The sequence below is a fragment of the Sulfuricaulis sp. genome, from assembly GCF_024653915.1.
Classification (GTDB): Bacteria; Pseudomonadota; Gammaproteobacteria; order Acidiferrobacterales; family Sulfurifustaceae; genus Sulfuricaulis.
Map to the genome: position 1 here is coordinate 56760 of NZ_JANLGY010000004.1, position 55471 is coordinate 112230.

Consider the following 55471-nt stretch of genomic DNA (forward strand, 5'->3'; position numbering starts at 1 on the left):
TTGACCTCGTGCATGGAATCTTCGCGGGGGTAGTGTGAATGATGGGCGTTTTCGATTATCTTACGCGACCTTCGCGCAGGTCAAACCGCTCAAAACGCATGTCGTTCAAAGAGATCATTGGTTCGCTGTTTCATGTGTCCGCGCCGGTCGGACACAAGGAGAAGATCGTCTCCATGCTATCCGCGTTCGTTGGCATCCTGCTGACCGGCATCCTGAGCGCGAGTCTCGGCCACAGCGCGCTGCCGCTCATGATTGCCTCCATGGGCGCCTCGTCGGTGCTGCTGTTCGCCGCGCCGCATAGCCCGATGGCGCAGCCGTGGTCGTTTGTCGGCGGTCATCTGCTCTCGGCGTTCATCGGCATCACCTGTCTCAAATTCATCCCCAGCCTGTTCGTGGCGGCCGCGGTGGCAGTGGCGCTGTCCATCTTCGCCATGCACTGGCTGAATTGCCTGCATCCGCCCGGCGGCGCCACGGCGCTGGCCATGGTTCTCAGCGGTCAGGAGATGCATGTTCTGGGTTATGGCGCCATGCTCTCGCCGGTCGGCCTCAATGTGTTGATCCTGATGATCATCGCACTCTCGATCAACAACCTGTTTCCCGGGCGGCGCTATCCCATGCTGCCGGCGCCTGCGGGCGAGAAGGCGGCGCCGCCACCGGCACTGACCTTCGGCCGCGCGGTGCTGACCAGAGAAGATATCGAAACCGCGCTCAAGGACATGAACACCTACATTGACGTCACCGAGGAGGATCTCGAGCAGATCTATGCCCGCGCCTCGCTGCATCACATGCGTCAGCGCATGGGCGAGGTGACCTGCCGCGACATCATGACACGAGACGTGGGTACGGCTGAATTCGGCGATGAACTGGCGACGGTGTGGGAAATGATGCGTGAACGCAAGCTCAAGGGCGTGCCCGTGGTGGACCGCACGCGGCGCGTGATCGGTATCGTGACCATCGTTGATTTCCTGAAGCGCGTCGATAAAACACAACACCCGCATCCACAATTCTTCGATCGCCTGCGCTCCTTCATCCGCCGCACCAGCGGATTGACTTCCGACAAGCCAGAAGTGATCGGGGAGATTATGTCGGCGCCTGTCATGACCGCGCGCGAGGACACGCATATCGTGTCGCTGATACCGATGTTTTCCGAGCACAACATCCACCATGTTCCGATCGTGGACGAGGACGGACGTGTGACGGGAATGGTAACGCAGACGGACCTGTCGGTGGCGATGTACCGCTACTGGGCGGCGATGCCCTAGAGAGCTGAAAAATAAAATGGACAGGATTAACAGGATTTTTCAGGATTCACAGGATTAAAGAATTTTTAGAATTAAGAAATCCTGTTAATCGTGTTTTTTAATCCTGTAAATCCTGTCTGATTTTATCTTTTATTGCTAACCGGATGACCCGGTCAGTTCATCGAGGCGGCGTTTGTACGCCTGCATTCTTTTTTCGTAGGCTTCCTGCTCGGTTTCCATCGGTCCGGATTCCAGCCATTCGCCGGTTTTCAGGTCGCGCACCGCGAAGCGGTGACTTTTGCCGACTTTATACACCTTGGTGACGTCCTTGCCGGCCTGTTCCATGGCTTCGAGCTTTCCGAGTTTCTGCGCACGCGATGCGGCAGGCGCCGACGCGGTTGCCGGGGCGGCGTTCGCGCTTTTCTCGTAGAGCAATTCGGTGTGCAGCATTTCCCCGGCGGTGTCGATGCGCACGCCGGTGATGCCCGGTAGTTGCTTGAGAATGTAGCCGGCCATGAGCGTGATCATGGTTTCATTGGCGGTGCTGAGCGAAGTCAGCAGCTTGTTGGCCGCGATCTGGCAGCGCTGCTCCTTGTCCGGATTTTCGATGAACTCGGGACCCATTTGCCAGCCGTGGTCCATGTCACTGTCCATCTTGCGATAGAAATCCTCCGCCTCGCGCAGCATGTGTGGCGGTACGTCCACCGCCAGCGCGCGCTCATCGACGATGATGTTGAGCTTCATGAGTTTGATGCGGTTTTCGGCAGGGGGCAAAACGCGGCCTCGGTTTCCGGCTCCAGCAGGTTCTCGATCGCCGTGCCGGCATCCTGACCTCTGTCCTTATATAGAGTGAGCAGGGTGCGTGCCGTGTCGAGCCAGCGGCGTTGGCCCTCATTCACGAATATCTGCAGCGCGCCGGTATCCTTGTCCACCACCCATTGCCGGTAGGCTTCGATGGCCTCGGGAAAGAGATGTTTGCGCATGCCGGTGAAGTTGGCAAAGTAGAAATGCAGTGAGCCGGTGTTGTTCGCCGCCAGCAGGGCGGGCAGGGTGGACAGGCAATCGGCCAGGATGTCACGCACGGCGCGGATCATGATTTCCACTTTTGAGCGTGAGAAGGCGGTAATCATCTCGTGCCACTTGCCGCCAAGTTTTTCACCTGCCAGACCTTCGCCGAGTTCGTGCAGAATCATGGCCTCGGTTTCGTTCTCGGTCATGCGATCGAGCGCCGAGTTCACGTCGAGATCGAAGGAATAACAATCCAGCGCCCGTTCCATGGCCTCGTTCTTGCGGTTCCAGCGCCACTCTTCGATCTTCTCCCACAGGAAGCGGCGTACCGATTCCTGACGGATGTAAATCGTCTGGCCCTGCAACATGGCCGGCGGGGCTTCCAGGTCGCGCGCGTATTCGCAGGAAGAAATGTAGATGGTGTAGCCGGCGCGCTTTTCCTTTTTGAGCAACGTGCCCAGAAAGAAATGTGGTTTGGAGAAGCGTCCGTAACCGCCGCTGTACACATAGCCCTGGGGAATCAATTCACGATTGATGTTGTCGGCATCGAAAGGGTCAAACTTGTGTCTCTCGAGCGGAAGCGATTCGAACGGGTTTTCTTCGAGATCGGACCACAGGCCCTCACGTTCCTGCATCCAGGCACCCACTTCCTCGCGGGGAAGGTCAAGCGCGAACGGGATGTCGTTTTCCCAACGGAAATACTCGCGCATCTTCAAGAGAAAAATACACAGCGTAAAGTCGCCCGCGTGCCGCGCGTCCGAGATGTGGCAATTTTTCTGGACCGTGTTGACCAGTTGTCCGAGATTCAGCATGAGGCCCAGCCCTGCGAGGTATTCATTAAAGTATAGGTCGATGGTGCCCCGGGAAACCAGCATCCATTTCCTCCAAAACCCTTGGGTGAGTGCGCCTAATCCTCGGGCAGCCTCTCTTTGGTTCACCGATTCCTGGATTGCTTTCAGACCCATTCTGCGCCCATTATCAAAATATATGCCGGCATTTTGATATCGGTCCTTGAAAACCCGATTTCAATGGGTAATATATGCGCCGCTTTGACGCAGTTCGAATGTCTGATTTCTCTGAGGAGCAGCGTTTCATGAACAAATCGTATTACGACACCATCAGCGTGATGGAAAAGAAGGGTGTGGACAAGGAGTACATCAACGGCTGGGCGTGCGGTTTTCTGCACAACCCCAAGCGCGAAGAGCAGCGCCTGAACGAAGCCTACAACGCCGGCTACGATGACGGCCACGCGGGCAAGACCGACGGTTATTCATCCTGGGCCAAGAAGTAACGCGTCCGTCGCGACAGGCTGTGCAGTGCACAGCCTGTTTCTTTCAGGAATTCTGCTGCGCCTTTTCGTACCACTTCCGGGCTTCGGCTTCGTTCTTCTCCACGCCAACGCCCTGCTCGTAGAGCATCCCGAGCGTCATCTGTGATCCGGCCAGCCCCTGTTCGGCGGCGCGCTGGAACCATTCGGCTGCCTGCTTTTCGTTTTTCGGTGCGCATTCGCCCTGCATGTACATGAAGCCCAAGCCGTGCTGGGCCAGCGCGTCGCCCTGTTCAGCGGCGGCGCGCATCCATTTCAGCGCCATCATCTCGTTGCGCACATGCCCGAGGCCGTTCTGATACATGACAGCAAGGCGGTATTGCGCCAGGGCATTGCCGGCATTCGCCAGCGGCGAGAGAAACTGGAAGGCCTTGGCGAATTCCTTGGCCTCGAAGGCGGCGACGCCGCTGGCAAGATTCATATCCAATTCCGACATAGAGAGACTCCGTGACTGTTAATCCGCTATTTTGCCAGAGACGCGCGACGCGCGCGAAGCAATAAGAGTCTCTAACAAAATGAGAACCAGAATTTTAAACCACGGGGAGCACGGGGATTGAAAATTGCGGGAAAAAAAGGAAGATTGTTCATAATTTTTATGTCTTTCCCCGTGTTCCCCGTGGTTTGAATTCATTTTGTTACGGATTCTAGCGGACATTCCGTGTGTGATCTTCGTGATTCCGTGACACGCAGAAACTCCCTTATAATGCGCGCCATGGCGATCCGTCTTAAAACAAAATTTCGCAAGAAAGGCCCGAAGACGCTGGAAGACCGTGCCAGCGTCGTCGCCACGAACATCTGGCGCATCGCGCAGGAAACCGCGCGCCACATGGAGAAGGAGGGCTACCCCATGGGCGGCGACCGCCAGGTGGTGGCGGTGATTACCGAAATGATCGCCTTCCTGATCCAGATCGCGGATCGCCTGGTGTACGGCCAGTTGAGCGAAGAGGAGCGCGGGCGATTCATCAATGCCCTGGGCCAGCATACCGTACGGATTACCTCCACCAATCTTGCGGAGTTCATCGGCGAGGGCAGCTATGCAGGGGAGATCGTGAACACGCTCAATGCCCGCCTCGCCGATTATGCGGAGATGGAATTCAACGGCCGCGACCCGAGCTACTCGGTGCTGCGCTACCTGGGCGAGAAAGTATCCGATGCCATGGAACAGACCGACAGCAAATGGGTGCTGGAGCAGGTGGTGGACATCGAGGCGATCGAGGCGATCAAGCTATTCAAGAAAGCAGTGGGTGAAATCCTGGGCGTGAAGGTGTCCTAGACTGAATGGCACTTAGGTACCTTTGATCGAGGATCAAGCACCTGGGTAGCTTAAAGTGCAACAAGTAGCCCGCATGAAGCGCAGCGAAATGCGGGGAAAACGATCGGTAACGGCGCCTGTACCCGGATTCCGCTGCGCTCCATCCGGGCTACACACTGGAATTTCATGGAGGCGGGCTTAAGTTAAGTGCCATTCGTCCTAGACTTTATTATATTTAAAAAGTATCTTAGCAAAAATCTGTAAAAGGCTGATTTCAAGAACTAAAGTTACGAGATTTATTCGGGCACAAAACCCATGGAAGACCTCAACCCGCTGTTCAACAAGCTGCGCGATCTGCACGACCGGTCTCAGGTCTTACGGGGGTATCTTTGACTTCGACACCAAGCAAGAGCGCCTGACGGAAGTCCAGCGCGAACTCGAGCAGCCCGAACTGTGGAATAAGCCCCAGCGTGCGCAGGAACTGGGCCGCGAACGCGCCAAACTCGAATCCGAAGTCGGCACACTCACGCGCCTGCACACCGAACTGGCCCATTCACGCGAATTGCTGGAGCTGGCGCGCGATGAAGGCGATGCCGACGTCGCCACCTCCGTGGCCGGCGACTTGGAGAAACTGGAAAAAGAGCTTGCCGATCTTGAGTTCCGGCGCATGTTCTCGGGTGAGATGGACGCCAACAACGCTTTCCTGGATGTCCAATCCGGTTCTGGCGGCACCGAGGCCCAAGACTGGGCCAACATGCTGCTGCGCATGTACCTGATGTGGGGTGACCGGCGCGGATTTAAAACCGAAGTTCTGGAGATCTCCGAGGCGGAGGTGGCCGGCATCAAGAGCGCCACGGTCAAATTCAGCGGCCCCTATGCCTATGGCTACCTGCGCACGGAAACCGGCGTGCATCGCCTGGTGCGTAAATCCCCGTTCGACTCCGGCAACCGCCGTCATACCTCATTCGCCTCGGTTTTTGCCTACCCGGAAGTCGAGGAAAACGTGGAGGTGGCCATCAACCCGGCCGATCTGCGTATCGACACCTACCGCGCCAGCGGCGCCGGCGGCCAGCACGTCAATCGCACCGATTCCGCGATTCGCATCACGCACATTCCGACCGGGATTGTGGTTCAATGCCAATCTGATCGCTCCCAGCACCGCAACCGGGCGGCGGCCATGGCGATGTTGAAATCCAAGATGTTTGAGCGCGAATTGCAGGCACGCAACAAGGAAAAGCAGAAGCTGGAAGACAGCAAGTCGGACATCGAGTGGGGTCACCAGATCCGGTCTTATGTGCTCGACCAGTCACGCGTGAAGGATTTGCGCACGGGCGTTGAGAGCGGCAATCCGGAGGCGGTATTGAATGGCGACCTCGACAAGTTTATTGATGCCAGCCTCAAAAGCGGGCTGACAGAAAGTTAATGTATAACTTTGTTAAGCATAGTTAACTATTTAATTTATCAACTAAATGCCTGACGAACTAGACGAGAATCAGCAAATCGCCCAGCGCCGTTCCAAGCTCGCCGAACTGCGCCTGCAGGGCATGCCTTTCCCGAATGATTTCCGGCGCAACGTCGTGGCTGGCGAACTGCATGCCGAGTACGGCGAGAAGGACCCGGCCGAGATCGAATCTCGCAATGTGAGGGTCAAGGTGGCCGGTCGCATGATGACCCGCCGGGTGATGGGCAAGGCCAGTTTCGCCCACCTGCAGGACATGTCGGGGCGCATCCAGATTTACGTCACGCGCGACGTCTTGGGCGAGCCGGCCTACGAGGAATTCAAGAAATGGGATATCGGCGACATTATTGGCGCCGAGGGGGTAATGTTCAAAACCAAGACCGGTGAGTTGTCGGTTAAGGTGGACGCGGTCCGCCTGCTGGCCAAAGCGCTGCGGCCATTGCCCGAGAAATTCCATGGACTGACGGACACCGAGACCAAATACCGCCAGCGTTACCTCGACCTCATCATGAACGAGGTGGCGCGCAAGACCTTCCGCACGCGCACCGCGATCGTGCGATATATAAGGAATTTCCTCGACAGTCGCGGCTATCTCGAGGTGGAGACCCCGATGATGCAGGTAATCCCGGGAGGCGCCGCCGCGCGTCCGTTTGTGACGCATCATCATGCGCTCGACATGGGGCTGTATCTGCGCGTGGCGCCGGAACTGTATCTCAAGCGCCTGATTGTCGGCGGCTTTGAGAAGGTCTATGAGGTCAACCGCAATTTCCGCAACGAGGGCTTGTCCACACGCCACAATCCGGAATTCACCATGCTCGAGTTTTATCAGGCCTTTGCCGATTATCAGGACCTGATGAATCTCACGGAAGAAATGATGCGCGGACTCGCCAAGGAGGTGCTGGAGAGCGAAACCATTACCTACCAGGGCGAGCAGTACGATTTCAATAAACGTTTTCACCGCATGACGTTGAAGGAATCCATCCTGCAATTCAATTCAGAGGTGAAGGAGTCGGATCTGGATTCGGTGGATGCCCTCCGCAAGATTGCCGCGCGGCTGGAAATTCCGGTGAAGCCGGGTTATGGCGCCGGCAAGCTGCAGCTGGAGATTTTCGAGAAAACGGTTGAAGCCAAACTGAAAGACCCGACTTTCATCACTTCCTATCCCACGGAAGTTTCACCATTGGCACGCCGCAACGACACAGATCCAACGATTACCGATCGGTTTGAGTTTTTTGTCGGTGGCCGCGAGCTTGCCAACGGTTTCTCCGAGCTGAACGACGCCGAGGATCAGGCTGAACGTTTCCGCAAGCAAGTCGCGGAGAAAGAAGCCGGCGACGAAGAGGCGATGCATTTTGACGAAGACTATATTCGTGCGTTGGAGCACGGCATGCCGCCGACGGCGGGTGAGGGCATCGGCATCGATCGTCTGGTGATGCTGTTCACCGATTCACCTTCGATCCGCGACGTGCTTTTATTTCCTCACATGAGACCAGAAGGAAAATAAGAATCGACAGGATTTACAGGATTAACAGGATTAGAACGAACACATTTGGCATGGTGCTGAAAAAGATGTTGTCACACCGGCGCAAGCCGGTGTCCAGAAAATTAAAATCAAAAGCCATTAATATGCTGGATTCCGGCTCACGCCGGAATGACAAACACAAATGTTCGGATTCTTTTAGCATCCCGACTGCTTTTAATTTTTAATCCTGTAAATCCTGTCCATTTCTTTTTCAAATGGCTGATCTTCCTCCCGCAATTTTTCTGATGGGCCCGACGGCGGCGGGCAAGACGGCGCTCGCGCTTGAGTTGCATGACGCGTTTCCGGTGGAAATCATCAGCGTCGATTCCTCGCAGGTGTATCGCGGCATGGATATCGGCACCGCAAAACCAACAACCGTGGAACTGGCGCGTGCGCCGCACCGTCTGATCGACATCCGCGATCCGATGCAAGCCTACTCGGCGGCGGAGTTTTGTGCCGATGCCGCGCGCGAGATGGAGGCCATCACGCACGCCGGTAAAATGCCGTTGTTGGTTGGCGGCACCATGTTCTATTTTCATGCGCTTGAATTTGGACTCTCCGATCTACCCTCAGCCGATGCCGCGATCCGTGAACGCTTGAGTGTCGAGGCCGCACAGCAAGGCTGGGAGGAACTGCATAGCAGGCTCCAGTCCGTCGATCCGCAATCAGCGAAGCGTATCCATCCGAACGATGCGCAGCGCATTCAGCGTGCGCTCGAAATTTACGAACTCACCGGCCAGTCATTGACTGAGTTAGCTTCCACCCGGCAGGATATTTCGCTGCCGTATCGCCTTATCAAAATCGCGCTTTGGCCTCAGGACAGAAAGAAACTTCACGCTCGTATCGAACAGCGTTTCCACGCCATGCTGGAGCAGGGATTTTTGTCAGAGGTTGAGAAACTTTATGCGCGCGGCGATCTCCAAGCCTCAATGCCATCGGTCCGTACCGTGGGTTACCGTCAGATATGGGAATGCTTGACCGGAAAGATCAACTATAGTGAAATGATTGAACAGGCACTGGCGGCGACGCGACAATTGGCCAAGCGCCAGATCACCTGGCTGCGCAGTTACCCGGATACACGCGTCTTTGACAGCAGTATTTCCGTCCCGGTATGTGAAAGTCAGGATTTTTTGAGGGAAATGATCCGTCTATAGGTCCGAGTCTGAGGTTATACTATTATTAATCAACCGGTCAGGAATGAGACCGGACGACCAAAAATGCCGCAAGGCACGACGAACATAAGAACAGGAGAACTGTCATGAGCCAGCAAAAAGGGCAAGCATTACAAGACCCTTTCCTTAATGTGTTACGCAAGGAACATGTCCCCGTATCGATCTTTCTGGTCAACGGCATCAAATTGCAGGGACAGATCGAATCCTTCGATCAGTTTGTGGTACTGCTCAAGAATTCCGTGAGCCAGATGATTTACAAGCATGCCATCTCCACGGTGGTGCCCAGCCGCCCCGTGAAGTTTCATATTGAAGGCATGGATGATCCCGCCGACAGCAAGGGTCCTGGAAACGAATAATTCTGCCACGACATCTGCATCGGGGACGCGTCGAGAGCGCGCCCTGCTGGTGCAGTTGCGCCTGTCGGGACGGTTTGAACCGGAGGTGCTGGAGGAATTGCGCTTGCTGGCTGTATCGGCCGGCGCCGACGTCTGCGGTGCCATCCTCGGTAGCCGGCAGGTGCCGGATGCGGCGATCTTCGTGGGGAAGGGCAAGGCCGAGGAAATCCGCGAGGCCGTAGCGCGCGAAAAAGCCGACCTCGTGCTCGTTAACCACAATCTTTCACCCGCTCAGGAACGAAATCTCGAAAAGATCGCTTGTTGCCGCGTGTTGGACCGCACCGGCCTGATACTGGATATCTTTGCACAGCGTGCGCACTCCGCCGAAGGCAAGTTGCAGGTCGAGCTGGCTCAGCTTGAGCACATGTCCACGCGTCTCGTGCGCGGCTGGACTCACTTGGGGCGGCAAAAGGGCGGTATCGGCCTGCGCGGCCCTGGCGAGACGCAGCTGGAAGTGGACCGCCGCCTGATCCGCGAACGCATCAAGAAACTCAACGAACGACTGAAACAGGTGACCGTCCAGCGCCGCAGCCGGCGCAAGGCACGTCACAAGGTCCCCATTCCCACTGTGTCCTTGGTGGGCTACACCAATGCCGGCAAGTCATCGCTGTTCAACCGGTTGACTTCGTCCGCGTTGTACGCCGCCGATCAATTGTTCGCCACGCTCGATCCCACGATGCGGCGCATCGAGCTGCCGGGTAAGGCTTCGGTGATACTGGGGGATACCGTGGGCTTCATTCGACACTTGCCGCACGACCTGGTGGAGGCCTTCAAGTCGACGCTGGAGGAGGTGGCCGAGGCGGATGTGCTGTTGCATGTTGTCGATGCCGCCAATCCCGAACGGCTTGAGCAGATCCAGCAGGTGAATAGCGTGCTGGCGGAGATCGATGCGCAGTCCATTCCGCAGATCATGGTGTTCAACAAGATAGACTTGACCGGCGAGGCGCCACGCTTCGAGCGCGACGCCAATGGGCATATTTCGCGCCTCTGGGTGTCGGCGCGAACCGGCGACGGCATGGACCTGTTGTTGCAAGGGCTGTCGGATCACTTTCGTCGTCACCGGCAACGCTATCGGTTTTTTCTCCCCCCGCAGGCTGGTCGATTGCGCGCCGTCCTGTATGAACGCTTTGATGTAATCCGCGAAACGGTACCGGATGCCGGTGGCTGGATGCTGGAGCTGGCGCTGGAGTCCGCCCAGTTAGCGTGGTTGCGGCAACAGAGTGATTATCATGAGTCCTATATGGTATTAGAAACCGAATCCGTCCTTGCTCCCACCGGGTCCTGACCCTAAAATGCCGCTCTTCACAGAGTTTTTGCTTTAAATCATTGAGGTGTAAATCGTGGCATGGAATGAACCTGGTAAGTCCGGGGACAAGGATCCTTGGGGTCAGCGCCGCAAGCCGGGTGCCGGCGGACCGGATATCGACCGCATCGTGAAGGACATCCAGCAGAAATTCGCTGGCTTGTTTGGTGGCCTGTTCGGCGGCGGCGGAGGTGGTGGTAATACCAGCGGTGGCGGGGCGCATGCCAGCGGTATCGGGCTGGGCTTGATCGTCGCGGTCGCGGTGGTCATCTGGCTGGTCACCGGTTTTTACATTGTCAATCAGGGCGAGCGTGGAGTCGTGCTGCGCTTCGGTCAACAGTCAGAGATTACCGAAGCCGGTTTGCGCTGGCATCTGCCGTTCCCGGTCGAGAAGGTCGAGAAGGTCAATGTGGAAAAGGTATCCAACATTGAGATCGGCTACCGCAGTAATCCACGCAGTGGCGGCAAGAGCAAGGTGCCGAAAGAGGCGCTGATGCTGACCGAGGACGAGAATATCATCGACATCGAATTCGCGGTGCAGTACAAGATCAAGGACGCTGCGGATTACCTTTTTAATGTTCGTGACGTCGAGACCACCATCTCCCAGGCGACCGAATCGGCGGTGCGCGAGGTGGTCGGCAAGAGCACGCTGGATTTTGCCCTGACCGAAGGGCGCGATCAGGTGTCTCGCAGTGCGCGTGACTTGTTGCAGCAAATTCTGGACCGGTACAAGGCCGGTGTACACATCGTCACGGTGGAAACCCAGAAGGCGCAACCGCCGGATGAAGTCAAATCGGCATTCGACGATGCCGTGAAGGCGCGCGAGGACGAGCAACGTCTGATCAACGAGGCCGAGGCCTATGCCAATGACGTCATCCCGCGTGCCCGTGGCGGAGCCGCGCGCCTGATACAGGAGGCCGAAGGCTACAAGGCGAGCGTGATTGCGCGCGCCGACGGCGATGCGCGCCGCTTCAGCCAGATTGCCAACGAATACGTGAAGGCGCCCGCCGTCACGCGCGAACGCCTGTACCTGGAAACCATGGAGCAGGTATTGTCCAACACGACCACGATTTTCATCGACCAGAAAGCCGGCAATAATTTGATATACCTGCCGCTCGACAAGCTCGTGCCGATGGGTCAGGCGACCGCCACGGTGCCGTTTGTCCCGCCGCTCACGGAGGCTGATGCGACAGCAGCCGCGGCGGCGAAAGCTGGCGCCTCCAACCGCGGCCGTGCCGATTTGCGCACGCGGGGGGCGACACCATGAACCAGTCCAAACTGCTCGCGTTACTCGGCATTATTCTGCTGGTGTCGATTACGGCGAAGTCCGCTGTTTATTCGGTGGACGAGCGTGAAAAAGTCATCATCGTGCGCTTCGGTCAGGTGCTGCGTTATGACGACGCCCCGGGGATACACTTCAAGACCCCGTTCCTCGATGAGGCGCGTTATTTCGACTCGCGCATACTGACCATGGACGCGGAACCGCAACCGTTCCTCACCAAGGAAAAGAAATACGTGGTGGTGGACTCGTTCGTCAAGTGGCGCATCGAGGATGCCCTCAAATACTTTCTCACGGTCGGCGGTCAGGAGTCGGACGCGCGCCGGCGTCTGGAGCAGGTTGTCAACAGCGGATTGCGCGATGAATTCGGCAAGCGCGAAGTGAAGAAAGTCATTTCCGTCGATCGCCACAAGATCATGGAGATACTGACTGAAAACACCGACCGCGAGGCGCGCAAATTCGGTATTGTGGTGGTGGACGTGCGCATTCAGCGCGTGGATCTGCCGGACGAGGTCAGCCAGTCGGTGTATCAGCGCATGAAGGCGGAACGCTCGCGCATCGCCAACGAATTGCGCGCGCAGGGCGCGGAGGCGGCGGAGAAGATTCGCGCCAATTCCGAGCGCCAGCGCGAGGTGCTGCTTGCCGAAGCCTACGGCAAGGCCGAGCGGGTTCGCGGCGAGGGCGATGCGAAGGCGACGGCGCTTTACGGCCAGGCCTACGGGCGCGCGCCGGAATTCTATTCGTTGTATCGCAGTCTCGGCGCCTACAAGGAAAGCTTCAGGACAAAAGAAGACATTCTGATCGTGGACCCGAGCTCGGATTTCTTCAAATACATGAAGAAACCCAGCCGCTAAGCATCCCTGGCCGGAGCGGGCGATGTGGAATGAACTGTGGATCGCACTGGCATTACTGCTGATACTGGAAGGCGTTTTTCCCTTTCTCAGCCCGGAAATGGTGCGCAAAGCCCTGGCGGCCATACACCAGCTGAGCGACTCGCAATTACGCTTCGCGGGTCTGACCAGCATGTTGACCGGCGTGTTATTGCTTTACATCATTAATCGCTAACATAAACGTTTCCTGTTTCGTAATCGCTCATTATGTCAACGAAAGACCGCTGGCTGTTGCCTGATGGTGTCGAAGAAATCCTCCCTGTCGAAGCGCGGCGCGTGGAGAGTCTGCGTCGCCGGCTGCTCGACCTGTTCGAGACCTGGGGTTATGAATTCGTGATGCCGCCGCTCATTGAGTATCTCGAATCGCTGTTGATCGGAGCGAGCCGCGACCTCGATCTGCAAACCTTCAAGGTCACGGATCACCTGACCGGACGTCTCATGGGCGTGCGTCCGGACATGACGCCGCAGGCGGCGCGCATCGATGCGCACTATCTCAAGCGCGGCGCGCCGACGCGTCTGTGCTACATGGGTTCGGTGTTGCGCACGAAACCGGACGGTTTCGGCGGTTCGCGCGAACCGCTGCAACTCGGCGCCGAGCTTTACGGTCACGCCGGTCCGGATGCCGACGCTGAAATACTGGGGCTCATGATCGAGTCGCTGCGATTGGCGGGCATCCGCGACGCGCATTTTGATCTCGGCCACGTCGGCGTGTTCCGCGGGCTGGCCGCGCAGGCAAAGTTGAATGTCGAACAGGAAACGGAATTATTCGAAGCGCTACAGCGCAAGGCGAGCAACGATGTCGAGGCCCTGCTGGCGGCCAGCGACGCACCGACGGCTTCGAAGCGCATGTTGGCGGGCCTGCTGGAGCTGAGCGGCGGCGAGGAAGTGCTGGCGCGCGCCCGCAAGCAGTGTCGTGACGCACCCAAGCCGGTGATTCGTGCGCTTGACGAGCTGCAGGCGGTGGCGGATCGGGTGGCGAAACGCCCTGGCGCGCCGACGCTGAATTTCGATCTGGCCGAGCTTTCCGGTTATCACTACTACACCGGTGTGGTGTTTTCCGCGTTTGTGCCCGGTTATGGGCAGGCGATTGCACGCGGGGGACGCTACGATGGCATTGGACAAGCCTTCGGTCGCGACCGCGCCGCCACCGGTTTCGGCGCGGATCTGCGCCAATGGCTGCGGGTCTCTGCCGCGACAACGCCGGTGCTCACCGGTGTTCTCGTGTCGAACAGCGACGATTCGGCGTTGCAGGCCGAGACCAGTCGCTTGCGCGCTGAGGGCCAGCGCGTGGTCATGCGACTCTCCGGAGACAAATCTCCTGCGTCCGAATTTGGTTGTGACCGTGAACTGGTCAAGAAAAATGGTCGCTGGGTAATTCAATCAGCTAAGTAATGAAAGCAGGAAATCATGGCTAAGAACGTCGTCGTGGTCGGCGCCCAGTGGGGCGACGAAGGCAAGGGCAAGATCGTCGATTTGTTGACCGACAAGGCGCACGCGGTTGTGCGCTTCCAGGGTGGGCACAACGCCGGCCACACGCTGGTCATCAACGGCAAGAAAACGGTGTTGCATCTGATTCCGTCCGGTGTGTTGCGCGATGGTGTCATGTGCCTGATTGGCAATGGTGTGGTGCTGTCCGTGGCCGCGCTGTTCGAGGAGATGGACGAGCTCACACGCGGCGGCGTGGATGTCGCGAAACGCCTGCGCGTGAGCGATTCCTGCCCGTTGATCCTGCCGCATCATGTGGCGCTGGATCACGCGCGCGAAAAGGCGCGCGGCAAGGCCGCCATCGGCACCACCGGGCGCGGCATCGGCCCGGCCTACGAAGACAAGGTGGCGCGCCGCGGTCTGCGCGTGGGCGATGTGCTGGACACGAAATCTTTTCCCGACAAGCTCAAGGGTGTGATGGAGTATCACAATCACGCGCTCAAGAACTATTACCACTACGACACGGTGGATTACCAGAAAACGCTTGATGAGTGTTTAAAGCTGGCCGAGCGCCTGCGCCCGCTGGTAGCAGACATCCCCGAGCTGCTGTATGAATACGGGCGCGACGGCAAGCGTGTGATGTTCGAGGGCGCGCAGGGCGTGTTACTCGACATCGACCATGGCACTTATCCCTATGTCACGTCCTCCAATACCTGTGCCGGTGCGGCGTCCACGGGTAGCGGCGTCGGACCGGGACAGCTGAATTACGTGCTGGGCATCACCAAGGCCTACACTACGCGCGTGGGCGCGGGGCCGTTCCCGACTGAGCTGCATGATGCCATCGGTGACCGGCTCGGTGAGCGCGGCAAGGAGTTCGGTGCCACCACCGGACGCAAGCGCCGTTGCGGCTGGTATGACGCCGTGATAATGCGCCGCTCGAATCAGTTAAACGGCGTCACAGGGTTGTGCGTGACAAAACTGGACGTGCTCGACGGACTCGACAAGATTCTCATTTGCACGGGTTATCGTTACGATGGCAAGACGCGCAAAACGCCGCCGAGCGGTGCGGATGCGCTCGCAAAATGTGAACCGATTTACGAGGAAGTGCCGGGCTGGACCGAATCCACGCTGGGCGTGCGGAGTTACGACAAGTTGCCGGTAAACGCGCAGAAATATCTGAAGAAAATCGAGGAGTGCACCGAGGCGCGCATCGACATTATCTCCACCGGTGCCGAGCGCGATGACACCATTATTCTGCGGCATCCCTTTGAATAGGGATTCCCGTTCGGAGACTTGCTGGTATTATCTGTTGCGGGACAGGAAGTCCCGGATTCAAGATGGTACCGAGGAGAGGACTTGAACCTCCACGAGCTTGCGCCCGCTAGCACCTGAAGCTAGTGCGTCTACCAATTCCGCCACCTCGGCGTACAGCCCGTGAATTAAACGGGACCCTACAGGACGGCGAACTCTACCGATAGATAAAATTCATGTCAACGCGAAAACCCAAAAAACCAATTCAAGACCCCATGGCTGAACGGGAGCAACAAAAATACGAACATCCCGTCCCCAGCCGCGAGGCCATTTCAGCCATGTTGACCGAGCGCAACGAGCCCTTGCCGTTTCAAGAGCTGGCGAATGCGCTGGACGTGCACGGCGAGCGCGATGAGGATGCCTTCAACCGTCGCCTGCGCGCGATGGAGCGCGACGGCCAGATCCTGAAAAACCGCCGCGGCCTGTACGGGCTGGCAAACAAGATGGACATGGTCTCCGGACGCGTCAGCGGTCATCCGGACGGTTTCGGTTTTCTGATTCCCGATGAAGAAGGCGAGGATCTGTTTCTTTCGCCCGGCGAGATGCGCCAGGTGATGCACGGGGATCGCGTCATGGCGCGCGTGACCGGCGTCGATCAGCGCGGCCGGCGCGAAGGCGCTGTGGTCGAAGTGCTGGAGCGCACGCACAAAACCGTGGTTGGGCGCTATGTCATGCCGAACGGCGCGGGTTTCGTTGTGCCGGAGAACAAGCGCATCACCCAGGATATCGTGATATCGCGCGGCGACGAAAACGGGGCAAGGGTTAACCAGATCGTGGTGGCGGAAATCACGTCACCGCCGACACGTCACCGGGCCCCCGCGGGACGCGTGATAGAAGTACTCGGCGATCACATGGCGCCGGGCATGGAAATCGAGGTTGCCATCCGCGCACACGACATTCCTCACGTCTGGCCGCAAGAGGTGCGAGACGAGGTCGATGGGCTGACGCCACAGGTTCCCGCGCACGCCAGCGAGGGACGATTCGATCTGCGAGAAATTCCGCTGGTCACGATCGACGGTGAGGACGCGCGTGATTTCGACGATGCCGTATTCGCCGAACACGATGGCCGTCAATGGCGGCTGATCGTGGCGATCGCGGACGTATCCTATTATGTTAAACCCGGCACAGCGCTGGACCATGAGGCTTATCAGCGCGGCAACTCGGTGTATTTCCCGCAAAATGTCATTCCGATGCTGCCGGAAATATTGTCGAACGGTTTGTGCTCGATCAACCCGAAGGTGGACCGTCTGTGCATGGCCTGCGAAATGCAGATCGATGCCGCCGGCAACATCAGTCGTTATCGGTTTCTCGAGGCGGTCATGCGTTCGCGGGCGCGCCTCACCTACACCAGGGTGGCGTCCATATTGACGGACAAGGATGCCACGCTGCGGAACGAATATGCCGATGTCGTTCCGCACCTGGAAGCGTTGCATGGCCTTTACAATATTTTGCACACGTCGCGCATGAAGCGCGGCGCGGTGGATTTCGAGCTGCCGGAAACGCGCATCGTGTTCGACGAGGCCCGCAAGATCCAGCAAATTGTGCCGCAGCAGCGCAATGATGCCCATCGTTTGATCGAGGAATGCATGTTGGCGGCCAACGTTTGCGCCGCCGAAATTCTTAAAAAGCACAAAGTGCCTGCGCCGTACCGCATCCACGAAGGTCCGACAACAGAGAAATTAAGCAACCTGCGTGAATTCCTTTCCGAAATCGGCCTATCTCTGGCTGGCGGCGATAAACCGCAGGCGCATCATTATTCCAAACTCATCAAGCAGGTGGAAAAGCGCACCGACTCGCGCCTGATCCAGACCGTGCTGCTGCGTTCGCTGTCACAGGCGGTGTACAGCCCGGACAACGTCGGCCACTTCGCGCTGGGTTATCCTAACTACACCCATTTCACCTCACCGATACGCCGCTACCCGGACCTGCTGGTGCATCGCGCCATCAAGGGCATCCTGGCAAAACGCCCGGCGGAAATTACGCCGGAACTGGCCAAGCAGCAGGGCGAACACTGCTCCCTGACCGAACGCCGCGCTGACGAGGCCACGCGCGAGGTGACGCGCTGGCTCAAGGCTGAGTTCATGATGGACAAGATCGGCGAGGAGTTTGACGGCTACATCAGTGGCGTCACTAATTTCGGAATTTTCGTGGAACTGGTCGAGGTTTACGTGGATGGCCTGGTGCACATCACGGCGCTGGGCAACGATTACTATCATTTCGATGCGGCGCATCATCGCCTGATGGGCGAGCGCACGCGCCAGATCTACCGTCTGGGTGACAAGGTGCGCGTACGTGTCATGCGCGTGGACCTGGACGAAACCAAGATTGATTTCGAACTGGTCGGGGTGGTAACGGGTGCCAAAACCGGCAAGGCCCCCAAACAGCGTCGTCCAGAGGCAAAACGTAACGGCAAACCTTCCGGTAAAAAGCGTTCGAGGAAACGCCGGCGCTGACATGAGTGATCAGCATGTTTGCGGTGTACACGTGGTGCTGGCGGCGCTGAAGTCCAGACCGGACCTTGTCGAGGAAATCTGGGTTAGCGATGCACGCGGCGACAAGCGCATTGCCGCGGTACTGAATGCTGCCCGTGATGCGCAGGTAAAGATTCATAAATCGCCGCGCGCCGCCCTCGACCGCCTCGCCGATGGCGTGAAACACCAGGGCGTGATTGCGCGCATGCGCGAAACGCCCGTGCAAAAAGAGCAGGACCTCAAAACCTTTTTAGCCCATTTGCCGCCCATGCCGCTGCTGCTCGTGCTCGACGGCGTGCAAGACCCACATAATCTCGGCGCCTGCCTGCGCAGCGCCGATGCCGCCGGCGCGCATGGCGTCATCGTGCCACGCGAGCACAGCGCGCCGCTTTCCGCCGTTGCGCGCCGTGCTGCCAGCGGCGCGGCGGAAACCATTCCCGTGTTTCAGGTGGTTAATCTTGCGCGCACCTTGCGCGAACTCAAGGAAGCCGGCATCTGGCTTGCCGGCGCGAGTCAGGAGGCTGATACTGATGTCTTTCATACCGATCTGCGCCGGCCGCTGGCGATTGTTTTGGGCGGAGAGGGCAAGGGACTGCGGCGATTGACACAGGAAGAGTGCGATATGCTGGTGCGCATTCCCATGGCCGGCACGGTGGAAAGTCTGAATGTCTCGGTGGCGGCGGGCGTATGCCTCTTCGAGGCCGTGCGGCAACGGAGCACACACGATTAAGCGCCGACCAAAAGAAAAAAATTAACAGGATTAACAGGATTTCTTAAGAATTCTAAAATCCTTAATCCTGTAAATCCTGTAAATCCTGAAAAATCCTGTTAATCCTGTCTATTGCATTTTATCAGGAGAAACGCACGCTCGCCTTCATGAAGAAACCCAAAATGCCCACGTTGCACGAGGCCTTGCCCGGACGAGCCGAGAAGATGCTGGTGCCGGAAAAACATTTCGTTAACGGTCGTCTGCTTACGCCGCCATTTCCGATGGGCATGGAGCAGGTGCAGTTCGGGCTCGGCTGCTTCTGGGGCGCGGAAAAATATTTCTGGCAATTGCCGGGTGTATACGTGACCGCGGTCGGTTATGCCGGTGGTCGCACGCTTAATCCTACGTATCAGGAAGTATGCAGCGGTATGACCGGTCACAACGAGGTGGTGCTGGTAGTTTACGATCCAAAGCAGGTCAGTTACGCGCAATTGCTGAAATTGTTCTGGGAGGCGCACGATCCCACGCAAGGCATGCGTCAGGGTAATGACGTCGGCACGCAATATCGCTCCGGCATCTATACCTACAGCGAGGCACAGAAGCAGGCGGCGCAGGTATCACTCGCGCGTTATCAGGATGAACTGAAGAAGGCAGGTTTCGCGCCCATCACCACCGAGATCCTCGATGCACCCGAGTTTTATTATGCCGAAGATTATCACCAGCAGTATCTCGCCAAAAATCCGCGTGGCTATTGTGGCCACGGCGGCACCGGCGTGACTTGTCTGATTACGTGAGCCACACGCTTTACACCCTTGGACATGGCAATCGAAAGATTGAGGAGCTGGTTGCGCTATTGAAGGAGGCGGGGGTGGGTACGCTCGTTGACGTGCGTGCGCAACCGCGCTCACGGCACAACCCGCAGTTCAACGATGACTCGCTGCGTCTGGCCTGCGAAAATGCGGGCATTGCCTATCACTGGGCGGGAAGGCAACTGGGCGGGATGCGCGACCCGCGGCCGGATTCACCGCATCTGGCGCTCGATGAAAATCTTCGCGGTTTTGCCGATCATATGGACACGGAGTCCTTCCAGAAGGGCGCCTTCCAGCTGCAGCATCTGGCCGCAAGCGGTGTATGCGCCATGCTTTGCGCCGAGCTCGACCCGGCACATTGCCACCGATCGTTGATAGCGGATTACCTGACGCTCCAGGGCCAGCCCGTGGTGCACCTGATCGCTCCCGGCAAGTCGCGCGAACATGCGCTTTCGCCCGGTGTGAGGCGTGAATCCGCGGCCCTGGTCTATGATCGGCAGCTCAGTGGACAACTCGCCTTGGACCGTTGAGGTAGGCGGCATCCCGAAAAGATATCGTAAAACAGCGATTTTTAGCGGGTTTGGCACTCCGGCAAGCCTTGCTCGGGCCGGGGGGATTCCAGTAGAATGCGCCGCTCTTTTGAGCAGTTGCCCCTCCGGGGCGCCCTTGCCTTACCGGCCGTATAACAACTACAAAACGGCAGCGGAAGGCTGAAGTTCATCCATAAGGAGTGTTGCATGCGTCATTATGAAGTCGTTTTCATGGTCCACCCGGACCAGAGTGATCAGGTACCCGCGATGATCGAGCGCTACCGCTCGATGATCGAGTCCGCCAAGGGCGTGATCCACCGCCTCGAAGACTGGGGCCGCCGTCAGCTCGCTTACCCCCTGAACAAGGTGCACAAGGCGCACTACGTGCTCATGAACATCGAGTGCGAGCTGGCCACATTGCGCGAGCTGGAGTCGGCGTTTCGCTTCAACGACGCGGTGCTGCGCTCGCTCGTCATCAAGCGCAAACAAGCCGTTACCACGCCATCGCCGCTCATCAAGGAAAACGAAGAGAAGTCCGCGGCGCCCGTGTCGGCACCGGCGGATATCGATAACGGCGATAACGAAGCGGCCGAACCAGCCGCGTCCGATCAGGTTTAAGGAGCACGACCATGTCACGATTTTTCAGACGCAAAAAATTCTGCCGCTTTACGGTCGAGAAGGTCGATGAGATCGACTATAAGGATATCGCCGTGCTGAGTGGATTCATCACCGAAACCGGCCGCATCATGCCGTGTCGCAACACCGGCACCAAGGCCCGCTACCAGCGGCAACTGACGCGCGCCATCAAATATGCGCGCTTTCTGGCGCTGATGCCGTATTGCGACAGTCACTGAACGCTACTCGCGAGGTTTAACGATGGAAGTCATTCTGCTGGAAAAAGTGCGCAACCTGGGCAACCTGGGAGAACAGGTCAAGGTGAAGTCAGGTTTCGCGCGTAACTTTCTCATCCCTTACGGCAAAGCCGTCACGGCCAACGAGGAGAATCGCGCCAAGTTTGAGGCGCGTCGCGCCGAACTCGAAAAAGTCCAGACCGATGCCCTCGGCAAAGCGCAATTACGCGCTGAGAAGATGACCGGCTACACGGTCCAGGTCGTACGCAAGTTAAGCGAGGAGGGGAAACTTTTCGGTTCCGTCGGCATTCGCGACATCTGCGAAGCCATGGTGCAGGCTGGTTTCGAACTGACCAAGTCCGAAATTCATCTCGATCGCGGTCCGATGAAGGAGATCGGCGATCACGAAATTTCCGTGTCGCTACACCCCGAAGTCAATTTCAAGCTAATCGTTTCGGTCATCGGCGAAAAATAGCGCGTTATTTCCTGATTTACGGTGCAGCTGTTCATCTCGACGCACCGCGCTATAATGCGTGACACACTTGACGGCAGCTAACCAAGCCGCAATTCAGGATCGAGAGGGGGAGGTCGGTGGAAGAACGAGCCTTTTCCAGGCGTGGAACGGAGTCGGTGACCGACCTGCTCAAGGTCCCGCCGCAATCGATAGAGGCCGAGCAATCCGTGCTTGGCGGTCTGCTGCTCGACAACCAGAGCTGGGACCGCATTGCCGATATTCTCACCGCTGACGACTTCTACCGCCGCGAACACCGACTGATCTTCAACGCCGTCTCCTCCCTGTGCCAGGAAAACAGCCCGGCGGACGTGGTGACGGTTTCCGAATGGCTCGAACGCAGCGGCGAGCTCGAACACGCCGGCGGACTGGCCTATCTCGGTTCACTTGCCAACAACACTCCCAGTGCCGCCAACATCGTGGCGTATGCCGCCATCGTGCGCGAAAACTCGGTCATGCGCGAACTGGTGCGGGCGGCCGGCGAGATTACTTCGGCCGCCTATACCCCCGAAGGACGCTCCGCCACTGAACTCCTGGATTTCGCTGAAAAGCGCATCTTCGACATCAGCGAAAAGGGCCACCGGCGCGGCGAATTTCAGCCCCTGAACACCCTGCTCAGCAAGGCCGTCGACCGCATCGACGAACTGTTTCGCTCCAAGTCGTCCATCACCGGCGTGCCCACCGGCTTTACCGATCTTGACGAAATGACCTCCGGGCTGCAGAAATCGGACCTTGTCATTATCGCCGGGCGTCCGAGCATGGGGAAAACGAGTCTGGCGATGAACATCGCCGAAAATGCCGCCGTGGGCCACAAGATTCCGGTGGCGGTGTTCAGCATGGAAATGCCGGGTACACAGCTGGCGTTGCGCATGATGGCCTCGCTCGGGCGTATCAACGCGCACCGAGTGCGCACTGGAAAACTCGACGATGACGATTGGCCGCGGTTGACCTCGGCCGTGAGTCTGCTCAATGAGGCCCCGATTTTTATCGATGATTCCCCGGGACTGACGCCGATGGAATTGCGTGCCCGCGCGCGTCGCTTGAAGCGTGAGCATGGTCTCGGGCTGATTCTCATCGACTACCTCCAGCTCATGACGTCGACCGAGCGCACTGAGGAGAACCGCGCCACGGAGATTTCCAACATCACGCGCGCGCTAAAAGGCCTGGCCAAGGAGCTGGATGTGCCGGTGATCGCCATGTCGCAGCTGAACCGCAGCGTGGAATCCCGTCCGGATAAAAGACCGGTCATGTCCGACCTGCGCGAGTCCGGCGCCATCGAGCAGGATGCCGACGTGATCTTTTTCATCTATCGTGACGAGGTCTACAACAAGGACAGTCCGGTCAAAGGCACCGCCGAGATCATCATCGGCAAACAGCGTAACGGCCCGATCGGCGAGGTGCGCCTGACCTTCCTCGGGGAATACACGCGCTTTGAAAATTATACTTCCGCCGGATACGACGGGAATTCCTAGGGAAGTCTGATTTATTAATTCCTGACCGCAGAGAGCGCGGAGGACGCAGAGAAAAAATATATGGGAATTAACGGGAAAATCTCTGTGATCTCTGCGTACTCTGCGGTGAAAACTCATATTTCAGAGACTCCTCTTAGATGAGCCGACCGGCGCGCGCGCTGCTGGACGCTGGGGCGCTCAAACACAATCTGCAACAGGTTCGTCTTCACGCCAAGCGTGCGCGCGTCATGGCCATCGTCAAGGCCAACGGCTATGGACACGGACTCGCCTGGGTGGCGCGGACCCTGGGTGAATCCGCCGATGCCTTCGGTGTCTCCAGCATCGAAGAGGGCATGCAACTGCGCGAGGCGGGGGTGACGCGGCCCATCTGCCTGCTTGAAGGTTTTTTCAATAACGATGAGCTGTCATTGCTCTCGAAACAACATCTTGAGCCGGTCGTTCATCATGACGGACAACTCAAGGCCATCATGAAGGCCTCTCCGATGTTGAAGCTCACGGTCTGGATCAAGGCGGACACCGGCATGCATCGTCTCGGGTTCGCGCCTGCCGCGGTACCTGAGCTTGTGAAGCAGTTGCGCAGCGCATCCGCGGTGGCCGGCATTCGCCTCATGTCGCATTTCGCACGCGCGGAATTTCCCGACGATGATGTCACGCGCTCCCAGATCAATGATTTCGCCGGTGTGAGCCGGAATCTGGAGCTGGAAACGAGCCTCGCCAATTCCGCCGGTATTCTCGCCTGGCCCTCGAGCCATCTTGACTGGGTGCGCCCCGGCATCATGCTTTATGGCGCCTCGCCCCTGATGGACAAGGATGCCGCGACCATGGGGCTCAAACCCGTCATGACGCTCGAATCAGCCCTGATCGCGGTGCATGCCCGGAAGAAAGGTGACGCCATAGGCTACGGCGGCGACTGGCGTTGCCCGGAGGACATGCCGGTGGGCGTGGTGGCCATCGGCTATGGTGACGGTTACCCGCGCCACGCGCCGCCCGGTACGCCGGTGCTGGTAAACGGCCAGCGTGTGCCGACTGTGGGCCGGGTATCCATGGACATGATCACGCTCGATTTGCGGGCCCAGACGCAGGCGAAGATTGGCGATCCGGTGGTGCTGTGGGGCAAGGGCCTGCCCGTGGAGGAGGTGGCGGAAAGTGCCGGGACTCTCTCCTATGAACTGTTGTGTCACGTGACCGAGCGCATCCCGCGCGTCGTCGTTTAATAAGAATTTTCACCGCAGAGGACGCAGAGTACGCGGAGAATTAAAATTGAAAATCAAAAAATATAAAATTCTCTGCGCCCTCTGCGCTCTCTGCGGTTGATGCTCATAAAATAAATGGCCAAGGTCAAATCGGTTTACACCTGCAACGAATGCGGCGCGAATTCGCCCAAGTGGGTCGGCCAGTGCCCGTCCTGTACTGCCTGGAACTCGCTTTACGAAACCACGGTCGTGCCCATTACCCACCCACGCGCCGGACGCCAGTATGGCGCGCCCGCGGCGGTGCATAATCTGGCCGAGGTCACGCCGGGAAAAATTGCCCGACAACCGACCGGCATCACAGAGCTCGACCGCGTGCTCGGTGGCGGACTGGTGTCCGGTTCGGTGGTGTTGATCGGCGGCGATCCGGGCATCGGAAAATCCACTCTTCTGACGCAGGCCATGGCCACCATCAGCCAGAGCGCGAAAGTGCTTTACGTCAGCGGCGAAGAATCCTCCGACCAGATCGCGCTGCGAGCGCAACGCCTGGGACTCCGGGGCGATCGGCTGCGACTGCTGACGGAGACTCAGGTCGAGACCATTCTTGCCAGCGCCCAGAGCGAACAACCGCAGGTCATCGTCGTAGATTCGATTCAGACGATGTTCACCGATATTCTTCAGTCGGCGCCCGGCAGTGTCGCGCAGGTGCGCGAATCCGCGGCGCAGTTGGTGCGTTACGCCAAGCAGACCGGCACGGCCCTGTTTCTGGTGGGGCACGTGACCAAGGAAGGCACGCTCGCCGGCCCGCGCGTGCTGGAGCACATGGTGGATACCGTGCTGTATTTCGAGGGCGATACCGGCAGCGCCTTTCGCATTATTCGTGCCATCAAGAACCGTTTTGGCGCGGTGAATGAGATCGGTGTCTTCGCCATGACGGAAACCGGCCTGCGCGAGGTCGGCAATCCGTCCTCGATGTTTTTGAGCCGGGAAGTGCAATCCGTGCCCGGCAGTATCGTGCTGGCGACGCAGGAGGGTACGCGCCCGTTGCTGGTGGAAGTCCAGGCGCTGGTGGATCAAAGCCATTTGTCGAATCCGCGGCGCGTGTGCGTGGGGCTCGACACCAACCGGCTGGCGATGCTGCTGGCGGTACTGCACCGTCACGCCGGCATCGCGACCTACGATCAAGATGTGTTCGTCAACGTTGTCGGTGGCGTGCGCGTGCTGGAAACCGCGGCGGACCTGGCCATCCTGGCGGCCACGGTTTCCAGTCTGCGCAATCGTCCACTCGGCCGGGATCTGGTGGCCTTTGGTGAGGTGGGGCTGGCGGGCGAGGTGCGGCCAGTGCAGCGTGGGCAGGAGCGTATCCGCGAAGCGGCCAAGCTGGGGTTCAAGCGCGTGCTGGTGCCGGCCGCGAACATGCCCAAAAAGGGTGACGCCGGAATTGAATTGCTGCCCGTCCGCCGTCTTACTGAGGCTTTGGAAATACTAGGATAAAAAATTCACAGGATTTACAGGATTAAAACAGGATTAACAGGATTAGAATCCAAAAGATCGAATTTCAGCAGTTAATCCTGTGAAATTTTATTTCAAATAAAACTGCAAACGCGTGCCGGCGACCTCGATCAAATCGCCGTTTTTGAGTTTTGAGCCTTCCGACGGAATCGGCCGGCCGTTCAGCTTCGGCGTTTCATCCGCGCCCGGCGCCAGCGCGAAGCCCTCGGCCGTTAGCGTGATGGCCCCCGCGCGCTTGCCGGCACTGCCAAGATTGGTAATCTTCTTGGTCAGGTCGATGCGCTTGCCGCTGTTCATTCCGCTCAACACAAAAAGGGCACCGACACGTTGCCGTTCTGCTTCGACTTTCGGTGAATCTTTCGGTTTTGTTTCCAGGGTGATGGCGGCCGGTTCGATGGGCGGCCGGGACACGGGCTTCGGCTCCACGGTTCGCGATGGATTAATGATAACCGTCCTGGCAAATTCCTCCGGCGGTTGGCTGGCGCGCGCCGAATCGCTGAGATAGATCAGCGAGTGTTTGCCAATCACGACCGTGTCGCCATTTTTCAGGTGATGTTTGGTGATCTTTTTGTTGTTGATGAAGGTGCCGTTGGTGCTGCCCAGATCCTGGATGAACGAATCCTCGCCCACCGTAAAAACATTGGCGTGCTCGCCGCTCACGGAGAGATTGTCGACCTGAATCTCGCATCCCGGCTTGCGGCCGATTTTCATATCGCCCTGTTTCAGGTCGATATGATCGACCACGTCGTTGTTGAACTTGATAATGATCTTGGCCATCTTCGTACTCCAGTCTCTTATCCCACGGCAATAAAATGCGCCCGACGAATGGGCAATTCAGTTTAAATCTGTTCCTGCAATTTCCGCAGAGCCTCCGGACTGCGCGCGAAACCGCGATTCGTGCGCACCAGAATGACCGAAATATTGTCCGGACCACCGCGTTCGTTGGCGGTGTCCACCATGTGTCGTGCGGTGGTTTCGAGATCGCGTCCGTGTTCGGTCAGCATCATCTCGATATCGCCGTCGGCGAGGACGTCGTTCACGCCATCGGAGCAAAGCAGATAAACATCGTCGCTGTAGATGTCGTGCTCACTGACGTCGGCCTCCACGTCCGGATCGATACCGAGTGCGCGCGTGACCAGATTTTTGCCAACCGTCTGACGCGCCTCTTCCGCTGTGACGAGACCGCGGCTGACCAGCTCCTGCACCACCGAGTGGTCCTCGGTGACCTGTTCCAGGATGGTGTCGCGGAAACGATAGAGGCGCGAATCGCCGACATGACCGACACAGAGTTTATCGCCGTAGAAAAGGGCGACCACCACGGTCGAACCCATGCCGGCATTTTCCGGGTTCACGCGCGCGTGGGCATAGATTGCCTGGTTGGCCTGCTGGATGGCATCGCGCACCAGCGCCACCTCAATACTGCCGCCGCTGGCGGCGTCTGAATCGGCCAGCGTGTTGACGACGTGACGCTGAATAGCCTCGACGGCAAGACGGCTGGCCACTTCACCGGCGCGGTGGCCGCCCATGCCGTCCGCGACCACGACCAGCCCGGCCTCGGGCGTCATGACAATGCAGTCTTCATTCTGTTCGCGGATACGGCCGGGATCGGTCAGGCCGGTGATCAGGAGTGCGCTCATGAGGTTCCCGGGCTTCGGGACAGTGGTGGCTGTGCCGGAAAGGGGCGGTAAAGGACCAGGATTTCCGTGGGCAGCGGGGTGGTGGTCATGGCGGATGTGTCAGCAAACTGTCCCTTCTCGATGTGTCCGGTTTTCGTGTGCATCGAAACCGCTCTTTGTGGCGCTGCGATGTTCCCAAGTATAGGTGCTTCTGTACGACATCCGGTGCGCATTTGGCGCCTGAAAATACTCAGGTTATATCTAGAATATACACCATGAATATTGAATATTTATATGAATTTTATGATAAAAATTTGCGTGATTCAGAGTAACAGATTTTCCAGTATGCGACGGTAGACGCGCGCCAGCCGAGTGAGATCTTCCACCGCGATACATTCGTCGATCTGATGGATCGTACGGTTGAGCGGCCCAATCTCGACCACCTCGGTACCCGTAGGGGCGATAAAGCGGCCGTCCGAGGTGCCGCCGCTGGTGGAAGCTTCCGCCTCAACCCCGAGCTCCTGCTTCACGGCCCGCCGCACCGACTCGATCAGGGCCGTGCCCCGCGTCAGAAATGGGTGGCCGGACAGAATCCATTCGATCCGATGTTCCACGTGATGGCGCTTGAGGATTTCCTCAACCCGGCGGCGCAATTCGGCATCGGTCACGGCGGTTGAGAAACGAAAATTAAACACCACCTCAAGCCGGCCGGGAATAACGTTCTCGGCCCCGGTTCCGCCGTGAATATTCGAAACCTGAAAGCTGGTGGGGGGGAAATCGGCATTGCCTTTGTCCCACTCGGCGGCGGTCAGCTCGGCCAAGGCCGGTGCCAGCATGTGAATGGGATTATTGGCCAGATGCGGGTAGGCCACGTGCCCCTGTTTGCCGTGCACGAACAGGCGCCCGGTCAGGGAGCCACGCCGACCGATTTTGATGGTGTCGCCCAGGGTTTTTACGCAGGATGGCTCGCCGACGATGCAGTGATCGATCTTGATGCCCTGCTTGCCGAGCCATTCCATGACCTTGATCGTGCCATGCACCGCCGGGCCTTCCTCGTCCGAGGTGATGAGCAGGCCGATGGCGCCCTTGTGCTCGGGATGCTTGGCCACAAAATCCTCAATGCCCGTGACAAACGCGGCCAACGAAGACTTCATGTCGGCGGCGCCACGGCCGTACAGGTGGCCATCGCGCACCTCGGGCTTATACGGGTCGCTTTTCCAGGCCTCACGCGGGCCGGAGGGCACTACATCGGTATGTCCGGCGAACACCACCAGCGGCTTGGCACTGCCGCGCACGGCCCACAGGTTCTCGACATCGCCGAAGGGCAGGCGCTCGATCTTGAAGCCGAGCAACGCCAGGCGCTTGATCATGATTTCCTGGCAGCCTTCGTCGCGCGGCGTCTGCGACGGGCGCGCAATCAGCTCCATCGCCAGTTCAAGTGTTTTATCAGTCATTATTTATAACTTATTAATAAATATATAAAAAGATTTGAACCGCCAAGACGCCAAGGACGCCAAGAAAATCGAAGGTGAATAAAAACTAAATCTAGAATATTTTCATTTTCATGTTTTTTTACTTGGCGCTCTTGGCGTCTTGGCGGTTACAAAGATCATATATCTCTTAACAGCTCATTAATGCCGACCTTGGAGCGGGTTTTTTCGTCGACCTGCTTCACGATCACGGCGCAGTAGAGACTGTATTTGCCATCGGCGGCGGGCAGGTTGCCCGAAACCACCACGGCGCCCTTGGGCACCCGGCCATAGGTCACCTCGCCGGTCATGCGGTTGTAGATCTTGGTACTTTTGCCGATGTACACCCCCATGGAAACCACCGCGCCTTCCTCGACGATGACCCCCTCGACGATCTCGGAACGGGCGCCGATGAAGCAATTGTCTTCAATAATGGTGGGCGCGGCCTGTATCGGCTCGAGCACGCCGCCGATGCCGACACCGCCGGAGAGATGCACGTTTTTGCCAATCTGGGCGCAGGAACCGACCGTGGACCAGGTGTCGACCATGGTGCCTTCGTCCACGTAGCCGCCGATGTTCACATAAGAAGGCATCAGTACCACCGAAGGGGCGATATAGGCGCCCCTGCGGATGGCCGCCGGCGGTACCACGCGGAAGCCGCCTTCGCGGAAGGCCTTGGAGTTGTAATCGCCGAACTTGGACGGCACCTTGTCCCAGTAATTGGTGTAGCCGCCCTTGATGAACTGGTTGTCCTCGATGCGGAAGTAGAGCAGCACCGCCTTTTTCAGCCATTCGTTGACCACCCACTGGCCGCCTTTCTTCTCGGCCACGCGCGCCTTGCCGCTATCCAGCAGGTTGATGGCCTCGTTCACGGCGTCCTTGACCAGCGTATCGACGTTGCGCGGGGTGATGGCGCCACGGTGCTCGAAGGCCTCATTAATAATGGACTGTATGTCGCTCATGGCTCTGTACCTTAAAATAGGAAAAACAAGGAATGGACAGGATTAACAGGGCGAAACGGAGTAGTCGCCGATGTACTTAACGTACATCGGCGCCGTTGAGCGCCCGCACACGGATGTGCGGGCCGGGATAAACGAAGCCTCTGTCGCGACGCCAAGGAAGGCATACTTGCCGTCCGTGGCGTGACCACGAAGACCTCGACAGACCCCGGCCCCGCCATCCATGGCGGGGCGCTCGCCGGGGCGAAGACACGTTAAGTGTCTTCGCCCGTTTCCGGCTCGCCCTGTAAATCCTGTCAATTTAAAAATAGTTAACCCAGCGATTCTACATAATTTCGGATGCGCTGTGCGGCCTCGATGCATTCAGGAAGCGGCGCCACCAGCGCCAGGCGCACGCGATTCTGGCCCGGGTTCACGCCCTCGAATTCGCGCGACAGGTAGGTTCCCGGCAGCACCAGTACGTTTTCACGCGCGTACAGCTCGCGCGTGAAGCGTTCATCGTCTTTTGGCAGTTTTGGCCACAGGTAAAACCCGGCCTCGGGTTTGTCTACGTCCAGCACCGGCTTGAGGATTTCCAGCACGGCCTCGAACTTGGCGCGGTATTGCTCGCGATTGGAACGCACATGCGCCTCGTCGCTCCACGCCGCCGTACTCGCCGCCTGCGTCGGCGGCGGCAGGGCGCAGCCTTGGTAGGTGCGGTACTGGTGGTACTGCTGCATCAATTCGCCGTCGCCGGCGACGAAACCGGAACGCAGCCCCGGCAGACTGGAGCGCTTGGACAGGCTGTGGAACACGATACAGTGCCGGTAATCCTTGATGCCAAGATCGTTCGCCACTTGCAACAGCCCCACCGGCGGTTTGGCCTCGTCGAAATAGATTTCGGAATAGCATTCGTCCGAGGCAATAATGAAATTGTACTGTTGCGCCAGTTCAATCAACTTGGCGAAATCGTCATGCGTCAGTACCGCGCCGGTTGGGTTGCCGGGCGAGCAGACATACACCAGCGGCACCTTTTGCCAGATGTCTTCCGGCACACTCGCAAAATCCATGCGAAAGCCATTGGCCTCGGTGGTGTTCAGAAAATACGGTCGCGCACCCGCCAGCAGCGCCGCGCCTTCGTAGATCTGGTAGAACGGGTTCGGCATGACCACCGACGGGCGTTGCGAGTTAACGCGCCGGTCAATGACGGCCTGCGCGATCGAGAACAGCGCCTCGCGTGTGCCGGCGACGGGCAGCACGTTGCGTTCCGGTTGCAGCGTGACTTTAGTGAGGTGAAAGCGACGCGTGGCCCAGAGGGCGATGGCCTGACGCAGCTCGGTCGCGCCCATCGTCACCGGGTAATTCGACAATCCCGCCAGATTGGCTTTCAGGGCTTCCAAAACCAGGTTGGGTGCGGCATGCTGCGGCTCGCCCATGGAAAGACGAATCACGCTCTTGCCCGCGGGCGGAGCGATGCCCTGGATAAGCTGAGCGAGCCGTTGGAAAGGATAGGGCTGTAAGCTCGCGAGCCTGGAATTCATGGAGTCTGGTTTGTTAGAAAAAAAATATTATACGGTAAGCCCCTGATGTCCTCCAACGACTCGCGGCGTTTTTACCCAGCCCTGGCCATGATGACCGGCGCCAGCCTGTGGGGCGTGATCTGGTATCCCATGCGCCTGCTCGAAGGCGGCGGCCTCGGCGGCATCTGGCTTACGCTCACGCTCTATGGTGCCGCGCTCGCCGTGAGCCTGCCGTTCACGCTCAAATCCCTGCCGGAATTCACCCGCCAACCCGGCTGGCTGGCGCTGCTGATGCTCTCTGCCGGCTGGACCAACATCGCCTTCGTCGAGGCGGTGCTGGAAGGCAACATCCTGCGCGTGCTGCTGCTGTTCTATCTGTCGCCGCTGTGGGCCACGCTCATGGCCTGGGCCTTTCTGCGCGAGCACATCACGCGCATGGGGTTTGCGAGCCTCGTCATCGCCATGGGCGGCGCGCTGCTGATGCTGTGGAATCCCGTCCTCGGCGCGCCCTGGCCGCAGGGCAAGGCCGACTGGATGGCGCTCACGGCGGGTTTCGCCTTCGCGCTGTCCAACACCGTCACGCGCAAGCTGCACGACGTGTCCATCGAGGCGAAAGTTTTATCCGTCTGGGCCGGCGTCACGATTGTGGCGCTGGTCATGATCGCGATGTTTTCCCTGCCTATGCCGCAACCATCGCTCACCATCTTTACTGGTGCCGTGGCGCTCGGCGTGTTCGGTATCCTGCTCATGACATTGCTGGTGCAGTATGGTGTGACGCACATGCCTGTGCATCGTTCGGCGGTGTTGGCTTTGATCGAGCTTGTCGCTGGCGCGATCGCGCAGCAACTTCTTACAGACGAGATTGTTACGGTGAGGGAGTGGATAGGGGGAGGGTTGATTGTGATTGGGGCTTATCTGTCGGCGAGGGCTTCATCGCCGAGGGATTATTAGTCGATCTGCCTTCCTTTACGTTGTAGCTACTTCTTCCGTGGTCTCCTCAGTCAATACCCCTTTAAGGAATTTTGCATAGTGTTCCTGGAGATGCTTCAAGGATGCGCCTTTGTCAGCTTGGTATTCGAGGCTCTCTTGGAAGAACTGTAGCCGAGCGCGGTTCTGGTTGAGGACCTGCGCCCAAGTCTTAACATAAATTGAGCAGTTGTCCTTAGTGTGAATCCTACCGTTATTATTACTATCAGTCATCCGATACGATGCATAATCGCCATAGTCGTCGCTGATCACCCAGAAAACCCAATTCGTGTTCACACTACGAAAGCGCTCATCCTTAGTGACCGAGATTGTGTATTCTTCGATCTGCGTGATCTCTTTCTGGTTGATCTTGACTTTTGGTGCCTTAAGTTCGACGACAAGATGAGTCAATTCGTCCGCCTTATGGTGGCGGATTGAGCGTGAAAGCATCAAATCGATTATGCCGCGCTCTTTGGAGATGTGCTTTACGGGATCATTGATTACAATGTCGTCCCCGAGGATTTTTCGGTGTTTGCGAAGAACCTCAGTAAGGGACTGATCATCAACCGAGAGGTTGTATTCCTCGCCGAATAGCCAGCAGTTCTCTGCGATGATGCGATGAAGTTGAGAGCGTTCCTTGAGCCGCTTCTTGCTATCGGCATCGAAAAGAATCGCTTCGAGTCCGGTAAGAAACTTCAGCCGATCAGCAACGATCTTTGCCGCGCTGATGATCGAGGACAACGATACATCTCGCAGCAGTTCCGCAAGCTCTTCTTGTTTGCGTTTGGGGAGCTTGAGAACCTCTCCGAGGATGAGTTGAAGCTCTTCCGGACTTTTCTCGATCGCCTGCCGTAGCAAGCGCAGATGAAATGCCTTATTTTTCGTTGGTGTTGTCTCAAATTCGGGAATGTACTGAGCGACGTTCACGGCAACGATATCGAAGACTTGTCGCTCGACGTGTTCAACATTAGTCACGGCTTCCCCCTCATAGGGATAAATCTTCTCTTCTTTCCAATCTTCAACAACTGTCTTCGCTTCCTGTGCAGCACGATTACGAAAGTAATCTCTGATTGCCTGTTGCGCTTCATCGATCACAGCGATAACGGCCGAATTCATCTCAGCTAGCTCAAGCGTTCCTTCTTTCTGGAGTTTTGAAATATATGAGGATTTTAGGTAAGCAGAGAATTGATAATTTCCGGTATGAAAACGCCGTTCCACTTGCGTTAATGGAAAACCCTTCTCATTACAGAGGTAAAGTGCTCGGCTGGTCACGGCACGCCATTCGATGATCTCCAGCCGTATTGGGTAGTTTTTGTCTTCTTCACTAATGTCGCTGAGATTGACTGTATGGCGAGAAGCAATTGCTTTATCTGGGTCGATCTGGGTTGAATCAACTACTATCGAAATACCTTGATAGTCAGCCAAGTACAATGCAAAGATTTCTGTGAATTCTTGGATACCCGTTTCGGAGGTAATGGAACGGTAATCCTTATGAAGCTCGGAGATAGTGAGAGTAACACCTCGCTTTTTTTCTTCAGGTGCTTTTGCTTCATCTGAAATGCGGACTTCCTGAATTTTGCCGGCGTTCATCGTAATCTTGAACGTCGACAGTTCATCCCCTTTGGGGTAGGTCACATCCCATTCCGCAAAACGACCGAGGGAAAAAGCCTTAAACCGGCCGCGACCGTCCTGACCGTGCAGAAAACGGCCGTCTTTCTTTGTAACTGCACCAGGCCGCTTCCATGATCCACCGAGTTTTTTGAATAGCTCAGGGGCATCGGAAAAGGGCATTCCAAGACCATTGTCGGTGATAACAATAGCTGACATTGCATTGAGGTCGTTGTACTCAATGCGCACATCAATCGACGTTGCATCAGCGTCGAGCCCGTTCCAGATAAACTCCGCTACAGCCTGCACAGGCTGTGCCCGTGTTATCTTTTCTAAGAAATCCGACTGAACTTCGACGGGATAGGCGTGATCAGTCATGATGCTGTATGCTTTTCATTTTTTCATCCTTGCGCCCGCATAATCTCCTCGGCTCGATATTTTCCACTAATTATTAGAACTCTGATACCTCCCTATTCGGAGGCCTAATTTTGTAAGCAATTCGCTGATTAACAGCAATTTATGACGGTAGGATTTGTTCATCGCCGCCACTGGCGATTCGCTAAATTTACATGCAATATCATGATCTCAACCACCAAGGAGCACGACGATGAGCAAAGGCATGGACAGTAAGAAGCAGACCAAGAAGGAACCGGCCAAGACCATGAAGGAAAAACGCGCGGAGAAGCGGGCCAAGAAGGCGGCGCGGGGCGGCATGGCTTAGGGTCTTGGGGTTAATAGGCAACCGTCTTTCAACCAAAAGGGACTTTGAAAATGAATACGGCATTCCTCAATTCGTGGCAGCCGCGCGCACTGGCGGTCCTGCGCATCATTACGGCGTATCTGTTTATGGCGCACGGCACCGCCAAGCTGTTCGGCATGCCGCACCGGGCGATGTTTGACGAGTTACAGCTGATGTCGCTGGTGGGGCTCGCCGGGGTGCTGGAGGTCGGCGGCGGCGCGCTGCTGCTCATCGGGCTGTTCACGCGGCCGGTTGCGTTTGTCTTGTGCGGGTTCATGGCCGTGGCGTACTTCATGGCGCATGGAAACCAGGGGAACGCGCTGCTGCCGATGCTGAACGGAGGAGAGCTCGCGGTGCTCTACTGCTTCGTATTCCTGTATTTCGTCTTTGCGGGTGCCGGGGCCTGGAGCGCGGACGCGGCGCTGAAACGGCGGTAAGCGTTGCCAAACACAAAAGCCGCCCACCGGGCGGCTTTTGTTTATTTACGTCGGTTAGTTTCCTGATTAGTTTGTTTTCTTCGGCGCGCCGATGACGTTTTCCATTTTCTGCTTGTCGATGTGATTACCGAGCTGGGCAATGAAGCCGTTGACGGCCGGATCGGAAAACAGCCCGCGTGCCGCGACCTGGCCGAGCACCTGAAAGGCGGATTCGATGGTGCTCTGTCCTTCGTACTTGATCGCCGTCTGCACCTGTTTCTTGCAGGATTCTGTCAGCAGTCGTTCGAACAGCTTGGCCGTTTTAACATTCAGCTCATTGCGCTGCGCGTCGGTCACGGAACTGATCGACTTGACGGCGGGATGCAGGGCCGCGGCGGCGAACATCCACTTGACGAGATAGTTCTTGTCCATCTCACTGGTCGAGGTGACGAGGCACTTGGCCATCTCGTCGGAATAGGGGCCGGCGAATGCGGAGGGTTAGGCCAGCAGGACGAGTGAGAATGTGATGCTGATGACAGCACCTTGGGCATATTTCATAAGAAACTCCCTCTAGGTGTTTGCGGTGTAGCGATACAAAGTCGTAGAAGTATTTTCCGGCTAACGTCTACGCCCGTTTCAGCAGGAACTCGAAATTACCCTCGGCATTTTCTTTCGACTCCAGCATGGTGTTCCCGGTTTTCTTTGCATAGGCCTTGAAGTCCGGTAACGAGCCGGGGTCCGTCGTGAGGACGCGCAGCGTCTGTCCGCTTGCCATGGTTTCCATCTTTTTCTTCATACGCATGACGGGTATCGGGCAATTCAATCCACGCAAGTCCAGATCATGGTCAGCCATCGTTGCTTCTCCCGTTACAAGCAAGTAACTCCAATATTCTTACACCCGTTTCAGCAAGAACTCGAACTCGCCAGCGGGGGTCTTCTTCGATTCGAGCAGCACATTGCCTGAACCTCTGGCATAGGCGTCGAAGTCTATGACCGTCGCGGGATCTGTCGCCAATACACGTAAAGTCTGGCCAACCTTTATGGTCAGCATTAGTTTCGCCGTGCGCATGACAGGCAGTGGGCAAGTCAGTCCACGCGCGTCGAGTTCTTGATCAGCCATCTATACCTCCCCAATTACCGTCAAAGCCGAAATACAATCTAAATATAGATTATTTTCGCGGTTTTGCTTTTGGAGGCGCAGAAATGCCGGTAATTTGTGCACCAATAAGGGGCGACGGGAATTATTTCCTAACAAAATCCAGCGCCTGCATCAGGCGGTCGAGGGCGCGGCGGCCAGGGCTTTTGCGACGCATCGGGTTGTCCATATCCCAGCGCACCTGATCGCGGCGCTCTTTGCTGAGGCGCCGCATCTTTTTGCGCTGCTCGCGTTCGCGGGACGCTGGTTTGTTGGAATCGCTATCTTTTGTCACGGGATCCTTTTCAGCTTCGTGCTTTCAGGCATGCGCCTTGCGACGGTTTTTGCGTACACGTTTCTGCTCCCCCTGGTGGCGCACCATATCAGACGCTTGCCGGCGGTCTTCCTCGGTGCGCCGGTCGTCGTAGTGATCATATCGGCACTGGCAATAGGGCGCCGTGCAATTTTCCAACGGCAGGCGGGGTGCTTCCTTCGCGAGAAATTTGCTCGACGACAACGTCCTGACTTCAGGGCAGGCATTGGCATGGGCGTGGATGGCCACGGCATGGAAGCGGTTGGAGGGGGGCGGTGCTTCAGCCGTCACGACCGGTTTCTGTCGATGCCACAGGTATGCCGCCGCGACCGCGGCGATGACGACGAACAGCAATAGCAACAATCCCATGTTCCCTCTTTTAAGCGCGTACGCGCCGTGCGCGAGGGTTTCCCTGCGGTTTGCCGGCATTCGCCACGAGCGATCCATATCGATAATAGTAGAAGGCGTCGGCGGCAATCGCTGCCGCCAGGACCAGTGTCGGTATGCTCGTGTTCAAGGAGGAAACCGCGGCGACGAGATAGATCAGCGCAAACGCGGTGTCCGTCTCGACCTCCACCCGTTTTCGGGGCGGCCACTTCTCTCCCAGATGTCCCCAGCTTTCCCACCAGATCGCCGCGGCTTTGGTTCCCAGCAACCACCAGGCCGGGTGGATGGAGGGAAAAATATTTTCCCCGAGGATCGCATTGCCCGCCAGGAATAAACAGGAGACGATCACCAGATCGGCCCAGAATTTTCCATGCGTGTAGGATTTCCGGTTACCGTCACTGACAGAATGCGCGTAGTCCATGACGTAAAGAATGAAGAGGGCCAGCGCCAACAGCGCTTCCTCGCCCCAGATCGTGCGGTCCGAGAATTCATTAAATCCGGTGTAGATCAGGGTTCCGAGGACAGCCGGATACAGCAAATTGTTCATCACTACGCACCAGCGTGCATCGCTCATACGGCGGTTTCCTTGTGATGGAAGGGTACAGTCCCGATTAAAGGTTCTAGGCGCCGATAATTCAAGTTTTCTGGCCTATTAATGCTGCCTCTTTCGGGCAGCCGCCTGGTTGCCGGTTATATAAGGGATGTGGCTGGCTTATTGAATACTACTGACAACAACAGACGCCGGCAGTTAGGCGATTATTTCGAATAATCCCGCTCTCCGAATATCGCCGTGCCCACCCGCACCATGGTCGCCCCCTCCTTGATGGCTTCGATGTAGTCACTGCTCATGCCCATGGACAGCTCGGTGAAGTCCTTCAGCCCAAAACGCTGCTGACAGTCGTCACGCAACCATCGCAGGGTGGCGAAGCATGCGCGAATTTCCTTTTCCTCGGCTTCGTGGGGGCCGATGGTCATGAGTCCGCGCAATGGCAGGGCAGTGAAATCTTCTTTTAATAATTTTTCGATAAAACCCGGCAGGGCATTGGGAGCAATGCCGTGTTTTTTCGGATCAGCGGTAACATTTACCTCTATCAGTATATTAATGATTGATGATTTCTCTTGTGCGTGTCGGAAAAGTTTACGCGCAAGGTCCAGGCTGTCGAGCGAATGCAGCCAGGAAAAATTTCCCGGGATGAATTTGATCTTGTTGGTCTGGAGGTGGCCGATGAAATGCCAGTCAATGGACAGACTTGCGTGATGCGAAATCTTCGGCACGGCATCTTGTGCTGTACTTTCTGCAAAATCTTTTTGTCCGGCTGCGATGGCGGCCGCTATCGCCTCTTTCGAGTGACCTTTTGACACCGCAATCAATCGGATAGCGTCGGAACTTCCTGTGCGCGTGCGCGCCGCGTCGATAGACTGTCTGACGTGGAATAAATTACTTGCGATCGCGTCAAAAGTTTGGTTCACAACTTGCATGTTACCGTGATTTGAAAAATATTTTCACATGTCAATGTTGCGCGCGATTTTTATTTAAGGATAATGATCGCCCGCGTTGGATGGATCGAACACAAGAGGTGAAGAACCCATGACAAGGAATGGACCCCGGAATGCCGGCGCTCATTTACCCACCGAGATATTGAATCGCGCCGGCGTGCACATGGACAAGCTCTCCAGCCTGTTGTCGCACTGGAAAGCGAGCATCGGTGAGCCGCTGGTCTCGCACAGTTTTCCCGTCAGCTATGACAGCGGCCGCCTCAGCTTGCGTGCTGATACTTCGGCCTGGGCCAGCCGTCTGCGCCACAGTCAGGCGGAGATCATGGACGAGCTGCGCCACGACCCGTATTTCCACGATTTGCGCGAGCTGTACGTGCGTGTGCTGCCCGAGCGGGCGCGCGCGCAGGGTGAGAAGAAGCGCCAGTCGATTACCTTGCCCAGCCGCATCCCGGACAGCGCCGCCCATCTCATCAAGAGCGTGGCGGACGACATCCTGGACCCGGCGTTGCGCCGTTCGCTCATCCGTCTGGCGGGCACGCGCGACAAGTCTGCATCCGCAAAAAGTTAATCCTATAATCAGTCCATGGTCCTGAACCGACATATCGGCGGGCTGTGTCGGCGCCTGTTCATGGGGGCGCTTTGCGCCGTCAGCGCCGCTTGCGCCACACAGCCTGTTCCACCTTCACCCAAGCCATCGGCGACGGTCAACGTGCCTCAGCCGGTGGTAACGCCTGGCACGCCTGCGAGGGCTGTTACGCCAGAATGCCATGTCGCCGCGGTGGGCGACATCATGCTCGGCGGCACGGCGGCGCCCGAGATGCGCAAATTCGGTTATGACTACCCCTTTGAGCTGACGAAGGACATCCTGAAACAGGCGCAGATCGTTTTCGGCAATCTGGAAGGCCCGCTGACCGATGACGGCGCCTCCGAAACCGCCAAGCAATATGTCTTCCGCTCGCCTCCGGACAAGGTGGCCCCGGCACTGTCACGTGCCGGCTTTAATATCGTGTCACTCGCCAATAATCACACGCTGGATTATGGCCCTGAAGGGCTGGAGCACACCCGCCAGGCGCTGGAAAAGGCCGGCATACAATCTGTGGGTGCCGGCGCCAATGCGGCGGAGGCGCGCGCAGCGGTATACATGACATGCGCGCCACCGCGCGGCAGTGGATTTTCCGCGGTGAACTTCACCACCCAGGTGGCCTTTCTGGCCTATTCATTGACGTTTCCGGAGGAATTCTGGGCCGGGAAGGACAAGCCCGGCACTGCTTTTGGCCATGAACGCCATGTGGGCGCGGACGTGGCGGCGGCGCGTGAAAAGGCCGATATCGTGGTGGTTTCGTTCCACTGGGGGCAGGAAGGCAAGACCGAGCTGCGCGACTACCAGAGGCAACTGGCGCACGCCGCCATCGACGCCGGGGCCTCCGCGGTGCTGGGTCATCACCCGCATATCCTGCAGGGCGTGGAGCGTTACAAGAACGGGGTGATTCTTTACAGCCTCGGCAACTTTGCCTTCGGATCGTTCAGCAACACCGCCACGCGCAGCGCGATCGCGTTGCTCACGTTCCGCGACAATCAGTGGCGCGAGCTGCGCATGGTCCCGATTAACGTGAAAAATGCCGAGGTCGTGTTCCAGCCGCGTCCGCTGGTCGGGCGCGACGCCACGGATGTCGTCGAGCATTTACAGCAAATGTCACAAGCACTCGGCACCACGTTGGAGAGCCGCGACGGGGTGGCGGTGCTGGTTGCGAAATAATATTTGGTAACCACAGATAAACACGGATGAACACGGATTAAAACCATCGATTTTCTTCTGTTTCTTTTATCAGTGTTAATCTGTGTTCATCCGTGGTTCCAAAAACCTTAAAAAAGGTACTTGTGCGAATTCATGCATCTGTGTTTAATGCCGGGCCATGATACGTCCGTTTGAGCTTTTCGTTGGCCTGCGCTACACCCGCGCCCGTAAACGTAACCACTTTATTTCTATCATCTCGCTAATCTCCATACTGGGCATCACGCTCGGTATTACGGCGCTTATCACGACGCTCTCGGTTATGAACGGCTTCGGCAAGGAACTGCGCGGTCGCATCCTCGGCGTTATTTCGCACGTCACCATCACCGAAACCAGCGGCCAGCTGCAAAACTGGAAGGCCGCGGCTGAGCGCATCAAGAATCCCCAGGTGATCGGGCGCGCGCCCTACATCGCCGGGCAGGGCATGGTGGCGCGCGGCAAGACCGTGAGCGGCGTCATGGTGCGCGGGGTGCTGCCGTCCGAGGAAATGCAGGTCTCCGAATTCGGCAGTCGCATGGTAGATGGCAAGCTGGAGGCGCTGAAGTCCGGCGAATTCGGCGTCGTCATTGGCAGCACGCTGGCGTGGAAGCTTGACCTAAGTGTGGGTTCGCCAATATCGCTGATCATCCCGCAGGCGCTGGTGACGCCGGCCGGCCTCATGCCGCGTTTCAAGCGCTTCACCGTGGTGGGCATCTTCAAGATGGACATGCACGAATACGACAGTGGCCTGGTGTTAATGAATCTTGACGACGCCGCCAAGCTGTACCAGATGGGCGATCAGATCAGCGGTCTGCGCTTGAAACTCGACGATCTGGATGCCGCGCCACGGGTGGCCAATGAACTGGAAGAAGGGCTCGGAGCAAATTATCTGGCACGCGATTGGACACGCGAGCATGGCAACTTCTTCCGTGCCCTCAAGATCGAAAAAACAGTCATGTTCGTCATCCTGCTGCTGATCGTGACCGTGGCCATGTTCAATGTGATATCCACGCTGGTAGTCGTGGTCACCGAGAAACGGTCCGACATCGCCATCCTGCGCACGCTCGGCGCCAGCCCCCAAAGCATCATGGGCATATTCCTCGCGCACGGTTCCGTTGTTGGAGTGGTGGGCACGCTGGTGGGCACGGCCTGTGGTGTTTTACTGGCGCTCAACGTTGAACCCATCGTGCACGGCATTGAGCGCTTGTTCAGCACCTCCTTTATTTCAGCGGATGTGTATTTCATCAGCGAATTGCCGTCTGATTTACACTTGTCCGACGTGATCCTGGTGTCGAGCTGTTCACTGGTGCTGGGCCTGTTGTCCGCGCTCTATCCCGCGTGGCGTGCTTCCAAGGTACAACCGGCCGAGGCCTTGCGTTACGAATGAGCAAGAAAGCTGAAAAAACTCCGAAGGCGGACAAAGGGGCGAGGCACAGCCCGGCCGAGGCCGTCACTCAGTCAGGGCAAACGGATCTGAAGAAGGCGCTTGAATCGACCACAGCGCCGGAAATAACCGAAAAAAAACATATTCTGCGCGCCACCGGTCTGCAGAAGATTTTCGACGAGGGCACGTTCAATGTGCACGTGCTGAAGGGCGTGTACCTGCGCGTCGAGCCGGGTGAGCGCGTGGCGATTGTCGGCGCCTCCGGTTCGGGCAAGAGCACGTTGTTGCATCTGCTCGGCGGGCTGGACCGACCCTCGGCGGGGCAGGTGGAGATCGACGGTCAGGACCTGACGAAGATGACTGAGAGCGAGGCCAGCGTATTGCGCAATCGCATGCTCGGTTTTATCTATCAGTTCCATCATTTATTGAATGAATTCACCGCGCTGGAAAACGTCGCCATGCCGCTGCTGGTGCGGCGCATGCCGGCGGCCGAGGCCATCGCACAGGCGCAGGCCATGCTAAAGCGCGTCGGTCTCGAGGATCGCTTGCAACATCGTCCAAGTGAACTCTCTGGCGGTGAACGCCAACGCGCGGCGGTGGCGCGCGCCATGGTGACACGGCCATTGTGCGTGCTCGCGGATGAGCCCACCGGCAACCTCGACCGCGAAAACGCGCAGAATGTTTACGAGCTGATGCTGGAACTCAATCGTGAACTTAAAACGAGTTTTATTATTGCCACCCACGATTCCGCGCTGGCGGCGAGCATGGACCGTGTGCTCAGACTCGAAGACGGCGCACTGAAGCAGATGTAAGAGTTTTAACCGCAGAGAACGCGGAGCAGAAGAGAAAAAACTTTTGATCAAAAATCTCTGCGATCTCTGCGTCCTCTGTGGTGAAAAATAATATTAGGCGCTTCTTTCGTGCTTGCGTTTGCGTTTTTCCCAGTCGCGTATCACGTGCCAGCGCCACAGGGCGCGTATGCTGAAATATCCAATACTGGCGCTTATGGCGCTCACCAGCAATGAGCCGAGCAGAAACGGTTTCCATATGCGGATCAGTTCCGTGCTGATCCACTCCCACGAGATTTGAAATTCGACCGCGTGTACCGGCGTATCCAGTATCCAGGCGCCGACGTAGTAGCAGAAATAGGACACCGGCGCTATCGTGAGCGGGTTGGTTATCCACACCAGCGCGACGGCGATCGGCAGGTTGACGTGAAACAGGATGGCCAGGCCCGCGGCCGGTATCATCTGGAACGGCATGGGCATAAACGCCATGAACAGGCCGACGGCGAAAGCGCCGGACGCCGAGCGGCGGTTCAGGTGCCACAGGTTGGGATCGTGTAGCAGCGTGCCGAACAGGCGCAAATGCTTGTGCTCTCGGATTTTGTGGGGATCCGGGAGGTATCGCCTGATATATTTTTTTGCCATGAATTCCAAGTGTATAGTCTCACGAAATAAAAATAACAGCCAAGGAGCCTGCCATTCGCCTCGCCACGTTGGCCTTCCTCAGCGGCGTGCTGCTGGTTCAGCAGTTGGCCGTATTGCCTTCCCTGTGGTGGACATTGCTGCTGGCACCGCTCCTGTGGCCGGCCATCCGTCGTCCCCTGTGGTTCATTCCGGTTTTTTTCCTGGCCGGCGCGATGTGGGTGAGCTTCCGTGCCGGCATTATCCTTGATGACAGCCTGCCGCACGAGCTCGAAGGACGGAATTTGGTCGTGGAAGGGCGGATTGTGGATATTCCACGCCGTGCCGAATTCGGCCAGCGTTTTGAACTGGAAGTGGCGCGCGCCGAGCTCGATGGCGAAGCCGTGCACGTGCCGCGCAAGATACTCCTCAATAGCCGGGAATATTCCTTCCAGCCGCGTGCCGGCGAAACCTGGCGGCTGCTGGTTCGCCTCAACCGTCCTCATGGCTATCAGAACCCTGGCGGGTTTGATTACGAGGCGCACCTGTTCCGGGATCGCATTCGCGCCAAGGGATACGTGCGTGACGATATGGCGCCGCAACGTCTGGATCGGGTACCGGCGTGGTACGACATTGACCGTTGGCGGCAGGATCTGGGGGACCGCATTCACTCGCTTCTGCAGGATAACGAGTATGCCGCAATAATTGTTGCACTGGCCAACGGCGACAGCCGTGGTGTTGGCGCGGAGCAGTGGCAAGTATTGCGCCGTACCGGCACGCTGCACCTCGTCGCCATTTCCGGACTGCACATCAGCTTGATTGCCGGCGTCGTGTTTTTCATGACGCGCTGGTTGTGGGCGCTGCCGGGGACAACCGTTTTGCGCCTGCCCGCACCCCAGTTCGGTGCGATTTGTGCGCTGCTGGCGGCCGCCCTCTACGCCGCGCTGGCCGGTTTCGTGGTGCCAACCCAGCGCGCGCTCATCATGCTGACCGTGGCCATGGCCGGCATCCTGTTACGCCGGCGCTTTCCGCCTTCGCAATTGCTCGCGGTGGCCGGGCTTGCCGTGCTGCTCTACGACCCGCTCGCGGTAATGTCCGCGGGTTTCTGGTTGTCATTTGCCGCCGTAGCCGTGATTCTGTTTGTCATGCACGGAGACCGGTCGGGAAAGTCAGTGGCCTGGAAACTGGGTTATATCCAGTGGGCCATCGCACTGGGCATGCTGCCGCTGATGCTGGCAATGTTCCAGCAGGTATCGCTGGTGGCGCCGGTGGCGAACATGCTTGCCGTGCCGGTGTTTGATTTAATGGCCGTGCCGCTGACGCTGCTGGGAACGCTCATGCTGGGTTTCGCGCCTGATGTTGCCGGGTTTCTTTTCAAGCTGGCAGCGTGGTTGCTGCAGATGCTGTGGCAGGCGCTGACATGGCTGGCGGATTTATCGTTCAGCCAATGGACTCAGCCGGCGCCGGTGTGGTGGGCGCTATTGTGTGGTGCCATTGGTGTAGCGCTGCTACTGGCGCCGCGCGGCTGGCCGGCGCGCTGGGTCGGTGTTGTATGGTTGCTGCCCTTGTTTATGGTGCGCCCGCCGGTGCCCGCCGCGGGGGAGGTGTGGTTCACGCTGCTGGACGTCGGACAGGGATTGTCCGCGGTGGTCCGTACCCGCGAACATGCTTTGCTGTTCGATGCCGGACCGCGTTTCGGTGACTTTGATACTGGCAAGGCGGTAGTTGAGCCATACCTGCGCGCCGTGGGTGTGCGACGACTCAATAGCTTCCTTATCAGTCACAAAGATATCGATCATATCGGTGGCGCCAAATCTGTTCTGCACGGATTGCCGGTCGAGAAAGTACTGAGCAGCGTCCCGGAGATCCTGCCCATGGCGCAACTGTGCCGCTCCGGGCAGTCATGGAATTGGGATGGCGTGGATTTCGATGTGCTGGGACCGGATGACGCCGGAGCAGGACGCAGGAACGACGCTTCTTGCGTGTTGAGGGTGCGCAGTCGCCATGGAAATATCCTGCTGCCGGCCGACATCGAAGCCAAGTCCGAGAAAAAATTGGTGGAAACGTGGGGCGACCGGTTACGTGCGGAAATTCTGGTGGCGCCGCACCATGGCAGCAAAACCTCCTCAACGCCCGCATTCATCGAGGCAGTCGCGCCGCGCTACGTGCTGTTCCCGGCCGGCTATCGCAATCGCTATCGGCATCCTCATCCCGTTGTTGTTCAACGCTATGTGGACCGTGGCGTTATTTTGTACGATTCTGCCTCATCAGGGGCGCTGGAATTCCGGTTGAACGCCAATGGTCTCGATGTCGCGGCTTATCGGGCGCGGCACCGGCGCTATTGGTACGCGGATTGAGCAGATGCGCTAAGCGGTTTGGCGGCGGCTGTCTTTGAGGTTTTGGCCTCGTCTGATACATTAGCCGCACTTTTTTAATAATTTCCCCCGGAATAACAGCATGTTCGAACTTATTAAGGCAGGGGGCTGGGTCATGTGGCCCATCATCCTGTGTTCCGTGGCGGCCCTCGCCATCATTGGCGAGCGTTTGTGGTCGCTTCAGAAAAAAAATGTCGCACCGCCCAACCTGCTGGCGCAGGTGCAGCAACTGCTAACGCGCAACGAGCTCGAACCGTCGCATCTGACGGCGCTACGCGACAGTTCACCGCTGGGTCGGATTCTGGCGGCGGGCTTGGTTAACCGCGACCATGACCGGGAGATCGTCAAGGAGGCCGTCGAGAACGCCGGGCGTCATATCGTGCCGGATCTCGAGCGCTATTTGCGCAGCCTTGGCACGATCGCCGCGATCTCGCCGTTCCTGGGCCTGTTTGGGACTGTCATCGGCATGATCCAGATGTTCTCCGGCATCAGCCAGCACGGCGTCGGCGACCCCACCATCGTCGCGGCGGGTATCTCCACGGCGTTGATCACTACCGCTGGCGGTCTGGCCGTCGCCATTCCAAGCCTCATGTTCTATCGCTATTTCCGCGGACGCGTGAGCGAACTGTTGATCGAGATGGAGCAGGAGGCCATCAAGCTGGTGGAAATCCTGCAAGGCGAACGCGAGAACGACTGAATCGAACTATGAATTTTCGCCCTACCATGCCGGAAGAAGAGCCGGAGCTGAACCTGATACCGTTGATCGACGTGTTGTTGATGACGTTGATCTTTCTGGTTGTCACCACCAGTTTTTCAAACGAAGCGCGTCTGAGCGTGCGCCTGCCCGAGGCCTCGGCCGAGGTCAAGGAGAACGTGCCATCGTTGCGGGTGACCATCGACGCCAAAGGCCAGTTTTACATCGGTGAACAGCAGCTGCTGAACGCCACGCCGGAGGTGTTGCGCAATGCGCTGATGCGCGCCGCCGGCGGTAACAAGGATCCGCTGATTGTTGTTCACGCCGACGCGCACACGCCGCATGAGGCCGTCATTCGTGTTATGGACTCGTCGCGTCGCCTCGGCTTCACCCGATTGACGTTCGCCACCCAGCAGCCGTCCGGCCAAGCGGCGCGTGAGTAAAAACCCGGACACGCAAAATAACCTGCGGCTGTACCGCCGGCTGCTGGCATATGCCTGGCCGTACAAGTGGATGTTTTTTCTCGCCGTTGTCGGCATGATTGTGCTGTCGATCACCGCGGCCGGTTTCACCGCTCTGATAAAGCCGCTCATGGACGAGGGCTTCGTCCAGCGCGATGCCTCGGCCATCAAGATGATCCCGCCGCTGATTGTGCTGTTGTTCCTGGTGCGTGGTATCGGCAACTTTCTGGCGCAATATGGCACTGCCTGGATTGGACGGCGCGTAACCTACGATCTGCGCAAAAATATTTTCCAGCGCATGTTGAGTTTGCCCAGCCGTTATTATGAATCGAGCTCCTCGGGCAGCCTGATTTCCCGAATTATTTACGATGTTGAACAGATTGCCGCCGGCGTTACCCAGGTGCCTTATGTCGTCATCGGCGACGGGCTCACCATGTTGGCGCTGGCCGGTTGGTTGCTGTACCTCAACTGGAAACTTACCCTGGTGTTTGCCATCCTGCTGCCGATCACGGCGCTGCTGGTGCGGGCCATGAACCGGCGTTTTCTGCACACCAGTCTCGAGATCCAGACAAGCATGGGCGAGATCTCGCAGGTGGTGCGCGAAGCGAGCGACGGTCAGCGCGTGGTCAAGGCCTTCGGCGGCCAGCCAGCGGAGATGCTTGCTTTTGTGCACGGCAATGAAAAAAACCGCCGCCAGTCGCTGCGCAAAGTGGCGGTTTCCGCCATCGGCATGGGCTTGCTGCAATTTGTCGCCTCGATCGCGCTAGGGTTGGTGATCTATGCCTCATTGCTCACAGGCGAGATCACGGCGGGAACGTTTACTTCCTACCTGGCTGCTGCCTTGTGGATCACGGGGCCGAGCCGACGACTGGCGCGCGTCAACGAAACCATCCAGACCGCGCTGGCCGCGGCGCAGAGCATATTTGCCGTGCTGGATGAGGAGCCGGAAGAGGATACCGGCTCAATGACCATCGAGCGCGCGCGCGGCCGTGTTGAATATCGCCATGTCGGCTTTCGCTATCCCAGCTCCGCGCAGGATGTACTGGATGATGTTTCCTTCAGCGTTGAGCCTGGGCAGGTGCTGGCCATGGTTGGTCAGTCGGGTAGCGGCAAGAGCACCATTGTCGGCCTGCTGCCGCGCTTCTATCGATGTAACCGCGGCAGCATCCGGCTCGACGATACCGATATCAACGACCTGACTCTGGCCAGCCTGCGCCGGCAGGTTGCCCTGGTTGGTCAGGAAAACATCTTGTTCGACGATTCCATCCGCCACAACATCGCCTACGGCGAGGAAGGGGCGATTGATGAAAATCGCCTGATGGAGGCGGCGCGCGCGGCACACGTGCTCGAATTCACGGAACGTCTGCCGGAAGGGATGAACACGCACGTCGGAGATCGCGGCGCGCTGCTGTCGGGCGGGCAACGGCAACGCATCGCTATTGCCCGGGCGTTGTACAAGAATGCCCCGATCCTGATTCTCGATGAGGCGACTTCCGCGCTCGATACCGAGTCCGAGCGGCTCGTGCAAGACGCCTTGCAGCAATTGATGAAGGACAGGACTACGCTGGTGATTGCCCATCGCCTGTCCACAGTTGAACACGCCGACCGGATCGTGGTGCTGGCGCAGGGGCGCGTGGCGGAGAGCGGCTCGCATCGGGAGTTGCTCGCGCGCAATGGCGTATACGCCGGCTTGTACCGCAATCAATTCCGCGACACCCCGGCCAACTGATTTAATCATGCACTGGCTGGAATGGCACTGGTATCACAAAACCCCGCTTAGCCTCTTGTTGCTGCCAGTCAGCTGGCTTTATTGCCTGCTTATTGTAGTGCGCCGTGAACTGTATCGTCTGGGCGTGTTTCCTTCCGTGAAGTTGTCGGTGCCGGTCATCGTGGTGGGCAACGTCACGGTAGGAGGCAGCGGCAAGACTCCCCTGGTTCTCTGGCTCGCGAGTTTCTTGCGCCAGAAGGGCATGCGTCCGGGCATTGTGTTGCGTGGCTACGGCGGCAGTGCCGCGGACTGGCCGCATGGAGTTACGCCACAGCACGACCCCGACGTGGTAGGCGACGAGGCGGTGATGTTGGCGCGCCAAAGCGAATGCCCGGTGGCAGCGGACCCGGACCGTGTTCGGGGCGCACAGTACCTCTTGCGTGAACATCGGTGCGATGTCATCGTGAGCGATGACGGTTTGCAGCATTTGCGTCTGGCACGTGACATGGAAATTGCCGTTATTGATGGTGAACGCCGTTTCGGTAATGGCTATTGCCTGCCTGCCGGGCCGTTACGTGAGCCGATCGGTCGCCTGCGCGATGTCTTGCTGCGTGTTACCAACGGCGCCCCACAAGCGGATGAGTTGGGCATGGTGCTGGTGGAAACCGGTTTTTGCCGGGTGAATGCACCGGCGTCCTATGCCTCGGCAGGATCGTTCAAGGGTGAAACCGTTCATGCCGTGGCGGGCATTGGGAACCCGGCGCGGTTCTTCGCGCACCTGCGACGGCTCGGCATTGAGATCATCAAACACCCGTTTCCCGATCACCACCGGTATGTACCGGGGGATATCCGTTTTCAGGACAATCGCCCGGTGATCATGACCCAGAAAGATGCGGTAAAATGCGAACGCTTCGCGGGCGATCATGTCTGGTTTCTGGCAGTAGAGGCGCGACCTGACCCGCACATCGGTGAAGTAGTGTGGCAACGACTCAAGGAGAAGTTACGTGGATAAAAAACTGCTCGACATCCTGGTTTGCCCGGCGTGCAAGGGGCCGCTGATATATGACAAGATTAAATCAGAATTGGTCTGTAAGGCCGACCGTCTGGCCTATGCCATCCGCGACGATATTCCGGTGATGCTGGAAGACGAAGCGCGCCAGGTGGCGGAAGAAGAGCTGCCTAAATGAATTTTGGAACGCAGATGAACGCAGACAATTTTGCCGGGAGCAAAAATTGGACAGCGGAGCGCAGCGACGCTGGCCCGAGCGCAAGCGAGGGCGAGCGCCATGGATGGCGCGAGCATAAACACAGATATAAAGAAACAAGGCATGCTTTTTTGGTTTTAATCTGCGTTCATCCGCGTTCATCTGCGGTTTCAAAAATAAAATAATCATGATCGTCATTATTCCAGCGCGTTACGCCTCGACCCGCCTGCCCGGCAAGCCGCTGGCGGATGTCGCCGGCAAGCCGCTGATCCAGCGTGTCCATGATTGCGCCAAAAAGAGCGGTGCCGCCCAAATTGTTGTCGCCACGGACGACGAGCGCATTCGCGCCGCGGCGGAAGGTTTTGGCGCGAGCGTGGTGATGACATCAATCGAACATCGCTCGGGCACGGATCGGCTGGCGGAGGTCATTACGAAGCTTGGCATTGGCGCCGAAGAGATTGTCGTGAATCTGCAAGGTGATGAGCCCATGATGCCGCCAGAGCTGATTCGCGCGGTGGCGGCAAAACTTGCCTCGCACAAAGAAGCGCAAGTCGCTACCGCCTCTCACGCTATTCATGAACGCGAGACGCTGACCAATCCGAACGTGGTAAAAGTGGTGTGTGATGCCAAGGGTTATGCACTTTATTTCAGCCGTGCCGCCATTCCCTGGCCGCGCGACATCATGGCCGGGAAGGGCGGGGGTTCCCTCCAGGCCTTTCGCCATATCGGTCTCTATGCCTACCGTGCAGGTTTCGTGCAGCGCTATGCATCCTGGACGCCCTGTCCACCGGAGGAGACGGAACAGCTGGAGCAGCTACGTGTCTTGTGGCACGGGGAACGGATTGTAGTGCACGAGGCGCGCGCTCTGCCCGAGGCCGGCGTGGACACGCCGGAAGATCTCGAAAGGGTGCAGAAAATATTTTTGAATAGACGGGATTCACAGGATTAAAACAGGATTAACAAGATTAAAGCTAAAAATATTCTTTCAAGTAATCCTGTAAATCCTGTGGAATTTTTATTTATATGGTGAAAGTTCTGTTCGTTTGTCTCGGTAATATCTGTCGCTCGCCGACGGCGGAAGGTGTGTTCCGCAAACTGGTGTGCGATATGAAACTGGAGCACCAGTTCGAAATCGATTCGGCGGGCACCCATGCCTATCATGTTGGCGACCCGCCGGACGAACGTGCCCAGGCCGCCTGCGCGCGCCGTGGCATCGACATCAGTGGCCTGAGCGGGCGCAAGGCCATCGCCGCGGACATAGAGAGATTCGATTATGTCTTGGCCATGGACCGCGAGAATTTCGAAAATCTGATCGACATCTGTCCGCCGGGCCATGAGACGCGCGTCCGGCTGTTCATGGAGTTTGCCGCTGATCGGCCGGAGGAAGAAGTGCCCGATCCATATTTCGGCGGGGCCGGTGGTTTTGACCGCGTGCTCGACATGATTGAGGACGCCGCACAAGGCCTGCTCGAAGACATCCGGCGCACGCGTTTGTAGACTCAAAAAAAACCCGCCTGGTGGCGGGTTTTTTGTTTACTTGTTTCCTTTATTGTCGTCGGCATCAAATCGGGTTTCGACTTGAACCAACTCCGGTTTGGGAGAGGATTCACGGCTGTCCGATTCATGATGTGATTCATGTTCGGTCGGACTCGCCGATGGCGTATGCCAGCCGTCATTTTGTTCCGGTGGCGTCTCCCGGGATGAGGTGGACGACGGCGACTCCGTGAAGGATTCCGTCATGCCGCCAGCCGTGTCTGCCGGCGCCTGATACGAGACTTCACGTGGAGGCTGTGATTCCTGTGCAGGTTGCTCAGGCGCCGCATTCGACCCTGGCGCATTGTTATTGTTACGTGCGTTGAAGTCCGGTCTTTCCTGCGGCGGCCTGCCTTCCTGACCCCGGCCACGACGGCGACCGCGGCGTCGGGGTCTACGACCGCTCCCTTCCGGGCGTTCGCTTTGAGGCGCACTGGCCTCGTTGTCGGCGCTCGGTCCCGGGCCGGAACCCCCGCTGGTCTGTTGCGGCGGTTGCGGTGGGCGCGGACGGTTTCGGTCCTGACCTTGTCCTTGGCCGCCGGGACGGCGGTCAGAATGCCCGTGGCGCTCATGCCGTTGACCCTGATGGGGACGATGCTGTGGACGCCCGCCACCATGACCACGATGCGGCTGATGTGGACGGGCCGGCCGGCTTTCCGGGGTCGCCGGTTTCTTTGCTTCCTCATCTTTTTTGCCGAACAGGCCAGAGATGAACTTCTTGATGAGGCTACCGCCGTTAGCGGCAGGCTTCGGACGTTCTGGCGGTGCGGCAGTGGTATGCGTGAGCGGACCGATGACCGGCTTTTCCGCTTCCGCGGAAACCGGTGTGGGTTGAGCGGGTTTGCGCTCGTCCTCGTCTTCGTCCTCCACCAGATCGATCTCATAGCTCGGTACGTCGGCCTCGGCCTCGTATTCATCGATGCGCAAGCGGCGAATGTGATAATGCGGTGTTTCCATGTCCGACATCGGAATGATCATGATCGGCGTGCCGATACGTGATTCGATGGCGCTCATCTCCATGCGCTTTTCGTTTAGCAGGTAGGTTGCTGTCTCGATCGGCAGATGGACGTGGACCGCGGCGGTGTTTTCCTTCATGGCTTCTTCCTGGATCATGCGCAGGATCGAAAGCCCCGATGACTGCACGCTGCGAATATGTCCGGTACCGCGACAGCGTGGGCAGATCAGACTGGAGGATTCACCGAGCGAAGGACGCAGACGTTGGCGCGACATTTCGAGCAGCCCGAAACGTGATATGCGGCCAACCTGGGTGCGGGCGCGATCGACCTTGAGAGAATCGAACATGCGGTTTTCCACATCGCGTCGGCTGCGCTCGGGCGTCATGTCAATGAAGTCGATGACGATCAGACCGCCGAGGTCGCGCAGGCGCAGTTGGCGGGCAATTTCTTCCGCCGCCTCCAGATTGGTGTTGAGCGCGGTTTCCTCGATGTCGGCACCCTTGGTGGCACGCGCCGAATTGACGTCGATGGTGACCAGCGCCTCGGTTTTGTCGAACACGACCGCACCGCCCGATTCCAGACGCACTTCGCGCGAAAAGGCCGACTCAATCTGATGCTCGATCTGAAAACGCGAGAACAGCGGCGTCTCGTCCTTGTACAGCTTGAGCTTGTCGATAAACTGCGGCGCCACTTGCTGCATGAATTTCAACATGCGCTCGTGAATTTCCGGGTTATCCACCATGATGTCGCCGATGTCGGCCTTGAGGTAATCGCGGGTAGCGCGCACCACGAGGTTGCTTTCCTGGTAGATCAGGAAAGGCGCGGCGCGTTCCTGCGAGGCCTTGTAAATGGCGTCCCACAGATTGATCAGGTAGTCGAGGTCCCACTGCAATTCCTCGGCCGAACGGCCGATGCCGGCGGTCCGGGCGATAACAGAATAGTCATCGGGCAGCTTGAGCTGACCCATGGCCTCACGGAGTTCTGCGCGATCTTCGCCCTCGATGCGGCGGGAAATGCCGCCACCCTTGGGATTATTGGGCATGAGAACCAGATAGCGGCCGGCGAGGCTGACAAAAGTCGTGAGCGCCGCACCTTTGGTGCCGCGTTCTTCCTTGTCCACTTGCACCAGCAGTTCCTGGCCTTCGCGCATGACGTCCTTGATACGCACCTGACTCATTGGGGTGCGTTCGTTGTAACCCTGGAAGTAAATGCGGGAAATTTCCTTGAGGGGCAGGAAACCCTGGCGTTCGGAACCGTAGTCCACGAAGGCGGCTTCCAGGCTCGGCTCCACGCGGGTAATTTTACCCTTGTAGATATTTCCTTTTTTCTGCTGGTAGGTAGAGGATTCGATGTCGAGGTCGATAAGTTTCTGACCGTCGACAACAGCCAATCGCAGCTCTTCGGGATGAGTTGCGTTAAAGAGAATACGCTTCATTGTTGATAGATGTCCCCGACGCCCGGTATTGCGTGCAGCTCCGTCCGCGCTGTTGTTTCAGCGCGACATGACGGAACGTCGTCCTGCCGACAGGGTGCAGAGACCGCTAATTTAGGGTCGACGGTCTTCTGCTTTGATACCGCGCTTGATGCTGTGCGCGGATGTGCAAATTCAGACTTTAATTACGTCGTGAACAGTTTTGCTGTCCCACGCGTCGTCTGCCTGTGTGTGTCGGCAGGTGCTCGCTTTTTATGAGCGTCTATTCCATACGCCTCTACAGGAAGTAGGGGAGAGGCGTGTTACCCATTTGGGCTCTGTCCGTTATATGCGTAGGACACCGGATTATGTGGGCCGGTCGGCAACGGTGCGGCAGAGCCCGCGCCGGCTTTTACCTGGCGCGAAAATCCGTTGCATTTCTAGTACTTGTGTAAAACTCTAAAGAATTTACTAAAAGTACTCACTGGCACTATAGCAAACCAATTGACTCCCCAGCAATCTGTTATTATCGCGCCGGCATGAAGAAGGCCGTCGACCCCGTAGCCCCCACCGTCCGTTACCTCGAAATCGATGAAACCCGCGCCGGCCAGCGGCTCGACAATTTCCTGATTGCCATCCTCAAGGGAGTCCCCAAGAGCCATATTTACCGCATTTTGCGCAAAGGTGAGGTGCGTATCAACAAGGGACGGGCGCGCCCCGACTATCGTCTGGAAGAGGGGGACTTGGTGCGCATCCCCCCTTTGCGACTGGCGCCCCCACCGCTCCTGGCCGGGGGACCGGAGGCCGCGGAAGGATTTGCCTGGCTGTTGCCACGCATCCTGTTCGAGGATGACGACCTGATGATGGTCAATAAGCCTTCCGGGCTCGCCGTACATGCCGGCAGCGGCGTCAGCGTGGGGTTAATCGAGGCACTGCGTGGACTGCGACCGCAAGCGCCGTTTCTGGAGCTCGCGCATCGTCTGGACCGTGATACGTCGGGCTGTCTGCTGTTGGCCAAGAGCCGGCCGGCCCTGATGGCGCTGCACCGGATGTTGCGCGACGGCAAGATGGAGAAACGCTATCTCGCTTTGGTTGCCGGGGCCTGGCGCGGTGGCGCACGCGAGGTCAGCGCGGCGCTGGAGAAAAACCGCCCACGCTCGGGCGAGCGCATGGTGGAGATATCCGAAGACGGCAGGGAGGCGGTGAGTCATTTTACTCCGCAACAGCGTTTCAAATCGGCATCGCTCATGGAGATCCGGTTGTTGACCGGACGCACACACCAGGCGCGGGTGCATGCCGCCCACCTGGGCCATCCGATTGCCGGTGACGATAAATACGGTGATCGTGAATTCAACCGTCGCCTGCAACGGTTTGGATTGAAGCGCATGTTTCTGCATGCTTACCGGTTGCGATTCGCACATCCTGTGAACGGCAGTAAAATGGATATGGAGGCCCCGCTCCCCGCTGAACTTTCTTCATTACTCGAGCGCCTGACACATGAAACCGCGGTATGAACTGATTATTTTCGATTGGGACGGAACGCTCATGGACTCCGTCGCCAAGATCGTGCGTTGTTTCACGGCGGCCGTGGATGACGTGGGTGCCCCGCATCCTGGCCAAGACGCCACGCGTCATGTCATTGGCCTTGGTCTGGCGGAGGCGGTTGCGACGCTGTTACCGCAGGTCGATGCCGATACACGCACACAGGTGGTGGAGCGCTATCGCCAGTATTTTCTGCATCTCGACCAGACCGACATGCCACTGTTCCCGGGCGTGCGCGAGGGGCTGGAGTCCCTCGTGGCGCAGGGCTGTATGCTCGCGATTGCGACCGGCAAGGCACGCCGCGGACTGGACCGTGTGTTACACGATACCGGTATGGCACATCTTTTTTGTGCCACGCGATGTGCTGACGAGGCATTTTCCAAACCGCATCCGCGCATGCTGGAAGATATTCTGGAGCAGACCGGTTTCAGCGTGGAGCAGGCGTTGATGGTGGGTGACACCACCTATGACATGCAGATGGCGCGCCATGCCGGCATGGATAGCCTCGCCGTGACATATGGTGTGCACGGGCGCGAGCTGCTGGTGGAACACGCTCCGCTGGTCTGTCTGGATTCCTTTAGCGAGGTGTATGCGTGGTTGCAGCAAGCAAACGGCCTGTCATCTGCCGCAGCCACGAATTAATTGAACGCGGGCGCGGCGTGCGTTTTGTTGTGCGTCGTCATGGCGAAGTGACTCCTGCGTTTGCGGTCCGCTTCAATGGCGTCGCGCATGCCTATCTCAACCGGTGCGCCCATCGCTCCCTGGAGCTTGATTGGGTGAAT

The 55471-nt window shown here is 58.0% G+C and carries 61 protein-coding genes and 1 tRNA gene (2 of these 62 only partly in view); 41 read left to right on the forward strand and 21 right to left on the reverse strand.

Annotated features, from left to right (window positions below):
* Positions 1-14, reverse strand: the 5' portion of a protein-coding gene (locus NUV55_RS01390; protein ID WP_296669725.1) for a 2OG-Fe(II) oxygenase. It extends 559 nt beyond the left edge of the window; the window shows 14 of its 573 coding nt (coding positions 1-14); its start codon is at positions 12-14; the stop codon falls past the left edge of the window.
* 84 nt (positions 15-98) lie between these two features.
* On the opposite strand from NUV55_RS01390, the gene NUV55_RS01395 reads away from it, so the two are divergent.
* On the forward strand, positions 99-1262 hold the full coding sequence (locus tag NUV55_RS01395; RefSeq protein WP_296669726.1) for an HPP family protein: 1164 nt from the start codon (positions 99-101) through the stop codon (positions 1260-1262).
* Positions 1263-1397: 135 nt separating this feature from the next.
* On the opposite strand, the gene NUV55_RS01400 is transcribed toward NUV55_RS01395, so the two are convergent.
* Positions 1398-2015 (reverse strand): hypothetical protein, encoded by a 618-nt coding sequence (locus NUV55_RS01400; RefSeq protein WP_296669729.1) that lies wholly within the window; start codon positions 2013-2015, stop codon positions 1398-1400.
* Positions 1982-3124, reverse strand: coding sequence for an Sfum_1244 family protein (locus tag NUV55_RS01405; protein ID WP_296669730.1), 1143 nt, complete (start codon positions 3122-3124; stop codon positions 1982-1984). Before NUV55_RS01405 ends, NUV55_RS01400 begins: the two co-directional genes overlap by 34 nt.
* Before the next feature lie 218 nt (positions 3125-3342).
* On the opposite strand from NUV55_RS01405, the gene NUV55_RS01410 reads away from it, so the two are divergent.
* Complete coding sequence (locus NUV55_RS01410; RefSeq protein ID WP_296669732.1) at positions 3343-3540, forward strand: hypothetical protein; 198 nt, start codon at positions 3343-3345, stop codon at positions 3538-3540.
* A gap of 43 nt (positions 3541-3583) precedes the next feature.
* Here NUV55_RS01410 and NUV55_RS01415 read toward each other — a convergent pair whose 3' ends face one another.
* Positions 3584-4012 (reverse strand): tetratricopeptide repeat protein, encoded by a 429-nt coding sequence (locus tag NUV55_RS01415; protein WP_296669733.1) that lies wholly within the window; start codon positions 4010-4012, stop codon positions 3584-3586.
* Between the two features lie 276 nt (positions 4013-4288).
* Between NUV55_RS01415 and NUV55_RS01420 the strand changes: the two genes are divergently transcribed.
* The 11 genes from NUV55_RS01420 to NUV55_RS01470 all read left to right on the forward strand — a co-directional run bounded on the left by NUV55_RS01420 (position 4289) and on the right by NUV55_RS01470 (position 15548).
* Entirely contained in the window at positions 4289-4849 is a 561-nt protein-coding gene (locus NUV55_RS01420) for a hypothetical protein (protein WP_296669735.1), read from the forward strand.
* Positions 4850-5143: 294 nt separating this feature from the next.
* A protein-coding gene (prfB, locus tag NUV55_RS01425; RefSeq protein WP_367280312.1) for a peptide chain release factor 2 occupies positions 5144-6251 on the forward strand; the annotation gives its coding sequence in 2 pieces (ribosomal slippage) (positions 5144-5218 and positions 5220-6251; 1107 coding nt in all).
* Between the two features lie 46 nt (positions 6252-6297).
* The gene (lysS, locus tag NUV55_RS01430) at positions 6298-7791 is read left to right on the forward strand and encodes a lysine--tRNA ligase (RefSeq protein ID WP_296669736.1); all 1494 of its coding nucleotides are present in this window, start codon (positions 6298-6300) and stop codon (positions 7789-7791) included.
* 233 nt (positions 7792-8024) lie between these two features.
* A complete protein-coding gene (gene miaA, locus NUV55_RS01435; protein WP_367280313.1) occupies positions 8025-8963 on the forward strand; it encodes a tRNA (adenosine(37)-N6)-dimethylallyltransferase MiaA in 939 nt (312 codons plus the stop codon).
* Positions 8964-9067: 104 nt separating this feature from the next.
* Positions 9068-9337: an RNA chaperone Hfq gene (gene hfq / locus NUV55_RS01440; protein ID WP_296669740.1), complete on the forward strand. Its 270-nt coding sequence runs from the start codon at positions 9068-9070 to the stop codon at positions 9335-9337.
* On the forward strand, positions 9300-10661 hold the full coding sequence (hflX, locus tag NUV55_RS01445; RefSeq protein ID WP_296669741.1) for a ribosome rescue GTPase HflX: 1362 nt from the start codon (positions 9300-9302) through the stop codon (positions 10659-10661). Before hfq ends, hflX begins: the two co-directional genes overlap by 38 nt.
* Before the next feature lie 55 nt (positions 10662-10716).
* A complete protein-coding gene (hflK, locus tag NUV55_RS01450) occupies positions 10717-11946 on the forward strand; it encodes an FtsH protease activity modulator HflK (protein WP_296669743.1) in 1230 nt (409 codons plus the stop codon).
* Positions 11943-12812 carry a protease modulator HflC gene (gene hflC / locus NUV55_RS01455; RefSeq protein WP_296669745.1) on the forward strand — a complete coding sequence of 290 codons (870 nt, stop codon included), beginning with the start codon at positions 11943-11945 and terminating at the stop codon, positions 12810-12812. Before hflK ends, hflC begins: the two co-directional genes overlap by 4 nt.
* Positions 12813-12834: 22 nt before the next feature.
* Positions 12835-13023, forward strand: coding sequence for a DUF2065 domain-containing protein (locus NUV55_RS01460; protein ID WP_296669747.1), 189 nt, complete (start codon positions 12835-12837; stop codon positions 13021-13023).
* Between the two features lie 32 nt (positions 13024-13055).
* Positions 13056-14240 carry an ATP phosphoribosyltransferase regulatory subunit gene (locus tag NUV55_RS01465; RefSeq protein ID WP_296669748.1) on the forward strand — a complete coding sequence of 395 codons (1185 nt, stop codon included), beginning with the start codon at positions 13056-13058 and terminating at the stop codon, positions 14238-14240.
* Positions 14241-14255: 15 nt separating this feature from the next.
* Complete coding sequence (locus tag NUV55_RS01470) at positions 14256-15548, forward strand: adenylosuccinate synthase (protein WP_296669750.1); 1293 nt, start codon at positions 14256-14258, stop codon at positions 15546-15548.
* Positions 15549-15611: 63 nt separating this feature from the next.
* Here NUV55_RS01470 and NUV55_RS01475 read toward each other — a convergent pair.
* A tRNA-Leu gene (locus tag NUV55_RS01475) sits at positions 15612-15698 on the reverse strand.
* A 101-nt stretch (positions 15699-15799) separates the two neighbouring features.
* On the opposite strand from NUV55_RS01475, the gene rnr reads away from it, so the two are divergent.
* From rnr to radA, 10 genes are all read left to right on the forward strand, one after another.
* Complete coding sequence (rnr, locus tag NUV55_RS01480; protein WP_296669751.1) at positions 15800-18037, forward strand: ribonuclease R; 2238 nt, start codon at positions 15800-15802, stop codon at positions 18035-18037.
* Position 18038: 1 nt separating this feature from the next.
* A complete protein-coding gene (gene rlmB, locus NUV55_RS01485; RefSeq protein WP_296669753.1) occupies positions 18039-18785 on the forward strand; it encodes a 23S rRNA (guanosine(2251)-2'-O)-methyltransferase RlmB in 747 nt (248 codons plus the stop codon).
* 146 nt (positions 18786-18931) lie between these two features.
* The gene (gene msrA, locus NUV55_RS01490; RefSeq protein WP_296669754.1) at positions 18932-19558 is read left to right on the forward strand and encodes a peptide-methionine (S)-S-oxide reductase MsrA; all 627 of its coding nucleotides are present in this window, start codon (positions 18932-18934) and stop codon (positions 19556-19558) included.
* On the forward strand, positions 19543-20103 hold the full coding sequence (locus NUV55_RS01495; RefSeq protein ID WP_296669756.1) for a DUF488 family protein: 561 nt from the start codon (positions 19543-19545) through the stop codon (positions 20101-20103). The genes msrA and NUV55_RS01495 overlap by 16 nt, the downstream gene beginning before the upstream one ends.
* A 207-nt stretch (positions 20104-20310) precedes the next feature.
* A complete protein-coding gene (gene rpsF, locus NUV55_RS01500; RefSeq protein ID WP_296669758.1) occupies positions 20311-20721 on the forward strand; it encodes a 30S ribosomal protein S6 in 411 nt (136 codons plus the stop codon).
* Positions 20722-20732: 11 nt separating this feature from the next.
* Positions 20733-20957, forward strand: coding sequence for a 30S ribosomal protein S18 (gene rpsR, locus NUV55_RS01505; RefSeq protein WP_296669760.1), 225 nt, complete (start codon positions 20733-20735; stop codon positions 20955-20957).
* Positions 20958-20979: 22 nt separating this feature from the next.
* Positions 20980-21429 (forward strand): 50S ribosomal protein L9, encoded by a 450-nt coding sequence (gene rplI / locus NUV55_RS01510; protein WP_296669761.1) that lies wholly within the window; start codon positions 20980-20982, stop codon positions 21427-21429.
* 116 nt (positions 21430-21545) lie between these two features.
* Positions 21546-22937, forward strand: a complete 1392-nt coding sequence (dnaB, locus tag NUV55_RS01515; protein ID WP_296669763.1) for a replicative DNA helicase — start codon at positions 21546-21548, stop codon at positions 22935-22937.
* 137 nt (positions 22938-23074) lie between these two features.
* A complete protein-coding gene (alr, locus tag NUV55_RS01520) occupies positions 23075-24151 on the forward strand; it encodes an alanine racemase (protein WP_296669765.1) in 1077 nt (358 codons plus the stop codon).
* 114 nt (positions 24152-24265) lie between these two features.
* Positions 24266-25621 (forward strand): DNA repair protein RadA, encoded by a 1356-nt coding sequence (radA, locus tag NUV55_RS01525; RefSeq protein WP_296669766.1) that lies wholly within the window; start codon positions 24266-24268, stop codon positions 25619-25621.
* 87 nt (positions 25622-25708) lie between these two features.
* Here radA and NUV55_RS01530 read toward each other — a convergent pair whose 3' ends face one another.
* The 6 genes from NUV55_RS01530 to dapC all read right to left on the reverse strand — a co-directional run bounded on the left by NUV55_RS01530 (position 25709) and on the right by dapC (position 31203).
* A complete protein-coding gene (locus NUV55_RS01530; protein WP_296669768.1) occupies positions 25709-26416 on the reverse strand; it encodes an FHA domain-containing protein in 708 nt (235 codons plus the stop codon).
* Positions 26417-26478: 62 nt separating this feature from the next.
* On the reverse strand, positions 26479-27276 hold the full coding sequence (locus NUV55_RS01535; RefSeq protein WP_296669770.1) for a Stp1/IreP family PP2C-type Ser/Thr phosphatase: 798 nt from the start codon (positions 27274-27276) through the stop codon (positions 26479-26481).
* Positions 27273-27419 carry a hypothetical protein gene (locus tag NUV55_RS01540; RefSeq protein WP_296669771.1) on the reverse strand — a complete coding sequence of 49 codons (147 nt, stop codon included), beginning with the start codon at positions 27417-27419 and terminating at the stop codon, positions 27273-27275. Before NUV55_RS01540 ends, NUV55_RS01535 begins: the two co-directional genes overlap by 4 nt.
* Before the next feature lie 159 nt (positions 27420-27578).
* A complete protein-coding gene (gene dapE / locus NUV55_RS01545) occupies positions 27579-28709 on the reverse strand; it encodes a succinyl-diaminopimelate desuccinylase (protein WP_296669773.1) in 1131 nt (376 codons plus the stop codon).
* Between the two features lie 155 nt (positions 28710-28864).
* Positions 28865-29686 carry a 2,3,4,5-tetrahydropyridine-2,6-dicarboxylate N-succinyltransferase gene (gene dapD / locus NUV55_RS01550; RefSeq protein WP_296669774.1) on the reverse strand — a complete coding sequence of 274 codons (822 nt, stop codon included), beginning with the start codon at positions 29684-29686 and terminating at the stop codon, positions 28865-28867.
* 308 nt (positions 29687-29994) lie between these two features.
* Entirely contained in the window at positions 29995-31203 is a 1209-nt protein-coding gene (dapC, locus tag NUV55_RS01555; RefSeq protein WP_296669776.1) for a succinyldiaminopimelate transaminase, read from the reverse strand.
* Between the two features lie 45 nt (positions 31204-31248).
* On the opposite strand from dapC, the gene NUV55_RS01560 reads away from it, so the two are divergent.
* Positions 31249-32133: a DMT family transporter gene (locus NUV55_RS01560; protein WP_296669777.1), complete on the forward strand. Its 885-nt coding sequence runs from the start codon at positions 31249-31251 to the stop codon at positions 32131-32133.
* A gap of 15 nt (positions 32134-32148) precedes the next feature.
* Here the strand turns inward: NUV55_RS01560 and NUV55_RS01565 are convergent, their stop codons facing one another.
* Complete coding sequence (locus NUV55_RS01565) at positions 32149-34134, reverse strand: ATP-binding protein (RefSeq protein ID WP_296669778.1); 1986 nt, start codon at positions 34132-34134, stop codon at positions 32149-32151.
* 393 nt (positions 34135-34527) lie between these two features.
* On the opposite strand from NUV55_RS01565, the gene NUV55_RS01570 reads away from it, so the two are divergent.
* A complete protein-coding gene (locus NUV55_RS01570) occupies positions 34528-34932 on the forward strand; it encodes a DoxX family protein (RefSeq protein ID WP_296669780.1) in 405 nt (134 codons plus the stop codon).
* A gap of 66 nt (positions 34933-34998) precedes the next feature.
* Here NUV55_RS01570 and NUV55_RS01575 read toward each other — a convergent pair whose 3' ends face one another.
* From NUV55_RS01575 to NUV55_RS01605, 7 genes are all read right to left on the reverse strand, one after another.
* Positions 34999-35376: a hypothetical protein gene (locus NUV55_RS01575; protein ID WP_296669782.1), complete on the reverse strand. Its 378-nt coding sequence runs from the start codon at positions 35374-35376 to the stop codon at positions 34999-35001.
* 160 nt (positions 35377-35536) lie between these two features.
* On the reverse strand, positions 35537-35764 hold the full coding sequence (locus tag NUV55_RS01580; protein WP_296669783.1) for a sulfurtransferase TusA family protein: 228 nt from the start codon (positions 35762-35764) through the stop codon (positions 35537-35539).
* 39 nt (positions 35765-35803) lie between these two features.
* Positions 35804-36031 carry a sulfurtransferase TusA family protein gene (locus NUV55_RS01585; protein WP_296669784.1) on the reverse strand — a complete coding sequence of 76 codons (228 nt, stop codon included), beginning with the start codon at positions 36029-36031 and terminating at the stop codon, positions 35804-35806.
* A 121-nt stretch (positions 36032-36152) separates the two neighbouring features.
* A complete protein-coding gene (locus tag NUV55_RS01590; RefSeq protein ID WP_296669786.1) occupies positions 36153-36341 on the reverse strand; it encodes a hypothetical protein in 189 nt (62 codons plus the stop codon).
* 24 nt (positions 36342-36365) lie between these two features.
* Positions 36366-36728: a hypothetical protein gene (locus tag NUV55_RS01595; protein ID WP_296669787.1), complete on the reverse strand. Its 363-nt coding sequence runs from the start codon at positions 36726-36728 to the stop codon at positions 36366-36368.
* Positions 36729-36738: 10 nt separating this feature from the next.
* Positions 36739-37320 carry a hypothetical protein gene (locus NUV55_RS01600; RefSeq protein WP_296669789.1) on the reverse strand — a complete coding sequence of 194 codons (582 nt, stop codon included), beginning with the start codon at positions 37318-37320 and terminating at the stop codon, positions 36739-36741.
* Positions 37321-37502: 182 nt separating this feature from the next.
* Entirely contained in the window at positions 37503-38225 is a 723-nt protein-coding gene (locus tag NUV55_RS01605) for a YggS family pyridoxal phosphate-dependent enzyme (RefSeq protein WP_296669791.1), read from the reverse strand.
* Between the two features lie 109 nt (positions 38226-38334).
* Here NUV55_RS01605 and NUV55_RS01610 point away from each other — a divergent pair, with 109 nt between their 5' ends.
* The 4 genes from NUV55_RS01610 to lolD all read left to right on the forward strand — a co-directional run bounded on the left by NUV55_RS01610 (position 38335) and on the right by lolD (position 42210).
* Positions 38335-38811 carry a DciA family protein gene (locus tag NUV55_RS01610; RefSeq protein ID WP_296669793.1) on the forward strand — a complete coding sequence of 159 codons (477 nt, stop codon included), beginning with the start codon at positions 38335-38337 and terminating at the stop codon, positions 38809-38811.
* A gap of 15 nt (positions 38812-38826) precedes the next feature.
* Positions 38827-39999 (forward strand): CapA family protein, encoded by a 1173-nt coding sequence (locus tag NUV55_RS01615; RefSeq protein ID WP_296669794.1) that lies wholly within the window; start codon positions 38827-38829, stop codon positions 39997-39999.
* Between the two features lie 157 nt (positions 40000-40156).
* Positions 40157-41401, forward strand: a complete 1245-nt coding sequence (locus NUV55_RS01620) for a lipoprotein-releasing ABC transporter permease subunit (RefSeq protein ID WP_296669796.1) — start codon at positions 40157-40159, stop codon at positions 41399-41401.
* Positions 41398-42210 (forward strand): lipoprotein-releasing ABC transporter ATP-binding protein LolD, encoded by an 813-nt coding sequence (gene lolD / locus NUV55_RS01625; protein ID WP_296669797.1) that lies wholly within the window; start codon positions 41398-41400, stop codon positions 42208-42210. Before NUV55_RS01620 ends, lolD begins: the two co-directional genes overlap by 4 nt.
* Positions 42211-42303: 93 nt before the next feature.
* On the opposite strand, the gene NUV55_RS01630 is transcribed toward lolD, so the two are convergent.
* Entirely contained in the window at positions 42304-42828 is a 525-nt protein-coding gene (locus tag NUV55_RS01630) for a DUF2062 domain-containing protein (RefSeq protein WP_296669799.1), read from the reverse strand.
* 68 nt (positions 42829-42896) lie between these two features.
* On the opposite strand from NUV55_RS01630, the gene NUV55_RS01635 reads away from it, so the two are divergent.
* From NUV55_RS01635 to NUV55_RS01675, 9 genes are all read left to right on the forward strand, one after another.
* The gene (locus NUV55_RS01635; protein ID WP_296669800.1) at positions 42897-45161 is read left to right on the forward strand and encodes a DNA internalization-related competence protein ComEC/Rec2; all 2265 of its coding nucleotides are present in this window, start codon (positions 42897-42899) and stop codon (positions 45159-45161) included.
* A 100-nt stretch (positions 45162-45261) separates the two neighbouring features.
* Positions 45262-45876, forward strand: a complete 615-nt coding sequence (locus NUV55_RS01640) for a MotA/TolQ/ExbB proton channel family protein (protein WP_296669802.1) — start codon at positions 45262-45264, stop codon at positions 45874-45876.
* A gap of 8 nt (positions 45877-45884) precedes the next feature.
* The gene (locus tag NUV55_RS01645; protein WP_296669804.1) at positions 45885-46316 is read left to right on the forward strand and encodes a biopolymer transporter ExbD; all 432 of its coding nucleotides are present in this window, start codon (positions 45885-45887) and stop codon (positions 46314-46316) included.
* Complete coding sequence (msbA, locus tag NUV55_RS01650; RefSeq protein ID WP_296669806.1) at positions 46309-48063, forward strand: lipid A export permease/ATP-binding protein MsbA; 1755 nt, start codon at positions 46309-46311, stop codon at positions 48061-48063. Before NUV55_RS01645 ends, msbA begins: the two co-directional genes overlap by 8 nt.
* A 7-nt stretch (positions 48064-48070) precedes the next feature.
* Positions 48071-49054 carry a tetraacyldisaccharide 4'-kinase gene (gene lpxK, locus NUV55_RS01655; RefSeq protein ID WP_296669807.1) on the forward strand — a complete coding sequence of 328 codons (984 nt, stop codon included), beginning with the start codon at positions 48071-48073 and terminating at the stop codon, positions 49052-49054.
* Positions 49047-49229 (forward strand): Trm112 family protein, encoded by a 183-nt coding sequence (locus NUV55_RS01660; RefSeq protein ID WP_296669809.1) that lies wholly within the window; start codon positions 49047-49049, stop codon positions 49227-49229. Before lpxK ends, NUV55_RS01660 begins: the two co-directional genes overlap by 8 nt.
* The gene (locus tag NUV55_RS01665) at positions 49226-49432 is read left to right on the forward strand and encodes a hypothetical protein (protein ID WP_296669810.1); all 207 of its coding nucleotides are present in this window, start codon (positions 49226-49228) and stop codon (positions 49430-49432) included. Before NUV55_RS01660 ends, NUV55_RS01665 begins: the two co-directional genes overlap by 4 nt.
* Positions 49429-50196, forward strand: a complete 768-nt coding sequence (gene kdsB / locus NUV55_RS01670) for a 3-deoxy-manno-octulosonate cytidylyltransferase (protein ID WP_367280317.1) — start codon at positions 49429-49431, stop codon at positions 50194-50196. Before NUV55_RS01665 ends, kdsB begins: the two co-directional genes overlap by 4 nt.
* Positions 50197-50270: 74 nt before the next feature.
* Positions 50271-50744 carry a low molecular weight protein-tyrosine-phosphatase gene (locus tag NUV55_RS01675; protein WP_296669814.1) on the forward strand — a complete coding sequence of 158 codons (474 nt, stop codon included), beginning with the start codon at positions 50271-50273 and terminating at the stop codon, positions 50742-50744.
* 36 nt (positions 50745-50780) lie between these two features.
* Here NUV55_RS01675 and NUV55_RS01680 read toward each other — a convergent pair whose 3' ends face one another.
* Complete coding sequence (locus NUV55_RS01680) at positions 50781-53171, reverse strand: Rne/Rng family ribonuclease (protein ID WP_296669815.1); 2391 nt, start codon at positions 53169-53171, stop codon at positions 50781-50783.
* Between the two features lie 515 nt (positions 53172-53686).
* Between NUV55_RS01680 and rluC the strand changes: the two genes are divergently transcribed.
* The 3 genes in view from rluC to NUV55_RS13740 are tightly spaced (at most 29 nt apart) and all read left to right on the forward strand, a layout consistent with a single transcriptional unit that may run on beyond the window.
* Positions 53687-54661: a 23S rRNA pseudouridine(955/2504/2580) synthase RluC gene (rluC, locus tag NUV55_RS01685; RefSeq protein ID WP_296669817.1), complete on the forward strand. Its 975-nt coding sequence runs from the start codon at positions 53687-53689 to the stop codon at positions 54659-54661.
* Positions 54645-55331, forward strand: coding sequence for an HAD-IIIA family hydrolase (locus NUV55_RS01690; RefSeq protein WP_296669818.1), 687 nt, complete (start codon positions 54645-54647; stop codon positions 55329-55331). The genes rluC and NUV55_RS01690 overlap by 17 nt, the downstream gene beginning before the upstream one ends.
* 29 nt (positions 55332-55360) lie before the next feature.
* On the forward strand, positions 55361-55471 hold the start of the coding sequence (locus NUV55_RS13740; RefSeq protein ID WP_367280318.1) for a Rieske (2Fe-2S) protein. The gene runs 201 nt beyond the window's last position; the window shows 111 of its 312 coding nt (coding positions 1-111); its start codon is at positions 55361-55363; its stop codon lies off the right edge, out of view.

Excerpts from the sequence above, each read along its gene's own strand:
- rlmB (WP_296669753.1), top strand. The coding sequence starts at position 18,039 with ATGAGTGATCAGCATGTTTGCGGTGTACACGTGGTGCTGGCGGCGCTG.
- NUV55_RS01560 (WP_296669777.1), top strand. The coding sequence starts at position 31,249 with ATGTCCTCCAACGACTCGCGGCGTTTTTACCCAGCCCTGGCCATGATG.
- rpsF (WP_296669758.1), top strand. The coding sequence starts at position 20,311 with ATGCGTCATTATGAAGTCGTTTTCATGGTCCACCCGGACCAGAGTGAT.
- NUV55_RS01420 (WP_296669735.1), top strand. The coding sequence starts at position 4,289 with ATGGCGATCCGTCTTAAAACAAAATTTCGCAAGAAAGGCCCGAAGACG.
- NUV55_RS01680 (WP_296669815.1), bottom strand. The coding sequence starts at position 53,171 with ATGAAGCGTATTCTCTTTAACGCAACTCATCCCGAAGAGCTGCGATTG.
- rluC (WP_296669817.1), top strand. The coding sequence starts at position 53,687 with ATGAAGAAGGCCGTCGACCCCGTAGCCCCCACCGTCCGTTACCTCGAA.
- NUV55_RS01460 (WP_296669747.1), top strand. The coding sequence starts at position 12,835 with ATGTGGAATGAACTGTGGATCGCACTGGCATTACTGCTGATACTGGAA.
- lpxK (WP_296669807.1), top strand. The coding sequence starts at position 48,071 with ATGCACTGGCTGGAATGGCACTGGTATCACAAAACCCCGCTTAGCCTC.
- dapD (WP_296669774.1), bottom strand. The coding sequence starts at position 29,686 with ATGAGCGACATACAGTCCATTATTAATGAGGCCTTCGAGCACCGTGGC.
- NUV55_RS01630 (WP_296669799.1), bottom strand. The coding sequence starts at position 42,828 with ATGGCAAAAAAATATATCAGGCGATACCTCCCGGATCCCCACAAAATC.
- NUV55_RS01610 (WP_296669793.1), top strand. The coding sequence starts at position 38,335 with ATGACAAGGAATGGACCCCGGAATGCCGGCGCTCATTTACCCACCGAG.
- NUV55_RS01465 (WP_296669748.1), top strand. The coding sequence starts at position 13,056 with ATGTCAACGAAAGACCGCTGGCTGTTGCCTGATGGTGTCGAAGAAATC.
- NUV55_RS01585 (WP_296669784.1), bottom strand. The coding sequence starts at position 36,031 with ATGGCTGATCAAGAACTCGACGCGCGTGGACTGACTTGCCCACTGCCT.
- hfq (WP_296669740.1), top strand. The coding sequence starts at position 9,068 with ATGAGCCAGCAAAAAGGGCAAGCATTACAAGACCCTTTCCTTAATGTG.
- NUV55_RS01565 (WP_296669778.1), bottom strand. The coding sequence starts at position 34,134 with ATGACTGATCACGCCTATCCCGTCGAAGTTCAGTCGGATTTCTTAGAA.
- radA (WP_296669766.1), top strand. The coding sequence starts at position 24,266 with ATGGCCAAGGTCAAATCGGTTTACACCTGCAACGAATGCGGCGCGAAT.
- NUV55_RS01600 (WP_296669789.1), bottom strand. The coding sequence starts at position 37,320 with ATGAGCGATGCACGCTGGTGCGTAGTGATGAACAATTTGCTGTATCCG.
- alr (WP_296669765.1), top strand. The coding sequence starts at position 23,075 with ATGAGCCGACCGGCGCGCGCGCTGCTGGACGCTGGGGCGCTCAAACAC.
- NUV55_RS01530 (WP_296669768.1), bottom strand. The coding sequence starts at position 26,416 with ATGGCCAAGATCATTATCAAGTTCAACAACGACGTGGTCGATCATATC.
- lolD (WP_296669797.1), top strand. The coding sequence starts at position 41,398 with ATGAGCAAGAAAGCTGAAAAAACTCCGAAGGCGGACAAAGGGGCGAGG.
- NUV55_RS01640 (WP_296669802.1), top strand. The coding sequence starts at position 45,262 with ATGTTCGAACTTATTAAGGCAGGGGGCTGGGTCATGTGGCCCATCATC.
- NUV55_RS01415 (WP_296669733.1), bottom strand. The coding sequence starts at position 4,012 with ATGTCGGAATTGGATATGAATCTTGCCAGCGGCGTCGCCGCCTTCGAG.
- NUV55_RS01580 (WP_296669783.1), bottom strand. The coding sequence starts at position 35,764 with ATGGCTGACCATGATCTGGACTTGCGTGGATTGAATTGCCCGATACCC.
- NUV55_RS01570 (WP_296669780.1), top strand. The coding sequence starts at position 34,528 with ATGAATACGGCATTCCTCAATTCGTGGCAGCCGCGCGCACTGGCGGTC.
- NUV55_RS01615 (WP_296669794.1), top strand. The coding sequence starts at position 38,827 with ATGGTCCTGAACCGACATATCGGCGGGCTGTGTCGGCGCCTGTTCATG.
- NUV55_RS01645 (WP_296669804.1), top strand. The coding sequence starts at position 45,885 with ATGAATTTTCGCCCTACCATGCCGGAAGAAGAGCCGGAGCTGAACCTG.
- lysS (WP_296669736.1), top strand. The coding sequence starts at position 6,298 with ATGCCTGACGAACTAGACGAGAATCAGCAAATCGCCCAGCGCCGTTCC.
- NUV55_RS01395 (WP_296669726.1), top strand. The coding sequence starts at position 99 with ATGTCGTTCAAAGAGATCATTGGTTCGCTGTTTCATGTGTCCGCGCCG.
- hflC (WP_296669745.1), top strand. The coding sequence starts at position 11,943 with ATGAACCAGTCCAAACTGCTCGCGTTACTCGGCATTATTCTGCTGGTG.
- NUV55_RS01410 (WP_296669732.1), top strand. The coding sequence starts at position 3,343 with ATGAACAAATCGTATTACGACACCATCAGCGTGATGGAAAAGAAGGGT.
- NUV55_RS01675 (WP_296669814.1), top strand. The coding sequence starts at position 50,271 with ATGGTGAAAGTTCTGTTCGTTTGTCTCGGTAATATCTGTCGCTCGCCG.
- rplI (WP_296669761.1), top strand. The coding sequence starts at position 20,980 with ATGGAAGTCATTCTGCTGGAAAAAGTGCGCAACCTGGGCAACCTGGGA.
- NUV55_RS01665 (WP_296669810.1), top strand. The coding sequence starts at position 49,226 with ATGAATTTTGGAACGCAGATGAACGCAGACAATTTTGCCGGGAGCAAA.
- dapC (WP_296669776.1), bottom strand. The coding sequence starts at position 31,203 with ATGAATTCCAGGCTCGCGAGCTTACAGCCCTATCCTTTCCAACGGCTC.
- NUV55_RS01690 (WP_296669818.1), top strand. The coding sequence starts at position 54,645 with ATGAAACCGCGGTATGAACTGATTATTTTCGATTGGGACGGAACGCTC.
- miaA (WP_367280313.1), top strand. The coding sequence starts at position 8,025 with ATGGCTGATCTTCCTCCCGCAATTTTTCTGATGGGCCCGACGGCGGCG.
- dapE (WP_296669773.1), bottom strand. The coding sequence starts at position 28,709 with ATGACTGATAAAACACTTGAACTGGCGATGGAGCTGATTGCGCGCCCG.
- NUV55_RS01535 (WP_296669770.1), bottom strand. The coding sequence starts at position 27,276 with ATGAGCGCACTCCTGATCACCGGCCTGACCGATCCCGGCCGTATCCGC.
- NUV55_RS01620 (WP_296669796.1), top strand. The coding sequence starts at position 40,157 with ATGATACGTCCGTTTGAGCTTTTCGTTGGCCTGCGCTACACCCGCGCC.
- rnr (WP_296669751.1), top strand. The coding sequence starts at position 15,800 with ATGGCTGAACGGGAGCAACAAAAATACGAACATCCCGTCCCCAGCCGC.
- NUV55_RS01405 (WP_296669730.1), bottom strand. The coding sequence starts at position 3,124 with ATGCTGGTTTCCCGGGGCACCATCGACCTATACTTTAATGAATACCTC.
- hflX (WP_296669741.1), top strand. The coding sequence starts at position 9,300 with ATGATCCCGCCGACAGCAAGGGTCCTGGAAACGAATAATTCTGCCACG.
- rpsR (WP_296669760.1), top strand. The coding sequence starts at position 20,733 with ATGTCACGATTTTTCAGACGCAAAAAATTCTGCCGCTTTACGGTCGAG.
- NUV55_RS01540 (WP_296669771.1), bottom strand. The coding sequence starts at position 27,419 with ATGCACACGAAAACCGGACACATCGAGAAGGGACAGTTTGCTGACACA.
- NUV55_RS01595 (WP_296669787.1), bottom strand. The coding sequence starts at position 36,728 with ATGGGATTGTTGCTATTGCTGTTCGTCGTCATCGCCGCGGTCGCGGCG.
- NUV55_RS01605 (WP_296669791.1), bottom strand. The coding sequence starts at position 38,225 with ATGCAAGTTGTGAACCAAACTTTTGACGCGATCGCAAGTAATTTATTC.
- msrA (WP_296669754.1), top strand. The coding sequence starts at position 18,932 with ATGAAGAAACCCAAAATGCCCACGTTGCACGAGGCCTTGCCCGGACGA.
- NUV55_RS01575 (WP_296669782.1), bottom strand. The coding sequence starts at position 35,376 with ATGGCCAAGTGCCTCGTCACCTCGACCAGTGAGATGGACAAGAACTAT.
- NUV55_RS01470 (WP_296669750.1), top strand. The coding sequence starts at position 14,256 with ATGGCTAAGAACGTCGTCGTGGTCGGCGCCCAGTGGGGCGACGAAGGC.